Genomic DNA, 57671 nt, shown 5'->3' with positions numbered 1-57671 from the left:
AGCACTGATTGGGGAGGATGATGAATGAATAGCGACATTTTTTATCTTGCAGGTGCTATTTTTATTGGTGTTGGTGCGACGGCAATTATGGATCTATGGGCGATTGTTTTACGGCGTGCGTTTAATATCCAATCATTGAGTTTTTGTCTCGTCGGCCGTTGGTTCAGCCATATGCGGGAAGGCATATTTCGCCATGAAAAAATTGGTGCGGCAGAAAAAAGGACGGGTGAGTGTGCTATCGGTTGGGTAGCACATTACCTTATTGGTATTGCCTATGCTTTTGTTCTGGTGCTTCCCGCATCGGGCGCATGGCTGATATCGCCATCGCTTATGCCCGCGCTGGCTCTAGGTATAGTGACGGTAATTTTTCCTTTTTTTATGATGCAGCCTGCTTTTGGGTTGGGAATTGCTGCAGCAAAGGCGCCTAATCCTATGCAGGCCCGAGCAAAGAGTCTGATGAGCCATACCGTATTTGGTGCGGGGCTCTATTTGTCGGCATTGGTTTTTAGTGCATTGATGCGCGCAATTATCTAATTAGCGATCGGCATTGGGTTTGTGAGGTGAGTCTGGGCTATGGAGATTTATCAATTAAAAACATTTGTGACCATCGCCAGCGAGGGCACCATTACCCGCGCTTCTGAATTATTGTTTCTGAGTCAACCAGCCGTCAGCGCACATATCAAAACGATTGAGGACGAGGTTGGCTTTTTATTATTCGAGCGCACAGCGCGCGGTATGCGTTTGACTGACAAGGGTGCTGCTTTGCTGGTCAAAGCGGAGCAGTTGTTGGCGTTACATCGCGAGCTAATTCAGGAGGCCCGGCAATTAAAAGGGCGTGTAGGAGGAAAAGTCCGCTTGGGTTCAAATCGTGGGCCGAGCGCGTTGGTATTGGGCAAGTTGCTAACATCCTGCGCAGAAAAATGCCCTGATATCGATGTGCAGTTAGTCTATGGCAGCTCCGCCGAAATAGAACAATCTATTTTAACTGGTGCATTAGATGTCGGATTTTTTGCGGATTCAGGTAGGTATTCGCCGGAAATTTTAAAACTGGAGGTGGATAAATTTGGTGTCTATCTTGCCGCTCCAACAGGATGGGTAACAACAGGAGAAAATCCGGATTGGCAACAACTCGCGACTATGCCCTGGATCTGCCCTGCATCCAATAGTTGCTGCGGCAAGGTGGCAGAGCAGGTATTTGTGGATAGAGGGTTCCGTCCGCAAAAACAAGTGAGTGTGGATCATGAAAAAGTGACGCGCACATTAATCGCTGGTGGTGTGGGCGTTGGTTTTTTACATGCGGATACAGCGCTGGAAGCGCAAGCCAAGGGCGAGCTGGTGTTGTTGGGAGATGTGCAGCAATACGTAAGTGTATTTTTTGGGATGCTGCGCGGGCGCGAACAAGAGCCTTTAATTGGTTCAGTATTGCAGGTGCTCGAGGATATTCTGCAGCAACCAGATGCGTATACCCACTAGTGCAGGTATACGCATGTCTGCATCATCATTTGTGCGTTGAAGGTTTACACACTCAAATAGCGCTGCACCAAATCATCTTTCAAATCGGCAATCGACCCGGTTGCGACCACACTGCCTTTTTCCATAATAAAAAAATCATCGGCCACACGGCGGGCGAAGGGGAGTTTTTGTTCGACGAGTAATACGGTCAAGCCTAATTCGCGGTTGAGTTTACGAATCACATCGCCGATATCGCGCACTACATTAGGCTGGATACCTTCGGTGGGTTCGTCGAGGATTAACAATTTCGGGTCTAATACCAATGCGCGGCCAATCGCGAGTTGTTGTTGCTGGCCGCCGGATAAATCGCCGCCGCGTCTGTGTTTCATTTCTTTTAGCACGGGAAACAGTTCATAAATCAATCCGGGGATAAAACGTGATTTATCTTTGCGTGCACCGAGCGATATTTTTAAATTTTCTTCTACCGTTAACAGCGGGAATATTTCACGGCCTTGTGGCACAAAACCTATGCCACCGCGGGCGCGATTTTCGGTAGAAAGTTTATTGATGTCATAACCGTTCAATTGAATGGAACCATCGCGTACCGGCAATAAACCGGTAATGCATTTAAGCAGTGTGGTTTTGCCCACGCCATTGCGCCCAATCAGGCAGCCGCAGGTACCTTGTTTCAGGTTCAGGGACAAGTCCCACAAAATATGGCTTTGGCCGTAGTATTGGTTAATATTTTTGATCGTCAGCATGATGGTTGTATTCTCGTCCTATTTATTCACTTTTTATTCACCAAGATACACTTCAATTACTTTTGGATCATTTTGTACCTGATCCATAGTGCCTTCAGTGAGCACTGAGCCTTGGTGCAATACAGTGACTTTGCGCGCGATAGAGCGGACGAACTTCATATCGTGCTCTACAACAATGACTGAGTGGTCGCCCGCGAGTGATAATAATAGCTCGGCGGTCTTTTCGGTCTCTTCTCCCGTCATACCGGCGACGGGTTCATCCACCAACAACACGCGCGGGTTTTGCATCAATAACATTCCAATTTCCAGCCATTGTTTTTGGCCGTGCGATAATGCACCTGCATTTTTATAGCGATGTTCTTGCAAGCCAATTTGTAACAGTACTTCGTCAATACGGTATTTTTGTGCGCTGTTCAATTGCTGGGTTAGCGTCCACCACACACGTTTATCGGCTGCGGTTGCCAATTCCAAATTTTCGTACACACTCAGCGCTTCAAAAATAGTGGGTTTCTGGAATTTTCGGCCAATACCACCGCGCGCAATCTGATGCTCAGAGAGTTCAAGCAAATTAATTTGCTGACCGAAAAAAACGCTGCCTTCATCCGGTTTGGTTTTGCCCGTGATTACATCCATCATGGTGGTTTTGCCCGCGCCGTTAGGGCCGATAATGCAGCGCAATTCACCTTCATCGATGTAGAGGTTTAAATTATTGAGTGCGCGAAATCCATCAAAGCTAACGGTTATACCTTCCACATACAGAATCGTGCCTTTGGTAGTATCCAGCGGTGCACCAAAATTTGGATCAGCTTGGCCAAGTGAGCGGCGTGCTTGCGAAAGAATATTCATTACACGTTCTCCTTGGCGGTTTCTGCTGTGCTGTTTGTTGGCTCGGCAGTAGTGTTAATTTTGGCTGGTACTTTTTTGTTGCGATTAAAAAGGCCAACCAAACCTTTGGGTAATACTAACGTCACAATCACAAACAGTGCACCCAGGGCAAACAGCCAGGTTTCAGGTGAATAAGATGTAAAAATGGTTTTGCCGTAGTTAACGGTAAACGCACCGACAATCGCACCAAACAAAGTGCCGCGCCCACCAGTGGCCACCCACACGACTAACTCAATCGAGTTGAGCGGTGAAAATTCACCGGGGTTAATAATGCCGACTTGCGGAACATATAAAGCACCTGCAATGCCTGCGAGAATCGCAGAGAATACAAATAACCAGAGTTTGTAGGACTCTACTTTATAGCCGCAAAAACGCGTGCGGCTTTCCGCATCGCGGATCGAGACAATAATTTTCCCCATGCGCGAAGTGACAATATAGCGGCAGGCGATGTAGGCAATTATCAACATAAATCCGGACGCTAAAAACAGTGAGATACGTGTGCCGTTAGCGGCAATAGGAAAGCCGAGAATATCTTTAAAATCGGTAAGGCCATTGTTGCCGCCAAAACCCATTTCGTTGCGGAAAAACGCGAGCAGCAACGCGTAGGTTAATGCCTGGGTGATAATAGAAAAATACACACCGGTAACACGCGAGCGGAATGCAAGCCAACCGAAAACAAACGCAAGCAAACCGGGAATTACAATCACCATCAGCATCGCAAACCAGAACATATCAAAACCCTGCCAATACCAGGGCAATTCTTTCCAGTTTAAAAACACCATAAAGTCGGGCAGCAGTGGGTCACCGTATTGACCGCGGGGGCCAATCTGACGCATCAAATACATACCCATCGCATAACCGCCCAGCGCAAAAAAAGCGCCGTGGCCGAGCGATAATATTCCGCAATAACCCCAGATTAAATCCACCGCGAGTGCAAGCAGTGCGTAGCACAGAAATTTTCCAAGCAGCGTCACCATAAAGGTGGAGATATGCAACGATGAGGTTTCTGGCACGAGGATATTGCAGATGGGCACCAGCACCATGGCGAGCAATACCAATCCCAGCACAATCATGCCGCCGCGATCGCTGAGTAATAAACGTTGGGTTAACATTTGATTCTCTCTTTTAAAATTCTTTCAATTCGTTGGATGTTGGCATTCAAAAGGGGAGCGGTAGGAGATTAATCAATCCGCCGCCGCACGACCTTTTTGCGGGAAAATTCCCTTGGGTCGTTTTTGGATAAACAGAATCAACAGCACCAACACCAACACTTTCGCAAGCACTGCGCCTGCATAAGGTTCGAGGAATTTATTGATGATACCGAGCCCCATAGCGCCAACAAGAGTGCCCCACAAATTGCCGACTCCGCCAAACACCACCACCATAAACGAATCGATAATGTAGGCTTGGCCGAGATTGGGGCCAACGTTAGTGAGTTGTGAGAGCGCAACACCAGCGATACCGGCAATGCCAGAGCCGAGGCCAAATGTCATCGCATCCACCCAGCTTGCGCGTACGCCAACAGCGCGAGCCATGGCACGGTTTTGCGAAACGGCACGCACTTTTAATCCGAGTGAGGTTTTTTTCAGAATCACCAGAAGTGCAAAGAACACCAGCAAACCGAAAATAAAAATGTACAGACGGTTGTAGGTGATAGAGAGAACCGGGTTGATGACCAGAGAGCCGCTCATCCATTCGGGTAATTCAACCGCGCGGTTGAGTGGAGAAAAAATGCTGCGTGCAGCCTGCTGCAAAATCAAACTGATGCCGAAGGTGGCCAGCAGGGTTTCCAGTGGGCGGCCATATAAAAAACGGATTACGCCGCGTTCAATTGCAATACCTACCAAGCCTGCAACAATAAACGCTGCTGGAATCGCTATCATCAAACTGTAAGCAATATGGTTGGGGAAAACTTGTTGCACCACCCAGGTGACGTAAGCGCCGATCATCATCAACTCGCCGTGCGCCATATTGATTACACCCATCACACCAAAAGTGATGGCGAGGCCAATCGCGGAGAGCAACAGCACTGAGCCTAAACTCAAGCCAAAGAAAATATTTTCGGTTAAACGAAATGCGGCAATTCTGTCTTCAATAGAATCCAGTGCAAATTGCGCCTGCTGTTTCACTTTAACATCGGCGTCATTGGTGGCGATTTCGAGTAATGCGGTGCGCACTTCCTGCTGGAGGCTACCGCGCAAAATCTGGATTGCATCCAAACGCACTTGTTGTTCACTACTTTGCAAATTCATCAATGCTACAGCGGCAGTGATTGCCGTGCGCACATCGTCATCAGGCTCAGTTTTCTGGCGCTCTTGCAGCAGCGCAATAATATCGTCATCAACACCATCAGCGATCATGCGATTGACAGCATCCAGACGTACTGCAGCATTTTTATCGTTTAAATTTAATGCGGCCAACACTGTGCGCAGCTGGGTGCGCATGGTGTTGTTGATGGGTACACGTTTGAGTGATTCGGCGGCATCGGCGGCAATTTTTTCACCGCTGATTGCGTCCACATAATTGCCGGAATTATCGACTATCGCGACGATCGGGTCGCTGGATTTTTCTGCGTAAAGATTGCCTTGTTGCAGTGCGGCAATTATCCCTGCAACACGGTGGTCTTCGAGCTTACCTAATTTTTTAGCGGTTTGTGCACGCTTGGGCAAACTGCCTTGGGTTAAGGCTTTGACGAGGGTATCAAATTCAGGTTCAGTGACAGCAGGAGTTTCTGCTGGTGTGGTGTCACTGGCTGCTTCTGTGGTGCTAGCTGTTGTATCCGCGTCTTGTGCAAAAATCGAAACCGGGCAGCAAAGTGATAATAATAATATCAACTGCACTTGCCATCTTCCAAACAGCTGCATTGGGTTTCGCATAGTCGTGTCTCTGTAAAAACAAATTGAAAATAATTTTTGGTGGAACTTTTTTAATTTTTTAGGTAATGCTTTTTGCTCGTTCCCAAGCTCTGCATTGGTAATGCATATATATTTAACAATCTACTTAATTGGTGCGGTAGGAACTCGCTCCCAAGCAGAGCTTGGCAGCGAGTGGTATGGATATTATTACTGCGCTGCAGCACCTAAACATTTTTTAGTTTTGGTGTTGTAATTACCGCACTTCAATTTAATCCAGTCTGATTCCAGATCTTTTGAACCTTCAAGATAGTCAGACCATGCATCACCCGGAACCAAACCATCGGTTTGTGAAACGGTAAGGAATTGACCGTCTTCCTGGATTTCGCCAATCAACACGGGTTTGGTGATGTGGTGGTTCGGCAACATTTTGCTGATGCCGCCAGTCAGATTAGGTGCTTCAACACCGATGATGGCATCAACCACTTTGTCAGTATCGGTAGTGCCTGCTTTCTCAACCGCTTTTACCCACATGTTGAAGCCGATGTAATGTGCTTCCATCGGATCGTTGGTTACGCGTTTTGGATTCTTGATGAACGCTTTCCATTGCTTGATGAACGCAGCGTTAGCAGTGTTGTCTTCGCTCATGAAGTAGTTCCATGCAGCGAGGTGACCTACCAATGGCTTGGTATCGATACCGGAAAGTTCTTCTTCACCTACAGAGAAAGCAACAACCGGAATATCTTCTGCAGTGACTTTTTGGTTGCCAAGTTCACGGTAGAAAGGTACGTTCGCATCACCGTTGATGGTAGACACCACTGCGGTCTTTTTGCCTGCTGAGCCAAAACGTTTGATATCGGACACGATGTTTTGCCAATCGGAATGGCCGAACGGGGTGTAGTTGATCATGATGTCTTCTTTGGCAACGCCTTTCGCCATCAAATAAGCTTCAAGGATTTTATTGGTGGTGCGTGGGTATACATAGTCGGTACCGGCCAACACCCAGCGCTTCACTTTCATTTCTTTCATCAGGTAATCAACAGCAGGGATTGCTTGTTGGTTTGGTGCAGCACCTGTGTAGAACACGTTGCGCGAAGATTCTTCACCTTCGTATTGCACGGGATAAAAAAGTACGCCGTTTAATTCTTCAATTACGGGCAATACCGATTTGCGCGAAACAGAGGTCCAGCAACCGAAGATTGCTGCGACTTTATCCTTGGTTAACAATTCACGGGTTTTTTCGGCAAACAGTGGCCAGTTTGACGCTGGGTCAACCACAACGGCTTCCAATTTTTTACCGAGCAAACCCCCTTTTTTGTTTTGCTCTTCGATCAACATCAACATGGTGTCTTTCAGGGTGGTTTCTGAAATTGCCATAGTGCCAGACAGTGAGTGAAGTACACCCACTTTAATGGTGTCAGCGGCAGCAGCGCTAAACGATGCGATGGTTAGGCCGCAGGCGATACCGAGTGCCCCGACATGTTTTGCTATCTTCTTCAGCTTCATGGGTCTGTCTCCTAGATGGTTTAATGACTCAGTGGTTTTAAGTTTGGTGCTATGTTGTTTGTATAAACACCATTTTCCGGTAACGCTGTTAACGCTAATCGTGGGTGACAGATTTTTCTTCCTTAATCATTTTTTATGTGCTTCAGGCATAAAAAATGTTGTCACTCTGTTTTTGAAAGTGTTGCAATTAATCCGGGTTCTGCTGCTGTGCTTCATAGAGCATGTGCAGTGTAATTTTCCGCACTTCGGCTTTACTCGCTTCGATATGCGTTTTTAAATAACTTTTTACATCCTCTGCGCGCCGTTCAATAATCGTGCGCAAGATTTTGGCGTGTTCGTCGTAGGTCGCTTCGATACGGTTGCGCTGGGTGAAATCGATTCGGCGAATAATGCGCAAGCGTTCAGTAATATCGTGATGGATTCGTGCCATTTCTGTGTTGCCGGTGGCTTCAATCAATTGCTCGTGAAAGCGTTCATCCAGTGCACAGACGGTTGGGCCGTCTTCCAAACGATCTTCCGGTTTTACTAGCCAGATACGTTTTAAATCTTCCAGCGGTGGCGCTGGTTCCATTTCGCATAATTTTTTAACTGCTGCCAGTTCCAGTACGATGCGTACATCGTAAAGCTGTTCAAATTGTTTAAAGTCAAAAGGTTTGACTTGCCAGCCGCTACGAAAGGAAACATCGACAAAACCTTCGCGTTGCAGGCGCGCTAGCGCTTCACGTACCGGGGTACGGCTTGCCGCCACACGCTCGGCGATTTCGTTTTCGCTAAACCGGTCGCCGGGCAATAAGCGAAATGAAAAAATATCGTCTTTAATTGTTTGATAAATCCGCTCTGTTAAATTGGTGCGCGGTTCGTCGGCTTTCTTTTTGGTTTTGTCGTGTTTGATTAATTTCATGGTTTTACCGTAGGTTGAGCAGCAATGCCCAACATTTCGTTTTAAATATTTGATGTGGGGCATTGCTGCCCAACCTACGTCCGTGTTTTAAATTAATCTTCTTCCAGCACCAACAACAAATCCCCTGCATTGACTTGTTTGCCTGGCTCGCAATGAATCGAACCAATTTTTGCAGCGCGATCGGCATATACCGAAAATTCCATTTTCATCGCTTCCACAATTAACAGTGGTTGATCTACTTCTACTGATTGACCTGGCTCAACCAACAACTTCCAAATGTTGCCGCTGATATCGGCAGTAACGGCATGGCCATCAACATCAATCGGGCCAGTCGATACTTTTGCTTGCAATGCTGCATCAACTTGTTTTTCTTCATCGGCTTGCCAGAGTGCGACTTCTTTGGTGAAAGCGGCTTGTTGTTTGGTTTTAAATTCAGCAATGCTCGCGGCATTGTCGTGCAGGAACTGTTCGTGTTCAGCGAGGCTAAAATAATCTTCTTCAATACGCAGGCTTAAACGGCCTTCGCGGAATGCTTCGCGCTGTGCAGTGAGCTCTTCTTCGGTCACTTCGTAATAGCGCACGCGGTCAAAGAATTTTAATAACCAGGGTTCACCATCTTTGAAGATCGGGTTTTTGAGGAATTTATTCCAGATCGGCAGTGTCCGCCCTACAAGCTGGTAGCCACCGGGAGAATCCATACCGTAAATACACATATATACCCCGCCGATTCCCACAGTGCCTTCGGCGGTGTAAGTGCGCGCTGGATTGTATTTGGAAGTGAGCAAACGATGACGCGGGTCAACCGGTACTGCGCAAGGTGCACCGAGATACACATCGCCCAAACCCAACACCATGTAGCTGGTTTCAAACAAAATTTGTTTTACTTGCTCGACGGAATCAAGGCCATTAATACGACGCATAAATTCAGTGTTGCTCGGCAACCAGGGCGCTGTATCGCGCACCGATTGGCGATAGCGTGAAACTGCATCCAGTGTGGCCGAATCTTCAAAGGCCATCGGCATATACACAATGCGGCTCGGTACTTTGGTATCGCGGGCATCGCCGAGTGTTTCTTCAATCACTAATAATTGATTGATTAATTGCTGTTGATGAATGACGCGGCTGTCGTAATTAATTTGCAGGGAGCGCACACCGGGCGATAATTCAATCACGCCTTCAATCGGTGATGCTTTCAATGCTTCCATCAATGCGTACACACGCAAGCGCAAACTCAATTCAAGAATATTGTCGCCGTATTCGAGCAGGATATATTTATCGCCCGCTTGGCGATAACTCACCAATGGGCGGCTGCCCTGCGGTGGCAATGCGGCAACGATACAATCGGAAATGGTGTTTTCCGGTTTAACAATGGGCGCGAGTAATACTTCCGGTTGTACACTCAGGTTTTCAATTGCACGATCAATGGATAATTCCAGAGCCAGTGCTGCATCAAAACTCAAGCGTTTAAAGCGAATTTTATCGCCGGGTTTTACCTGACCAACCTTCCATAATTCCGCTTTTACAATTGTAACCGGGCAAACAAATCCACCGAGGCTAGGGCCGTCTTTGGTAAGGATGACTGGCATATCGCCGGTGAAGTTAATTGAGCCAACAGCATATTCAGTATCGTGAATATTGGATGGGTGCAGACCGGCTTCACCGCCGTCACTGCGTGTCCATGTAGGCTTGGGGCCATTCAAGCGAATGCCCAAACGGTTGGAGTTGTAGTGCACTTCCCATGCGGTTGAAAAAAACATGTCAATCGCATCTTCGGTGAAAAAGTCTGGAGCACCGTGTGGACCATAGAGCACACCAATTTCCCATTCACTTGGATAGCTCGGGATTAATTCAACAGGTGCCGCTGCGGCTTCGTAAACAGGTGCTGGAGTAGTGCAGGCGGCAATTGCCGGATTGCTAATCGGCAGCATATCGGTTGCGCGCAAGGTGCGACCGGCATGGCCACCAAATTGACCGAGTGCAAAGGTAGAGCGGCTGCCTAAATACACTGGTACATCAAAACCATTGCGCACCGCGAGGTATCCGCGACAACCTTGGTCGGCTTTGCCCACTTCCAGAATTTGTCCGGCTTTAATGGCAACCGGTTGCCAGAATGGAATTAATTCGCCATCAATTTTTGCGGGCGATGTTGCACCCGTCAGTGCGATGGTTGCATCGCGATGGAATTTTAATTTTGGCCCGATAATGGTGTATTCCAGAGCGGCTGCACTTTCATGGTTGCCGACAATACGGTTGGCCACACGGAAAGCATAATCATCCATCGGGCCTGAGGGTGGAACACCAATACTCCACAAACCGACGCGGCCTGGGTAATCCTGCACACTGGTATAAGTTCCCGGTTGTAATACTTCAATGACGGGTGCTTTATATTCAAAGCTTGCTAATTTATTGGTGGCAACATCGCCGCTGCCAAAAAAATCCGTTGCGATAATTTGACGCAAGTAATCCAGATTGGTGGCAATGCCTGCTGCGCGGGTTTCATTCAGCGCGGTTTTCATTTTGCTAATTGCATCAGCTCGATCTTTACCATACACAATAATTTTCGCAATCATTGGATCGTAATAGGGCGATACTTCGGTGCCGGTAGAAACCCAGGTGTCAATACGCGCTGATTCGGAAAAATGTACATCGGTTAATACGCCGGGCGATGGTTGGAAATCGCGCACTGGGTCTTCCGCATACAAACGCACTTCAATAGCGGCGCCTTTCGGATTGATTTCGATATCCAGTTTTGGCGGTGTGCCAGCGGCGGTAAGGATCATCCACTCTACCAAATCTACTCCGGTACAAGCTTCAGTAATTGGGTGTTCAACTTGCAGACGGGTATTTACTTCCAAAAAATAAAACGCATCGCGCGCCGCATCGTAAATATATTCAATGGTACCGGCTGAGCGGTAATTAACGGCTTCACCCAAACTTTTTGATGCCGCCAATAATTTATCACGGGTTGCAGCAGGTAAATTGGGAGCGGGGGTTTCTTCAACCACTTTTTGGTTGCGGCGTTGCAGGGAGCAATCGCGTTCACCCAATGCAAGTACGTTACCTTTGCCGTCACCAAAAATTTGTACTTCCACATGACGGGCGTTATCGACAAAACGCTCAAGGAATACACCGCTATCGCTGAAAAAGTTTTGCCCTAGACGTTTTACGCTTTCATAGGCAGCAACTAATTCTGCTTCGTTGTTGCAGCGAGTCAATCCGATACCACCGCCACCGGCTGTGCTCTTCAGCATAACGGGATAACCCAGTTGCGCAGCAGAGGCAACGGCTTCGTCAATTGAATCCAGCAAGCCGGTTCCAGGGGTAAGTGGCACACCAGCTTTTTCAGCAATTTCACGCGAGGTGTGCTTCAAACCGAATTCGCGAATTTGTGCGGGAGTAGGGCCGCAAAATGCGATGCCTTCTGCTTCACACTGCTCACAAAATTTGGCGTTTTCAGAGAGAAAGCCATAACCGGGAATAATTGCCTGAGCACCGGTTTCTTTTGCGGCGGCGAGAATTAAATCGGATTTCAAATAACTTTCGGCGGCCGTATTACCACCAAGGCAGATTGCTTTATCGCAGGCAGTTACATGCGCTGAGTTGCGGTCGGCATCGGAATAAACCGCAACTGATTCGATACCCATTTTTTTCAGGGTCTTGGCAATGCGCACCGCGATTTCTCCGCGGTTGGCGATAAGTACGGTCTTTAACATGATTCTTCTCCGACTGTAATTTTTAAATTACTTTTGTAGTGATTTAATGTAGGTGCGCCATCCACCCAAATGGGTAATATCCGTTGCGCCATTTACGGCCGCGCCTTCACAAATAAAACCTTTTACTTCACGGCCATCGTGCAAGCTCAAAGTACCTATACCTAGCGGGGCTGGAATTAGCGCAACAAAACTACCGAAGTGGTGAACAGGTACATCCCACAATTCCACAATAATTTCTGCACCTTCCGCTGCGCGAATCAAACCGGGTTTGGGCGGTGTGGTATTGGGTAGTGCGAACAAACGGTAATTGCTTGCGGTGTAAGTGCTCTCAACAAAAATTGCCTTGCGTTCTTGCAGCTGCACATTGAGTGGCATGCCGGTTAAATGTGCGCCGACGACAGCGAGGCGAACATAACCTTGCGGTGCAGTATTTTTTAGCATGGTGGCCGGTGTTGGTTTAGTAGTGGCACCCAGCGATAAATTAACGCTGCTGTGCCATTTTTTCCCGAAGGCGGCGAGTGCGGCGTCTTGCCAAGCTGGCGCAATTAGCGTGATACCAAAAGGCAAACCATCCGCGCGCATAGTGGCAGGCAATGCGAGGGCAGAGCAGTCGGCTAGATTCACAAAATTGGTGTAAGTACCGAGTTGACTATTCACGACAACAGGATCGGCGTTGACTTCGGCAATCGTAGGATGACGCGGTGATGTGGGCACCAACAGCGCGTCAACGTTTTTCATCAATAGTTGTATTTCGCGCGCGAGGTCAGCGCGGCGATATTCTGCGCGATAGGCATCGGTCGCGGAAAAATTAACCGCGTTTTCAACAATGCCGCGCACGACATCATTCATATCGGCGGCGTGCTCTTGCATAAATTCGGCAATGGCTGCGTGACGCTCCGCCACCCAGGGGCCGCCATACAATAATTGCGCGAGGGTAAACATCGGCGTGAAATCGATGGTGACTAATTCAGCACCAAAGGCAGAAATATTTTCCAGTGTCTCCAACCATGCCGCTTCAGCTTGCGTATCGCCGAACCAATTGGGTGATGCGGGGATACCAAAGTGCGGCTTGCTGGAAAAATAGGTCGCTGCCGCAGGTGCAACGCGCGAGTAGCCGTCTGTTGCATCAAATCCTTCCATGATGTTGGCAACTGTTTCTGCATCCTCCACTGTGAGAGCAAATACCGAAACACAATCCAGGCTCCGGCACGCAGGTACAACACCGGTAGTGCTAAATCGGCCTTTGGTGGGTTTTAATCCGACGATATTGTTAAAGCCAGCAGGTACACGGCCTGAGCCGGCGGTGTCCGTACCTAAACTAAATGGCACAAGCCCATGCGCGACAGTTGTTGCAGAACCTGAACTTGAACCACCGGATACATAATCGGGTTTAAATGAATTAGGCACGGCTCCGTAAGGCGAGCGGGTGCCGACCAAGCCTGTGGCAAATTGGTCGAGATTGGTTTTGCCGAGCACAATTGCACCGGCTTGTTTAAGGCGCGCGACTGAAGTCGCATCAACCTCAGGAATATAAGTGAAGGCGGGGCAGGCAGCCGTAGTGGGAATACCGGCTACATCGATATTGTCTTTTACCGCGAAGGGCACGCCGTAGAGGGGCAGGTTGTTGGGATTGCCCTGGTCTTCCAATGCATCAAGCTGTGCATCCAACTCAGCGGTTGAAACAATATAAATCCAAGCTGCATCATTAACTTTCAGTTGCGCAAGCAAGTCTTGCAGCGCAGCGCGCGCTACCAAGCCTTCGCTACGGTAAGCATTCAGCCATTCATTAATCGTCCAACCGGTTGTTTGCATCATTATCGTTCCTGCGTGACTCTTTTAATTTGATCCGGGCTACATTTGCTCCTGGATCTAAATACAATCTTGGATACAAGTTTGTATTCAGCAGAAACTGTGCCAAGTGAAATTGCGTGGCTGAATCCATTCGCGTTACAAGCACAAAACCTTTGGTATTCAATGAGTTAAATGACGTATAAAAGCTGGGTTGAGGATGATTGTGGGTGGGTTTTGTTAGGGATTTTATGCGCTGAAGTTGTGCGCCCACTTTTTCTTTGGGGGCTAAATTGGTGCGAGTGGTTCTTTTCTGCATATCTCAATTTTTATAAATATTGAGATATCAGGGGCGATAATTCATAGTTCATCTCAATATTGTGAGTTTTTTGATATGAGTTCTCTAATCGAGCTTCACTCCTGACTCAGGCAATTCGCGCAACAAAGAAGAAATCCAGAAAAACTGGATCTCTTAAACACTGTTAGGGATGTATGTATGGCCATGAATTGGAAACAACTACTCTGCGCTGACCGCTTGGGTAATCGCACAGCAAAACACGAGGAGGGGCGTTCACCGTTTCACTCAGATCACGACAAGATTATTTTTTCGGGCGCTTTTCGCCGGCTTGCGCGCAAAACGCAAGTGCATCCGCTCGCGACTAATGATCATATCCACAACCGCATGACGCATAGTTTGGAAGTGGCTTGTGTGGGGCGCACGCTCGGCATTCGTGTGGGACAAGCGTTAAAAGATAAAGGTGATTTGCCTGCGCATATTTGGCCTACCGATATTGGCGATATCGTACAAGCCACTTGCCTTGCGCACGATATTGGCAACCCGCCGTTTGGTCATACCGGTGAAGATGCGATCCGCAACTGGTTCCAAAAAGAAGGTGCAGAATTTTTAAGGGATCTATCGCCCTCTGAGCAAGATGACATTCGTGTGTTTGAAGGTAATGCGCAGGGGCTACGCGTGTTGACTACTTCTGAGTATCACCAATTTCACGATGGCATGCGTTTGACTTATGCAACGCTGGCATCATCAATTAAATATCCCTGGACTTCATCACCTACCGTGTTAGGTCAGCGTCCAAAAGATGCCAAGTACGGTATTTTTCAAACGGAATTGGCGCATGTGCATGAGATCGCTCAAAAAACCGGTTTGATTGAAATGGGGCCTGATTGGTATTGCCGCCATCCGCTGGTGTATTTAATGGAAGCAGCGGATGATTTTTGCTACGGCATTATTGATCTGGAAGACGGTTTGGAAATGGGCATTCTCAATTGGAATGAGATTTATGAATTGTTGCATCCTGTAATTTCTGATTCTGCACAGTTACCGGAATTGGAGCGGTTACTGAAAAAGGTTAACGACGGACGCAAGCCAGCGTTGGTGCGCGGTAAAGTTATCGATGCATTTATCAATGCAGGCACAGCAGCATTTATTAAACATCAGGATGCTTTTTTACGTGGCGAAGTGCAGGGCGATTTGATTTCGTTGTGCGATCCCAAAGTAAAAAATGCAGTGCAAGCCGCAAAAGATTTAGCCAAGCGAAAAATATTTAATCATTCGCGTCGGGTTGAATTGGAAATTGGTGCTTATACAGTGATAGGGACTTTGTTGAATACGATTTGTTCTGCGGTTTATGCATCGCTTGGCGATGTGTCTCAAATGACTTACAAAGACAATCGGGTAATGGCCTTGATTGGCGAAAATAATTTCCATCCTGATGTAAGTAAGCGTGGAGAAAATTACAAATATCTGGCGTTGATGGCAGTGATCGATTACATAAGTGGTATGACCGATAACTATGCGACTAATCTTGCTAAACAATTTAATGGTATGGGGTATTCGCAATACTAGTCTGGTGTTGCTTGTTTAAGTCATGATGATAGAGACGGCTACTGTATGGTGGTGAGAGGTGAACTGCACCTGTCGAACTGGCGTAGTCGCCAGCTTTTGGGGTGCAGTTTGGTACGCGCAATTTTCTGCTTGTTAGTTTGTGAGTTATTTACTTCGCGCCAGCTGCTTCCAAAGCAACTGCGTACTCTTCACCGTTGCGATGGGCCTTTACGACTTGCAGGAAAGTTTTGCCTTCCGGGCCGATTGCGTTTACATCTTTACCTGCTTCGATAAATAATTTTACGAAAGTGCCGAAGTTTTCACCGCGCATACCGCGATAGGCTTTCTCCAATAAATGGAAGTCGGCGTTGATACCCGCAGGTGCGGGGTAATCCAAAAAGGTGGCGATGCGGGCTTCGTCGAAGATTTCGCCGAGGACTTTTTCTTTGTCTTTGCGTAGGCTCATTTCAGTTCTCTTAACCGTTCAATTTCTTAATTAATAATTCATTCAGCGCTTGCGGATTCGCTTGGCCTTTTGATGCTTTCATCGCCTGACCCACAAAGAAACCGAGCATTTTTGCGCGTTTGTCTTCGGCGGCGGCGCGGTAGCCTTCTACTTGTGCGGTATTGGCAGCAAGTATGTCATCGATAATTTTTTCCAGTGCGCCAGTATCGGAAACTTGTTTCAACCCTTTGGTTTCGATAATGGTGTCGGCATCGCCTTCGCCGTTGCAAATCGCTTCAAACACTTGTTTGGCAATTTTGCTCGACAAGGTGCCATCTTTTACGCGGACTACCAAGCCAGCGAGTAATTCGGGTGTAACGGGCGATTGATCAATGCGCTGTTCGGTGCGATTTAAATAAGCGCCCAGGTCAGCCATGATCCAGTTGGCAGTGAGTTTTGCTTCCCCGGAAATTTTGGTTGAAGCTTCAAAAAATGCCGCCGCAAATTTATCCATGGTGATTTGGCCTGCATCGTAGCTGCTCAAACCATATTGCTCGACAAATCGTGCGCGCTTGGCTTCGGGTAATTCCGGCATTTGTTTGCGTACGGATTCTATGTACTCATCATCCAGAATAACGGGTAGCAGATCAGGACAGGGGAAGTAGCGGTAATCGTTGCTGTCTTCTTTGCTGCGCATTGAGCGGGCTTTTTTGGTATCACCGTTATACAGGCGAGTTTCCTGACGAATTTTTCCGCCGTCTTCAAGTACATCAATTTGACGCTCAACTTCGAGTGCAATCGCTTCTTCCATAAACTTGAATGAGTTCAAGTTTTTGGTTTCAGTGCGCGTGCCGAGTTTTTCCTGACCTTTGGGACGCACGGAAATGTTTACGTCGAAACGCATAGAGCCTTGGCTCATGTCACCGTCGCAAATTTCCAGTGAGGTAACGATGGAGTGCAATTTTTTTGCGAAGGCGACGGCTTCTTCGGCGCTGCGCATATCCGGTTCAGTTACTACTTCGATCAGTGGCGTACCGGCGCGGTTTAAATCGATACCGCTCATGCCGGCGAAATCTTCGTGCAACGATTTTCCGGCATCTTCTTCCAGATGTGCGTGGTGAATGCGAACGCGTTTGGTGCGGCCTTCACCCAGCTCCAAATCAACAAAGCCCGCGCCGACAATTGGCTCGGCGAGTTGTGTGGTTTGATAACCTTTAGGCAAATCGGGATAAAAATAATTTTTGCGTTCAAACACCGAGCGCTTGCCGATTTCTGCATTCACCGCCAAACCAAACATGGTGGCGAAACGAAATGCTTGTTCGTTAGCGACGGGCAGTGTGCCGGGCAATGCCAGATCAATTGCGCAAGCCTGGGTGTTTGGCTCAGCACCGAATGCAGTGCTGGCGCCGGAGAAAATTTTGGTTTTGGTCGCGAGTTGTACGTGAACTTCCAACCCGATTACGGTTTCCCATTGCATGCTATGGCTCCTTACTCAATGCCAGGTGCAGATTGTTGGTGGAAGTTAGTCGCTTGTTGGAATTGATGCGCGGCATTTAACAATTGGCCCTCGGCGAAAAAGTTACCAATCAATTGCAAACCAACGGGTTTGTTATCCACCAAACCGCAAGGAATCGACAAGCCGGGCAGGCCTGCGAGGTTGGTTGCGATGGTGTAAATATCTTCCAGATACATTGCCACTGGATCTTTGGTTTTTGAACCAAATTGGAATGCGGGCGAGGGCGAGGTTGGCCCAAGAATAACATCGACACTTTCAAATGCATCGACAAAATCCTGCTTGATCAAACGACGCACTTTTTGCGCTTTGCTGTAATATGCATCGTAATAACCGGCAGAAAGTGCGTAAGCGCCAACCAAAATACGGCGCTTTACTTCTGCACCAAAACCTTCACTGCGCGAGCGCATGTAAAGATCATTTAAATCTTTTGGATTCTCACAGCGATGGCCATAACGCACGCCATCAAAACGCGACAAGTTCGCGGAGCATTCTGCCGGTGCAATTACGTAGTAAGCAGGCACGGCAAGATGCGTGTGCGGCAAGCTGACGCTATGAATGGTCGCGCCCAAACTTTCGTAGACTTTGATTGCATCTTCAACCAGTTGTGCTGTGTTTGGATTCAAGCCTTCGCCGAAATATTCTTTCGGCACGCCAATGCGTAAACCCTTTAAGGATTTATTTAAATCAGCGGTGTAATCCGGTACCTCGCGTTCAACGCAGGTGGAATCTTTTGCATCAAAGCTCGCCATATCGTTTAACAAAATTGCAGCGTCTTCAGCGGTGCGCGATAAAATTCCCGCTTGATCCAGACTTGATGCAAACGCAATCATGCCCCAGCGCGATACGCGGCCGTAAGTCGGTTTAATGCCGGTTAATCCGCAGAGTGCTGCGGGTTGGCGAATTGAACCGCCGGTATCTGATGCGGTAGCAGCCGGTGCTAAGTGCGCAGCAACTGCAGCAGCAGAACCACCTGAAGACCCGCCGGGTACGCAATCAATTGCCCAAGGATTTTTTACCGGGCCATACCAGCTGGTCTCGTTAGATGAACCCATCGCGAATTCATCCATGTTGGTTTTACCCAACATCACCACACCGGAATTTAAATAATTTTCCACGATGGTGGCGTTATAGGGCGCAATAAATTTATCGAGCATTTTTGATGCGCAAGACGTGCGCACACCGGTGGTACAGAAAATATCTTTATGTGCGATAGGCACGCCGCACAGTGCAGGCGCATTACCTGCGGCTAAACGTGCATCAGCAGCAGCTGCTTGTTGCAATGCGATATCGGCAGTGACAGTAATAAAACTGTTGTAGGTTTTGTCGAGGCGCGCAATGCGGTCGAGATAATGTTGGGTCACTTCGGTACTGGAAAAGTCTTTGTTGCGCAGACCTTTTACCAGTTCGGCAATGGTGAACTGATGCATTCAAAAAATTCCTGAAATTTTTACTGTAGGGGCGCTGCTTGCCGCGCCCATTCTCCGGGCGTTGTGAGCGGCGCCCATAGATATTCAGGGCGCAGCAAGCGGCGCCCCTACATTGTTATTCGATAACTTGCGGCACCAAATACAGGCCATCTTGTGTGGCTGGTGCAATCGCTTGAAAGGCTTCGCGTTGATTTGGTTCGGTTACTACATCCGCGCGCAGGCGTTGTACTGCATCCAATGGATGCGCCATGGGCAATACACCATCGGTATTCACGGCTTGCAGTTGGTCAACCAGAGCCAGTACATCGGAGATGCTTTTTGCCGCTTCATCGGCAGCTTCGTCGCTAATCTGGATACGCGCCAGCGTTGCCAGCTTGGCGATATCGGAACGGTCTACAGCCATGGGGTGTTAGCTCCAGCAGATAAAAAATCAAATAGTGCGGCGAAGTTGCGGCGAAACCTGCTTCAACCCGCCAAAAATGGGCGCCCAAGTTACCACATTTGCGCCTTGCCCTGAACCCTTGCGGTTGATAGAGTGCGGCGAATTTTGCCGAACCCGGCAGTGGATTTTTGGCGAAGGTCGAGTTGCGCAAAAAATAGCCGCAAACGTCGGCGAAATTCGCGATCAAATTGAACTTTAGGGTTAATTTAGGTCGGATAAAAAGCGAAAATTCACTTATACTGCGCGCTTCCTAAAAATTTGCAGGGATTCTTTGCGAGCAGCAGAGAAAATTGTTTAAGGAACTGAACCCTTGATGCCCATGCGCACTGTCGCACGAGTAGGCAGCAACGTTGTTGGCGACACAAAACAACACGAATTCTATTTCAACACATTCTAATTTAAGGCCCCGTCCCGTCATGATGAAACTTTTGCGTGGAGCATTTTCTAACGATCTCTCAATCGACCTTGGTACAGCGAACACCCTGATTTATGTGCGCGGTCGCGGCATAGTGCTCAACGAGCCATCAGTGGTTGCGATTCGCCATCACAACGGCACCAAGATTGTGGAAGCCGTAGGTGTTGAAGCCAAGCGTATGCTGGGCCGTACTCCGGGTAACATCACCGCGATCCGCCCGCTGAAAGACGGCGTTATTGCCGACTTCCAGGTTACTGAAAAAATGCTGCAACACTTTATCCGCAAAGTTCATGAAAATTCCTGGTTTAGCCCATCTCCCCGCGTCCTGATCAGTGTTCCCTGTCTCTCCACCGAAGTTGAAAAGCGTGCGATCCGCGAATCCGCGTTAGGTGCTGGTGCGCGTGAAGTGCGTTTGATTGAAGAGCCTATGGCAGCAGCGATTGGTGCTGGCTTGAAGGTTTCTGAAGCTAACGGTTCGATGGTAGTGGATATCGGTGGCGGTACTACCGAGATCGCGGTTATCTCCCTGAATGGTGTGGTTTATTCTGACTCTGTGCGCATTGGTGGTGACCGTTTCGACGAAGCTATCGTTAACTATGTGCGCCGCAACTACGGCAGTGTGATTGGTGATGCAACCGCTGAGCGTATCAAGCAAGAAATTGGCTGTGCCTTTGCGGGCAGCGAAATCCGCGAGATTGATGTGCGCGGCCGCAATCTGGCTGAAGGGGTACCGCGCAGCTTTACCCTGAGCAGCGATGAAATCCTTGAGGCTTTGCAAGATCCGCTGGCTGGTATCGTTCAGGCGGTAAAGAGCGCGCTGGAGCAATCGCCACCGGAATTGGCTTCTGACATCGCAGAAAGCGGTGTTGTGTTGACTGGCGGCGGGGCATTGTTGCGCGATATCGACCGCTTGTTGTCCAACGAAACCGGTCTTCCGTTTATTGTGGCTGAAGACCCGCTCACCTGTGTGGCTCGTGGTGGTGGTATTGCGCTGGAGATGAATGACAAGCGCAATATTGACCTGCTGTCGTCCTGATATGTTTTGAAGCCAGCTAGCCACACGGCTAACAACTGGCTTCAACTCCACGGGAGAACTCACCATTAAACCGCTCTTTGCACGAGGCTCATCTGCCACCAGTCGCGCCTTTCTCTTCATCCTGATTATGGTGGTGTTGGTGGTGGTAGGGCTCTATACCGACCGCCTCGAACCCCTGCGCGAAAAACTCGCGCAGGCGGTAACCCCTTTTTACCAGATCACTGATGTGCCCAGCCGTGTTAACGATTGGCGCAAGGACACCTTTGTCTCCCACGCTGACCTGAAGCTCGAAAACGAAGCGCTTAAAACCGAGTTGTTGATTCATCAGCGCAAACTGCAACAGCTTGCCTCACTGGCGGCGGAAAACGTGCGCTTGCGCCAGTTGCTCAATGCCAGCCAGATGTTGCAGGACACGGTGTTGATTGCCGAGTTGATCGGCGTCTCGCCCAACCCGCTCAGTCATAAAGTCATTATCAATCGCGGCAGCAAAGACGGTGCGTTTAAAGGTCAGCCAGTGTTGGATGCGTTTGGTTTGATGGGGCAGGTGATCGAGGTGGGTGAGACATCCAGCACGGTGCTGTTGATCTCTGATTCGACCCACGCGATCCCGGTGCAAGTCAACCGCAATGGGGTGCGCGCTATCGCTGAAGGCACGGGTGACTTGAACAGTTTGAGTCTGCGCCATGTGTCGGCCAATACCGATATCCGCGCGGGCGATTTGCTCGTCAGCTCGGGGTTGGGTGAGCGTTTTCCGACCGGCTACCCAGTCGCTGAAGTGCTGCAGGTAGTGCGCGATCCAGGCAAGGCATTCCTCACGGTGATCGCCCAGCCTATGGCGCGTTTGGATCGCAGCCGTCATCTATTGCTGGTCTTTGAAAACCGCGACCGTGCCAGTGTGCCCGGCGCCTTGAGTGTGCCAGCAGCGGAAGCGGCTTCCCCGACAACATCGGCCGCTGCCAGCTCTGTGAGCGGGGGGCGCTGATGCTCAGCCCGCAGCTCAATCTCTACTTTATTGTTGCCCTGAGTTTTTTAGTGGCTTTGGTGCTGTCGGTATATCCACTGCCGATGGATATGCGTTGGTGGCGCCCTGAGTTTGTGTTGGTGGTGGCAATCTACTGGATTTTTTTTATGCCGCTGACCGTGAGTTTTACCCTGCTTTGCGCATTGGGGCTGTTTCAGGATTTGCTTGAAGGCGTACCTTTTGGGCAGCACAGTTTGGGGCTGGTGATAGTGGCCTATATTTGTATCCTGTCTTACCAGCGAGTGCGCAATTTTTCGATCTGGCGCCAATCGGGCTGGATCTTTGTGTTGGTTGGGATCGCCCAGCTGACCGATAACTGGGTGCAGGGTATGGCAGGGCGGCCGCTCTCGGGCGTCCAGTTCTTATATCCGGCATTGACCAGCGCGCTTTTATGGCCAGCCTGTTACTGGTGGCTAAACGGTATGACTCATCGCTACCATCATTAACAGCTTGGCCGTTGATAATGGATAGCCCTGCACAATAATTATGCTTTGCGGTATCAGGAGTTTTCAGGGTGAGCGCAGTTGTTTCCGATGTTGTTCCAGATCTGTACCTTGCATCCCAGTCTCCCCGTAGACGTGAACTGCTGCGCCAGATTGGTGTGCGCCACGCCGTGATTTCTGCCGCTATTCCCGAACAGCCTGCCGCCGGTGAAACCGCACTGGAGTATGTGCGGCGCCTGGCGAGTGAGAAGGCCGCCGCTGGCTATGCCCAATTGCTCCAACAGCAATTGCCGATTGCGCCAGTTTTGGGCGCCGATACACTCGGTTTGCTCGACGGTGAGATCCTTGAAAAGCCGCGTGACCAAGCCCATGCCCAACACATGTTGCGTCAACTGTCTGGTCGCACCCATCAAGTGATTACCGCCGTTGCCCTCCATTCACATGCACAACAGGCCCTGCGTGTCTCCACCACGCATGTGACGTTTCGTGAACTCAGCGATGCTGAAATTGCAGCGTATTGGAAAACCGGTGAGCCACAGGATAAGGCGGGAGGCTACGGAATTCAGGGGCTGGGCGCTGTGTTTGTGAAAGAAATTCGCGGCAGCTACTCTTGCGTTGTCGGCCTGCCAATAGAGGCGACCCTGGAGTTGCTGCAGGAATTTGGTGTGCCCTGGTGGACTGCCGGAGCGGATGTATGAGTGAAGAAATCCTGATCAATGTTTCCCCGGTGGAAACCCGTGTGGCTCTGGTTGAGAACGGGGTGGTCCAAGAGTTTTATATCGAGCGCAGCCACGGCGAGAGCTATGTGGGCAATATCTATAAAGGCAAGGTTGTGCGGGTGCTGCCCGGCATGCAGGCTGCATTTGTCGATATCGGCCTTGAGCGCACCGGGTTTATCCACGCCGCCGACATGATGCCCGAGCCGCCGGAAGGCGAAATCCGCCGTGCTGAGGTACCGGATATCCGTACGTTGGTGCGCGAAGGCCAAACCCTGCTCGTGCAGGTGGCCAAAGACCCTATCAGTACCAAGGGAGCGCGCCTGACGACTCATTTGACACTTTCTTCCCGCTATCTTGTCTATATGCCCAACTCCAGCCATATCGGAGTGTCTACCCGAATTGAAGATGAGCCCGAGCGCGAGCGTTTGCGGCAAGCGGTGGAGACCGCAGTAGCGGAGCAAGACATTGTCGGTGGATTTATTGTGCGCACGGTGGCTGAAGGTGCGGACGCCGATGCGATCATTGCTGATATCCCGTTTTTGCGGCAGCTGTGGGAAGATTTAAGTGCGAAATTGCCCGGTCTGGGCGTTCCTGCGGAACTTCACCGCGATATGCCGCTCTATCTGCGCGCCCTGCGCGATATGGCGCGCGCGCCGATTGACCGGGTACGGGTGGATTCGCGCCTGACTTGGCAGCAGATGCAAGAGTTCGCTGCCAAGTATGCGCCCCAGTTGGTGGAGCTGATCGAGCTCTACAGCGGCGACCGCCCGTTACTGGAACTCTACGGTGTGGAAGAGGAAATTCACCGCGCGCTAGAACCGCGTGTGCCGCTCAAATCCAATGGTTATTTGATTATCGAGCAGACCGAAGCCATGACTACGGTGGATGTCAACACCGGTGCCTTTGTCGGTCATCGCAATCTGGAAGAGACGATTTTCAAAACCAATCTGGAGGCGGCCTCGTCGATTGCGCGCCAACTCAGGCTGCGCAATCTGGGTGGGATTATCATCCTCGATTTTATCGATATGAAAGACTCGGAGCACCAGCGTCAGGTACTGCGCACCCTAGAAAAAGCGTTGGAAAAAGATCACGCCAAAACCCGGATTACAGGGGTGTCGGAATTGGGGTTGGTGGAGATGGCGCGCAAGCGCACGCGCGAATCCCTGGGGCAGATGCTGTGCGAACCCTGTCCGGTATGCCAGGGGCGCGGGCAGGTGAAATCGGCGGAAACCGTGTGTTACGAGATTTTCCGCGAGGTGCTGCGTATGGCTCGCACCTATGACAACGAGAAATTTTTGGTGTTGGCATCGCAGCTGGTAGTGGATCGCCTGCTGGATGAAGAGGCCACTTACGTGGCTGATTTGGAAGCGTTTATCAAACGAACCATTGAATTCAGGGTCGAGGCGCTCTTTCATCAAGAGCAGTACGATATCGTGTTGGTCTAATGTTTACCCAACACACTCCATGTAACCCCTGGCCCGGAAATAGATAGCAGTAATGACACGCGCTTTACGCAAATTGGTGAAATGGTCTTACTTCCTGATTGCCCTCGCCCTGATTTTATTGGCGGTGCTGGTGCAATCCGGGCGTAGCTTTTCCCATTTGTTGAGCGGCTACAATCAACACATCGCTAGCTACTTCTCATCCCAACTCAATGCGCAAGTCACTATCGGTCAAATTGAGGCCGACTGGAATGGGCTGAAACCCAATTTGGTGATTCAGGATTTCAGCATCAAGAGCCAAGCCAACCAACCGATAGTCGCGTTTAAACAGGCGCGCCTGCGATTGGATATGTTGGAGTCTCTGCTCAATTTGCGTTTGGTATGGAGCAACCTCTCGCTCAGCCAGGTAGAGATGACCTTCGCGCAGACCGCAGACGGTTTTTGGCAGATTCCCGGTTTGCCCAAGCGCGCTGATGCGACAAAGCCTGAAGTACAGATGGATGCACTGTTGGATATGCTGCTTCTATCCACGCGGATTGAATTCCAAAGTAGTCATCTGCGCTTTCACTTTACATCCGGTAAACAGGTACAGCTGGATTCACCCTACCTGTTGCTTGAAAACGCCGATGATTTCCACCGTCTTGCCCTGCAGATTGATGTGGATGCACAGCCGCGCAGTGTTTACCTGATTATGGAAGGGCAAGGTGACCCCCGCGATCAGTCGCGGTTTCGCAGCCGCGGATATCTGCAGCTCAACCGCTTCCCCACCAGTGAACCTATAGCGGCGGCGAGTGCATTCCTGCTCAGCGGCACCGGCAATTCCAGCCTGCTAAGTGAAGGTATGGTGGATGCCAATATCTGGTTTGAAAGTCGTAGTAAAGGTAAGGGGTACGATTTGGTAGGGCGTTTGGGTTTGCAGCGCTTGTCGCTGCCAGTAGGGGCAAACCGTTTATCATTGGATGGTTTTTCTACCGAACTCGCTGGCTTTTGGCTACCCAACGGCGAATGGCGCTTGGGTTTGCAGCAAGTTAATGCCGCCATGAAAGCACATAATATTAACGACGTTAACCTCGCGATTGCCTCGTCCGGTTTTAAACGCCCCCTGCAAGTTAGCATGGATACACTGGATCTGGCCCGCCTCACCAATATGCTGGGCGATTCAGGTGTTATGGGCGAGGGCAAATTGCAGGGCTTATTAAAAACTCTGGCGCCGAGTGGCCAGCTGCGCAATTTGCAGATGAGCCTGCCTCTCGATCAACCGAAAGACTGGCAATTGCGCGCCAACCTGGACCAGGTTGCTACCAGTGCTTGGCAGGGTGTACCGGCACTTGCCGGAGTAGACGGCTATCTGCAAGTGGGGCAAAAAGGTGGTTTTGTCGATATTGACGCGCAGCGCCATTTCTCCATGCACTACTTGCCCACTTATGCTGAACCCATGGAGTACGACCGTGCCAAAGGGCAGGTGGCTTGGCATCTGCAGCCGGAAAATAACCAGATTTATGTTAACAGTGGCCAGTTGGAGTTCCGCAAAGGCGATGAACTGGCACGCGCTTATATGTGGCTGGGGCTGCCGTGGAAGCGCAACACAGGTGATATCGACCTGTATTTGCAGATTGGTGCCCAGCAGCTCAATGCCAGTCTTTACCAAAAATACACCCCGGCGGTAGTGCCGCAATCGCTCCACAAGTGGCTAGCGCAGAGTATTGGTGAGCAGAATCCCGGTGTGGCGACTGAGGCAGGCTTTGTCTATCGCGGTACGCTAAACACCAAAAATTCTATGGCGCGCACCTACCAGTTGTATCTGGATATTGAGGATGCCGAGCTGAATTATCATCCCGGCTGGCCCGCTTTAACCCACATGAATGGCCGCTTACTGGTGAGCGATGCGCGTGTCTCTGCCAGTGTTATCGACGCCGGGATTTATACCAGCCGCGTCACACACGCGGAAGTGCGCGTTAATCCGCGCGCGCAAGGTAAGGGCTCGCTGTTGCAAGTGGATGGGGAAATCTTTGGTGCTGCCAGCGATGGTATTCGTGTATTGCGCGAGGGCATGTTGCGCCAGTATCTGGGCAGCAGTATGGATTCCTGGTTTATGCAGGGCGAGATGCAGGCACGGCTCGATCTCGCCATCCCCATCGGAACTGGCGAGGAAAAGGCGGCAGGTGCGCGCCAACAAGTTGATGTAGCACTCAAGGTCCCGCGTTTTGAATTGCAAAACCTCAATCTGGCGCTGGACGATTTGACCGGACAAATCAGTTATAACAGCGACAAGGGGATCAGTAGTAACACGCTTAAGGCGCACTTTTTTGATGAGCCGGTTGAAGCCAGATTGAGCACCCGTAAACTTGATCACTACAGCAAAACCCTTATTGAGCTGGGTGGTGTGGTCGATGCCCAAAAAATCGCCTATTGGAGCAAGCGCCCGGAGGTACTCTTCCTGAGCGGCAACTTGCCCTACACCGCGCTGGTAGAATTAAACCATCGCCCGCAGCGCATAAGGAATCTGGTAGAACTGAGCCCCGAAGCGATGGCTGAGGCTGTGCAATCGCCGACCGAATTTGCTGATAGCGCTTTTGCCCAAGTCACTATCACCAGCAATCTGGCGAATGTCAGCGTCGATCTGCCTGCACCCTACGGCAAACCTGTGGAAGGTGAACGGCCATTTGAATTCAAACTCTGGTTGCAAGAGAGCCAAGCGCAAATTGATGTGCGCTACAACAATGATATCCAGGCGCTGCTGCGTACCGACCGGGTGCGTAATAACAGTTTGGTGAACGCCAATATCGCCCTTGCCAGTGCTGCAAAATTTAGCGACCAGCCACAATTTTTAGTTTCCGGTTTTTTGCCGGGTATTGATCTGGATACCTTGAAAGCGGTGCAATCCCGCTACAAAACTTACAGCGACCGGCTCGCCCCAGCTGTTGCGCGAGCCTTGTCATCACTGCAGCCTGATGCACCTGAATTGCTGGAGCAACCAGTCGGCTTGGTCGCTGGGCTGCCCTTTCGCGCTGAAGTGATGCTGGGGCAATACGAGCTGGGCTCGACAACTCTGGAAAACCTCAATGTGATAGCCATACCTGTGCGCTCCGGTTGGCAGTTGCAATTGGATAATGCGGTGGTTGCCGGTCGGCTGTTAGTACCAAATAGCCAGTTTACGCCCTTGCAAGTCGATCTAGACCGCTTGTCGTTGAGCCGTGCTGCGCTTGGCTTGGCTGATCCGCAAACTACCGAATCGCAATCTATCGATCCAGCCGCAGCTGAGGTGGTAATCACGGATGCGGTACCGGAAAAAGTAATAGATCCGCGCAAACTCCCGCTGGCCAATATCACTGTCAAGGCGCTGCTAATGGACGGCAATAACTATGGCAATTGGTCGCTCCAACTGCGCCCTGATGACAAAGGGGTAGTGATAGACAACATTCGTGGCAGTATCCGCGGTGTAACTGTCAGCGGTGCAGATAAGGCGACAGGTGGCGCCAAATTGATATGGCAAAACACACCAGTTGGCGTTCAAACCCGCTTTATTGGCAGCCTGGAGACGGGCGACATGGCGGAAGTACTACGTGCCTGGGATAAACCCGATACCTTGGAAAGCCGCCGGGCGTACTACCGTGCCGATCTTTTTTGGCCGGGCTCGCCGCAGGATTTCAAACTGGTCAACCTTGGGGGTGAAATGAGTATCGACATTGAGCAGGGTAGCTTCAAGCGAGATGCCAGTGCTGGCGATGGTCTGCTGAGGTTGATGTCGATCCTCAACTTTGACACCTTGGCGCGACGTTTGCGTTTTGATTTTTCCGATCTCTATAAAAGCGGCCTTGCTTACGATACCGTTAAAGGCAAGGTGCGGTTCAACCAAGGGGTGTTGGTTTTTGAGGAGCCGCTAGTGGTACGTACCCCATCGAGCGGTATGCAAATGGCGGGCAGTATTGACCTGCGCAACGAAACGATTAATACCCGTTTAGTGGCAACCTTACCCGTCGCCGGGAATATGACCTTTTATGCGGCATTGGCGACGGGGCTGCCAGCGGCGGCGGGGATTTACATCGTCAGCAAACTGTTTAAAAAGCAGGTCGATCAGGCCACAAGTGTCAGTTACACCATCAAAGGTAGCTGGGATGAACCCAAAATGAAGTTTAACCGGCTGTTTGAGAGCGAGAAGAGCTTGCGCGATAGCGTCAATAAAAAGGAGGTGAAAAAGCCGCCTCCGATCAATGAGGTGCAGGACGAATCTGGTAAGAAACAATAAGGGCGCCCATTCGGCGCCCTTGTTTTTGGTAGTTTGTTTTTGCGCGCAACGCGTTAATCCTGCGCTTCCAGCTGCTCGCGGATAAACGCAAAGAGTTTGCGTGCACTCGCAGGCGGCTTGTTCTCGTCGCGCTCTTTTTGCGCGGTGCGGATCAACTGGCGTAAGTGCTGCACATCAATTCCGGGGCAAGAGGTGACCAGTGTTTGGAAAATTTGTTTGTCGCCTTCAATTAGCAGGTCGCGATAGCGCTCTACCTGGTGTTGGCGATGCACATATTGATCGCTGCGGTTTTGCAGTTTGTCCACTGCTGCTTTGATTTCCTCGTGGTTGCCTTCGCGCATCAGGCGGCCAATATATTGCACCTGACGGCGGCGGGCTTCTTTGGGGGGTAATTTGCGCGCGATGTAAATAGCATCCAGCATAGTGTCGCTCAGCGGAATGCTGGCAAGTTGCTTTTCGTTCATGTCGATCAGGCTTTCCCCCAGCGCTTGCAACGCATGCATATCGCGTTTGACCTGCGATTTGCTAAGGATGTAGTCATCGGGGTTGATGTCGTCGTAGTTGTAAACCATGGCTGTAATGTCGGAGAAAGAATCAATAAAAGGGCGCGCAGCTTAGAGTAGTTGCCCGGGAACAACAACCTTTGTCGCTGGCGTTGGTTTAACAATAGGCTATTTATTCGCCTTCTTCAAAGCGGTCGGCAATCAGTGCGCGGATAGCACAGAGCGCGGCATCAGCATCATCGCCCTCTACGCTGACTTCCAGAGCAGTGCCCTGGCTAGCGGCTAGCAGCATCAACGACATAACACTCTTGGCATCGGCCCAGTTACCTTCGCCCACGCGTGCGAGTACCTTGGCCTGAAATTGGTTGGCAAGGGTCGCCAGCTTGGCGGCGGCGCGCGCATGTAGGCCGCGCTTGTTGATGATATCGAGCGTTTCGGTCTGCATGATCTAGGGTTTTTTGTGTTTGTTAATGTCGCGATGGCGAACTTGAACATCGCTGAAACTGTGGTCGAAATGTTTTTGCAGCCGCTCCGACAAGTAGACTGAGCGGTGTTGGCCGCCAGTACAACCGATTGCAATAGTGATATAGCTGCGGTTGTTGGCCTGATAGCGGGGCAGCCATCGGGTCAGGTAATGCTCGATATCTTCGTACATCTCCCTCACCGTCATTTGCTCTTCCAGAAACTCAATCACTTCCTGATCCTTGCCGGTTTGCGGACGCAGATTGGGCTTCCAGTGTGGATTGGGCAGGCAGCGCGCATCAAATACCAAATCGGCATTCACGGGTACACCGTGTTTGAAGCCAAAGGATTCAAACAAAATAGCCATGGTCGATTCACTGCGGCCCACGACCCGCTCTTTCACCAGATCGCGCAACTCATGCAGATTCAGGTGGCTGGTATCGATAATCTGGTCAGCACAATCGCGGATGGGCTCCAGAAGCTGCTGCTCAGCGCTGATCGCCTCTTCCAGGCTAGTATGTTTATCTGACAGCGGATGCTTGCGGCGGGTTTCACTGAATCGCTGGATCAATACCGGTGGTTGAGAATCGAGGAACAGGGTCTGGAAGGGCAGATGCGCTTCTTTGAGGGTGCTGATCATCTGCGGGAAGATAGCCAGATCTTGCCAGGCATTGCGCACATCGATACCAATGGCAAAGCGGTGTTGGTCATCTTTGTGGATCTGGATCTGGGCAACCAACGCAGGTAGCAGGCTGACGGGCAAGTTGTCGATACAGTTGAACCCCACATCCTCAAGGACATGGAGTGCCGTACTCTTACCCGAACCAGACAAGCCACTGACGATCACCAGATGCATATAAATCCTGTTTACGAGGTTGTTAGCGCTGCATCATAGAGCGCTTCATTAGTTTTGGCGGCGCGCAGGCGTTGGCGGTATTCGGCGTTGTTCAGTGCGCCAGCCAGTGCTGCCAAGGTTTGCAAGTGTTCGCTGTGGGCATCTTCCGGCACCAGCATCGCGAACAGAATATCGACCGGTTGCGAATCTATTGCATCGAAGTCGATTGGATCGGTCAGGGTAATCAGTGCACCCACAGTGCCTTTACAGTGTTCAATACGGCAGTGGGGGATTGCAATTCCGTGGCCAATACCAGTGGAGCCGAGGCGCTCGCGGCCAATCAGGCGGCGGAACAATTCATCGGCATCAATATCGGGGATATCCTGCGCAATGGTGTTGGCGAGCAACTCCAGTGCGCGTTTCTTGCTGCCCCCTTCGACGCCGCAGAGGGTGCGGCTGGGGCTGATCAGGGATTGAATTTGCATGACAAGGTGATGCTGGGCATCTCTCAATAAATAATGCAGACATCGCAAGGTAGCGATGGCGGCGTAGGTTCAGTTAACGATGGCGAGCTATCGCGCACTCAGCGATGGCTGCGCATCTTCTCTTTGTGTTTAATCAATTGGCGGTCAAGTTTATCAGCCAGTGCATCAATCGCGGCATACAGATCTTCATGAGTAGCTTCAGCGAATACATCTTTGCCGCTGACATGGATAGTGGCTTCTGCTTTTTGGATAAGTTTATCTACCGAGAGGATAACGTTGGTGCTGGTGATGCGGTCATGGTGGTGCGTTAAGCGCTCAATTTTACTGGTTACATACTCTTTCATGGAATCGGTAACTTCTACATGACGACCGCTGATATTTATTTGCATAGATACTTCCTCTCGCTAGAAACAAAACGGTTGCGACTGTCACAACCTCGCATTACATCAGTGATTTTTTTGATCCGAACTTTATTGGTACTACTAATACAACTAAATAGCTAAATAGTTTTGCGTTCATTCGACGGCGGAATGTTGAGTGATTCGCGGTATTTGGCAATAGTACGGCGCGCCACTTGAATCCCCTGCTCGGCGAGCAGGTCGGTAATCTTGCTATCGCTGAGCGGTTTTTTCGGATTCTCGGCACTTACCAATTTTTTGATAATCGCGCGAATTGCAGTTGATGAACATTCGCCACCACTGTCGGTGCTGACATGGCTGGAGAAAAAGTATTTCAGCTCGAAAATACCCTGTGGTGTGTGCATGTATTTTTGGGTGGTGACGCGTGAAATAGTCGATTCGTGCATCTCAACAATTTCAGCAATATCGTGCAGCACCAATGGCTTCATCGCTTCAGGACCGTAATCCAAAAAGCCGCGCTGTTTTTCCACAATACAACTCGCCACTTTTAACAGGGTTTCATTGCGGCTTTGCAAACTTTTTAAGAACCAGCGCGCCTCCTGCAAATTATCTTTGAGGAAGGTGTTGTCGGTGCTGGAGTCGGCGCGTTTCACCATAGAGGCGTAGTCGGAATTAATGCGCAAGCGCGGCGCAATATCCGGATTGAGTTCCACTATCCAGCGGCCATCGCGTTTTTCAACGAATACATCAGGTACTACATATTCGGTATCGCCATTGGCGATCATATCGCCTGGGCGCGGATTCAAACTTTGAATTAATGCCACTGCCTGGCTTAATTCAGCTTCTTTCAATTTGGTGCGGCGCATCAGCTGGCGATAATCGCGGCTGCCGAGTACCGGCAAATATTGTTTGGCAATTAATTTTGCCGAGTCCAAAAACGGTGTTTTCGGATCAAATTGTTGCAATTGCACCAACAGGCATTCAGATAGATTTTGACTGCATACGCCGCAAGGATCGAACTGTTGCAAGCGGTGTTGCACCGCTTCAACTTCGTCGAGTTCCAGCTCTTCAAAATCGCCGCGCATACCTTCAAAAATTTCTTCGATGGTGATGGACAGCATGCCGCTCGGTTCCACCGCATCGATAATTGCCATCGCCAGTACGCGGTCTCGATCCGACATGGGCGTCAGGTTTAACTGCCACATCAGATGGTCGTAGAGCGAATCAGTTGCGGCGCGGCGACTTTCAAAATCATTGTCTTCGTTGTCGTAATTGCTGGAGCTGCTGCTGGATGATGATTGGTAAACATCATCCCAGCTCGTGTCGACGGGGAGGTCACTGGGGATGGAATCGCTCCATTCGCCGGCGTCAGCACTAAATCCGTCGCCCTCACCGTACACATCACTATCGCCAAAACTCTCACTTTCACCAAAATTCTCACCTTCACCGAAGCTTTCACCGCCCTCGGTATAGCTATTGGTTTCGCTGTAGTTGTCGGCGCTGCTGGAGGAGAAATTTTCGCTCGCGGTAAAGTCAGTGCCGTGGTCAGTACCGGCTTCAGCAGCGATCTCTAACTGGCGAGTGTAATCCGCTTTATCCAGCTCACTGCCTTCGTAATCATTGGTGCTACTGGGGCTGTCGAAGCTTTCCTCCACTTCCAACATAGGATTGGATTCAAGCGCTTCCTGGATTTCTTGCTGCAGGTCTAATGTCGATAGTTGCAGTAGGCGGATTGCCTGCTGCAGTTGCGGAGTCATGGTCAGCTGCTGACCGAGTTTGAGCTGGAGAGATTGCTTCATTGTGTGAACGACAAACCCTTATAACGCAGGATGGAAAACATCAGATAGGTGGAGTTTAGTCAGGGTTTGGCGCGCAAGCAATAAGCTTAAGCAAGCTTTATGCCTAATGATCAAAGAATGTTACTTGTCAAGTTGTTTGTGTGTTGCCGAAGGTGTTGCTGACGGGCGGTTGGTAACACTGGTGGTGACGGGTTTAGCCACCTTTACAGACGGAAATGCTCGCCTAAATAGACTTCACGCACCTTGCTGTTGCTGAGTACGGTTTCGGCATCACCCTCGGCAATAATGTGGCCTTCGCTTACAATATAGGCGGTCTCACATATATCCAGTGTCTCGCGCACGTTGTGGTCAGTAATCAGCACGCCAATACCGCGGTCCTTAAGATGGCGCACAATTTCTTTGATATCGTTGACCGAGATGGGGTCAACTCCGGCAAAGGGTTCATCGAGCAAAATAAATTTGGGGTCGGTCGCTAGCGCACGAGCGATTTCTACCCGGCGGCGTTCGCCCCCTGAAAGTGCCATCCCCAGGCTGTCGCGGATGTGGGTGATGTGAAATTCATTAAGCAATGATTCGAGCTTTTCCTGGCGCTGGGTGCGATCCAAATCCTTGCGGGTTTCCAGGATTGCCATGATGTTATCGGCGACGGTCAGCTTGCGGAAAATCGAGGCTTCTTGTGGCAAGTAACCGATGCCGGCGCGAGCTCGGCCGTGGATGGGCAGTTGGGTAATATCGCGGTCGTCAATTAATACATTGCCATTATCGGCGGGCACCAGGCCGGCAATCATATAAAAGCAGGTGGTTTTACCGGCGCCATTGGGGCCGAGCAGGCCGACGATATGGCCGCTTTCCACAGTAATCGAGACGTCGATAACGACTTTACGTTTTTTGTAACTTTTTGCGAGATGGCGTGCGTGCAGGCTGGGCATAGGAGTTAAGGGGTTGCTTCAGTTGATGAGGATTGGGCTGCACTGGATGCGGCAGCGGGCTGGTCGTTACTGGTTTCAGTTTTGCCCGCCTTGGGGGGGATCACGATTTCGATCCGCTGGCCATCGCTGCCTGATGCACCATTACTGCCCGCCGCTTTCATCACTTCTTTTACTAAGTCGTAATCGATATGCGGGCCACTCATGACCGCACCGTTTTGCTCGACCGATGCATCTTCAATCAACACAAGATGCTCATTGCTGGGGGTATAAGTAATTTGTTTGGCAGCGGCGGTGACTACACCTTGATCCTTTTCCGGTTGCTGTTGGAAGCGCGCCGGGTTGCCGGTGGCGATCATTTTTTCAACACTGCTGTCGGGATTGGTGTGGATCACGATAGAGTCTGCCGAAATCACCAGTGAGCCCTGCTGGATTTTCACTGAACCAGTATAGGTGGCGACGCCGTTTTTCTGGTCGACGGTCAGATTATCCGCCGAACCGCGAATAGTTTCATTTTTGTCGCCGGGCAAAGCCAGGGCAGTGTTGCTATAACTGACAAAAACAGCAGCAATCGCTAGCGCAAATGGAGCTAGGGCAAAACGGAATTTAACGGGGATCATAAACAGCCTTAACCTGGGACTTTAACTGAAGCCGACTCTGCGCCAGGTCAGCATCCATACCTATTGCGTCTATCTGGCCTTTAGCGCTGCGCATATTAACAGCTTTGTCAGTTTCCGCGAATTGTTCACTGGCGCGCACCTGTAGCTCACTGGTGGTGATTTGGATCAGCCCCTGCGAAGGGGTCTGTTGCTGAATCAGGACATTGTCGAGCAGGCGGATCAACTGGCCATTTGCTTCACTGCGACCAGTGCTGGCACTGACCAGCCAGGGAGCATTAGCTTCGGCATCGTAAAACGCCATATCCGGGCGCTCGATCAGGGTGTAATCCGCATTCGAAGGGCCATCGGGATTTGCCTGGTAATGGGTGACTTGCGGTGTTGATAATTGGTAGTGCAATTTGCCTTGGGCATCGAATTCGCGAGTTTCCACGGCTTTCATATAAGTTTGGGGAAAGCCACTGGCGTCATACTCGTAGCCCACCAGTTCTGCTTTCTGGCGCAATGAAAAAGCAAAAAAACAAATCACCAGCGCGAAGGCGATTAGCCATGGTGCTGGCACATACTGGTGAATTCGGTAAGCGCGCTGCAACAGGTTCATCGTCTAGTCTTCACCGTTGTTCGCGAGATAGGGCGCCAAGGCCGCATCAAACGTCCCTTGGGCTTGCATTAACAAATCGCACGCGGCACGCACCGCGCCTTCGCCGCCGCGCTCGCGACTCTGCCAGTGGGCACGTGCCGCGACGCTGACATGGGCATTGGCGACGGTAAATGCGAGGCCGACGCGGGTCATTACACCCAGATCTGGCCAGTCGTCGCCCATGAAAGCGATTTCATCCAATGCGACTGGATGCTCCTGCAGTATCTCCTGCAATGCCTCCCATTTATCCTCGCGCCCCTGTACCAGGATATTGATACCCAAATCGCTCGCTCGTCGGGCGACCAGATTGCTGGTGCGACCGGTGATGATCCCCACTTTAACCCCGGACTTTTGCAGGGTTTTAATGCCCTGACCATCAAGTGTGCTAAAGGATTTAAATTCTTCGCCGTTGTTGCCAAAGTAAAGGCGACCATCGGTCAGTACGCCGTCCACATCCAGTAATAAGAGTTTGATGCGGGCGGCGCGTTCGCGCAATTCAGGGTTCATGCGGTAATTCCGTTTTTTAGATAATACCTGCACGCAGCAGGTCATTGATTTTTACGACACCCACCAGCGCCTTTTGTTCGTTGGTGATGAGTAATACATTAATTTTTGCTTGTTCCATTAATGCGAGCGCTTCAGCGGCCAGCGTATTTTCACGCAGCATTTTGGGTTGGGTATTCATCAGTTCACCCACTTTGGCGGTACGTATATCCACACCTTTGTCGATACTGCGGCGCAAGTCACCGTCGGTAAAAATGCCGAGCAAATTACCTCCATGATCCATCACCGTGGTCATGCCAAAGCCTTTTTCTGACATCACCATCAGCGCGTCCAACATAGGTGTATCGGGTGCTACGCGCGGAATGTCGTCGCCGCTGTGCATCACATCGGCAACGCGCAACAGCAGTTTGCGCCCAAGCGCGCCCCCGGGGTGGGAGAACGCAAAATCCTCTGCGGTAAAACCGCGTGCTTCGAGCAGTGCAATCGCCAATGCGTCGCCCATTACCAGGGTTGCGGTAGTGCTGGATGTGGGTGCTAGGTCGAGTGGGCAGGCCTCGAAGACAACACTAATATCGAGATTAACTTCAGCGATTTCGCCAAGGGTTGATTGTGCATTGGCGCTCATGCTGATGATTTTGATTCCAGCGCGCTTGAGCAGCGGCAGCAGAGTGACAATTTCGCTCGATGTGCCCGAGTAAGAAATGGCAAGCACAATATCATTCTTGGTAATCATGCCCAAATCACCATGGCTAGCTTCGCCGGGATGCACAAAAAACGCGGGTGTGCCGGTACTGGCGAGGGTGGCGGCGATTTTTTTGCCGATATGGCCGGATTTGCCCATGCCTGTCACTATCACGCGGCCGGCGCAATTAAGGATGAGTTCGCAGGCGGCGGTAAATTGGCCATCGATACGCGCACTCAGCGCTGTAACCGCTTCGGCTTCCAGACGGATGGTGCGCAAGGCGGAGCTGACATAGTCAAAAGCAGCCATAAAACACTTCCAAAATAACGGTTTACGCCAGTGATGGCAGTACAAGGTGGGGCATTATAACGGGCAGGCTGTGCAAGGCGAGGGATGTTTGTGACTTTTTTCCCGTGTGCGAGTTTTGGTGGTACAGATGTAAATGGTATAGTGCGCGCCGCAAACCTGCTCACCGCGTCTCCGGTTTAATAAACCGCCACATCCATAAGCAACTTATAAAGAATGGCACCATAAGGAATTCGCGCTGTCTGAGTCTCGGTATAAGGCCATCTCTGACTTAATGATCACACATCAATTAATGGAAGGTTCTACGATGAAAAATTTGTTCACCAAAGTCTCCGGTGTTGTTTTCGGCTTAACCATGTTGCTTGGTACCAGTGTTATGGCACAGGCGCCTGCAGCGGCTGCAACCCAATCCCCACAAATGATTGTGGAGTCCGTTGCGCAAAAATTGTTTGATTTGGTTAAGGTAAAAAACACTGAAAAAACCGCTGACGATGCCTACTATGCACAAGTTGAAGGGGCACTCAATGATGTAGTGAATTTTCCGTTTATCTCTGCATCCGTGATGGGGAAAGCGTACAAACAAGCTACTCCGGCACAGCGCCAGGCGTTTCAAAAAGTCTTTAAAGACGGCATGGTAAAGTCACTTGCCAAGGGTGTACTGGGTTATGCAGATAGCAAGGTGACAATTGCCGGTGTCAACGAAGTTAATGCTGCCCGTCATATCGTGAAGCAAGAAGTAGCGATAGAAGGTGCTTCACACAAGTTGGATTACACCATGCGCAAAGAAAAATCGGGTGAGTGGAAGTTGATCAATGTGGTGCTCAATGGTGTTAATTTGGGGCAATCGTTCAGTGGCCAATTCAAGGCTAGTCTCAAAAAGTACAATGGCGACATCGACAAAGTGATTGCAAATTGGTTGGCTGATGCCTGAGTGCTCCTGCACCTATTGAATCACCATCAAACCCCGGCCAAGAGCCGGGGTTTTGCTTTTTGGCCCAGAGAGTTCTGCATGCGGGTTTATGGGTGCGATACGGGCGACATTCCGGTAAACTGCGCGCCTTATTTACTTATCGCTATATTATGTCTGCCTTTGTAGCAGGCATAGCTGGCCTGACTTCACTATCGAGTAATCTATGCAAGCTGAACAAATCAAAACGCTGATCGAAAGCCAAATCCCCGATTGCGATGTGAAATCTGTAGACGTTATGGGCGACCATATCGGCTTGGTTGTTGTAAGCCCTGCATTTGCAGGTCTGACTCCTGTTAAAAAGCAGCAGTTGGTGCTGTCTACCCTTAGTGCGCAATTCGCTGACCGCAGTATCCACGCGGTGGATTACATTAAATCTTTCACACCTGAACAGTGGATGCAACAGCAACAACAGCAGTAATAACTTCATTTCGCAGGCACTGGCATAAGCCGGGCCGGCATTTATTTTCTTTTTTGTTTTCAGGGTTGTGATGGATAAGTTTTTAATTGCGAGCGGCGGGCCGCTTACGGGTGAATTGCGTATTTCCGGTTCCAAAAATGCAGGACTGCCACTTTTGGCCGCCGCTATTTTGGCTGATGGCGAAGTGCGTTTAAGCAATGTTCCCCATTTAAAAGATATGACCACCATGGTGCAGCTGTTGCGCACCCTGGGTTTGACGATTGAAATTCAGGGCGAGCACGTAGTGATCGTCGATCCTAATACCATCAATTCCTACACCGCGTCTTACGAACTGGTAAAAACCATGCGCGCCTCGATCCTGGTGCTCGGGCCTTTGCTGGCGCGTTATGGTGAAGCCAATGTGTCTTTCCCCGGCGGCTGTGCAATCGGTTCGCGCCCAGTGGATATCCACTTGCGCGGCCTTGAGGCGATGGGCGCAACCATTGAAATTGATGGCGGTTACATACGCGCCCGCTCCAATGGCCGATTAAAAGGCTGCCATTTCCTGATGGATATGGTCACCGTTGGCGGTACTGAAAATCTGCTGATGGCAGCGGTATTGGCTGAAGGTAAAACCGTGCTTGAGAACGCCGCGCGCGAACCCGAGATTGTCGATCTCGCTAATATGCTGGTCGCCATGGGCGCAAAAATCGAAGGCATTGGCACATCCAGCCTGACCATTTACGGTGTCGAAAAATTGAATGGCTGCGAATACAGTGTGATGCCTGACCGGATCGAAACTGGTACTTACCTGGTGGCTGCTGCAGCCACGCGCGGCAAAATCAAACTGACCCATACCCGCGCTGACATCCTTGAAGCGGTAATTTTGAAATTGCAGGAAGCGGGTGCCGATATCACCGTGGGTGAAGATTGGATCGCGCTGGATATGCACGGCAAACGCCCCAAAGCCGTGAGCTTGCGCACCGCACCTTACCCGGCATTCCCCACCGATATGCAATCGCAATTTATGGCGATGAATGCCGTCGCTGAAGGTGTGAGCCATATTACGGAAACAATTTTTGAAAACCGTTTGGTGCAGGTTGCTGAATTGAACCGCATGGGTGCGCATATAGAGCTGGAGCATAACACTGCTATTGTCACTGGTGTCGAGCGTTTGAAAGCGGCGCCGGTGATGGCGTCCGATCTGCGCGCTTCTGCGAGTTTGGTTATTGCCGGTTTGGTTGCTGACGGCGAAACCCTGATCGACCGCATTTACCACATCGATCGCGGTTACGAAGCTATTGAACAAAAATTCCAAAGCCTGGGTGCCAGTGTGCGCCGCGTAAAAGGTTCATAAGAAGGTATATGCCATGAGCCAAACCCTGACCATTGCACTTACCAAAGGGCGCATTCTGGAAGAGACATTACCGCTGCTTGCAGCAGCAGGTATTGAACCGCTGGAAGATATGGAAAAAAGCCGCAAGCTGGTATTTGAAACTACCCAACCGGGCGTGCGCTTATTATTGTTGCGCGGTGCGGATGTTCCCACTTACGTGCAATTTGGTGCGGCGGATATGGGTATTTCCGGCAAAGATACCTTGATGGAAAATGGCGCTGAAGGTTTGTACGAGCCGCTCGATTTAAATATCGCGCGCTGCAAATTAATGACCGCCGGTGTAAAAGGCGAGTCACTACCTGCTGGTCGCATTCGCGTCGCCACCAAGTATGTGAATATCGCCAAACAATATTACGCCTCGCAAGGTCGGCAAACGGACATCATTAAACTCTACGGTGCTATGGAACTCGCGCCGATTATGAATTTGGCCGATGAAATTGTGGATATTGTCGATACCGGCAATACCCTGCGCGCAAATGGTTTGGAACCGCGTGAATTTATCGCAGATATCAGTTCCCGTTTGATCGTGAATAAAGCCTCGATGAAAATGAAGCACGTGCAAATCCAAACCATCATCGATCATATCGCTACCGCAGTAGCGGCCGATTAATTTTCTATACCATCGATTGCAAATACCAATAGGTATTTGCAATCGATAGGCTGCATGATCAACCTGTTATTTTTTCAGTTCATATTGTTATTGTTTTTTTAAAAGAGAATTCCATGTCTGAATCTATCATCACCCGTTTGGATGCCAGCCAAAGCGATTTTAATCAGCGCCTTGATCAGTTGCTTGCGTGGGAGTCGGTAAGCGATACCCGCGTTGCCGCAGTGGTCGATGATATTTTGCATCAAGTAAAAACGCGCGGTGATGCAGCCGTAGTGGAATTCACTAATAGATTTGATCGCCGCACAGCGCAGAGTATTAGCGAATTTGTGGTTACTTCTGCGCAGTTACAGCATGCGCTGACGCAAATCAGTGCCGAGCAACGTGCGGCATTGGAAATTGCTGCTGAGCGTATTCGCAATTATCACCAGCATCAATTGCAAAGTTCCTGGCGCTATACCGAAGTCGATGGCACTGTGCTCGGCCAACAAATTTCGGCGATGGAGCGTGTGGGTTTGTATGTGCCTGGCGGCAAAGCGTCTTATCCATCATCGGTATTGATGAATGCAATTCCTGCGAAGGTTGCCGGTGTTGATGAATTAATCATGGTGGTGCCTGCACCCGATGGTGAAATCAGCCCGATGGTATTGGCAGCTGCGGCAATCGCCGGTGTGGATCGTGTAATTACTATCGGCGGTGCGCAAGCAGTTGCGGCACTTGCTTACGGAACTGAAACCATTACCAAGGTCGATAAAATTGTCGGCCCCGGCAATATTTATGTCGCTACTGCCAAGCGCGCGGTATTTGGTCAGGTGGCGATTGACATGATTGCAGGCCCATCAGAAATTTTAGTGGTGTGCGACGGTTTGACTGATCCGGATTGGATCGCGATGGATTTGTTTAGCCAAGCGGAACACGATGAGCAGGCTCAGTCGATTTTGCTGTGCCCTGATGCTGATTATTTGGATAAGGTCGAGGAGTCGATCAAGCGTTTATTGCCAACACTTGCGCGTGAAAGTATTGCAAGCGTGTCATTAAAAAATCGTGGCGCGCTAATTAAAGTTGCCGATATGGAGCAGGCAATCACGGTAAGTAATCGCATAGCGCCCGAGCATTTGGAATTGTCAGTTGCCGATCCCGAATCGCTATTGCCGCAGGTGCGTCACGCCGGTGCTATTTTCATGGGACGTTTTACCCCGGAAGCACTTGGCGATTATTGTGCTGGCCCCAATCACGTATTACCTACCTCGGGTACTGCGCGCTTTTCATCGCCACTGGGAGTTTACGATTTTCAAAAGCGTAGCTCGGTGATTATGTGTTCGGCAGCGGGTGCGTCGGTATTATCTAAAACTGCATCGGTGTTGGCGCGCAGTGAATATCTTGAGGCGCATGCACGCTCAGCGGAATACCGGATTCTCGATTAATTTTTATCGGCAATATTGAAATAAAAATGGGCGCGGGTTGCGCCCATTTTTTTGCATAAAAATTGAAGAAGACTAGGTTTTTGTTGGCGGGAAGGCGGCTATTGCTTTTATTTCTAATGCTTTTCCATCGCGAATAATTCTAAAGGTAATTTCGGCGTTAGGTTGAATATTTAAAAGAGAATTAGTTACCGAATGATTGTTAAGGAGTGGCGTATTGTCGATATGGGTAATGTAATCATTAATGTGAAAGCCCGCTTTTTCAGCGGGGCTGTCGCGATCAATTTCACTAATTAGGAGACCTTCGGCTCCCATTTTTTGTGCAAATTCGAGTGTGGGTTGCGTTACGCCAATCCCAAGCCAGCCACGGCGGACACTGCCGAATTCCACAATTTGTTTTAGCGAATTCATCGCTTTATCAACCGGCACGGCAAAACTGATCCCGAATGAAGCCCCGGTTTCATCCAGCATGGCGGTATTGATTCCAATTAAATTCCCGTGCGCGTCAATTAATGCTCCGCCAGAATTTCCGGGATTAATCGCCGCATCGGTTTGAATAAAATTTTCTGCGCTATTTATACCGAGATTCCAGCGGCCTGTCGCGCTTACTATGCCTTGGCTTACGCTTTGACCAACACCAAAAGGGTTGCCAATGGCTAACACCACATCGCCCACTCGAATATTGTCGGAATTGCCGAGTGTGATGGCAGAGATGTTGTCGATTTGAATTTTTAACACTGCTAAATCATTGGTTTGATCTACGCCGATAAGTTCGGCTGAAGTTACTCGACCATCGTAAAGCAACACCGCAATCCGGTCAGCGCCGTTAATGACGTGATTATTGGTGAGAATTAAACCGGAATTATCAACAATAACTCCTGATCCGAGCGTTTTTTGCATACGCTCTTGTTGCGGAATGTTGGAGTTATTGTAAAGGTGGCGAAAAAATGGATTGTTGGAAAGGTTTTGGTTGCGTTGTACTACCCGTTTTTCGGTGTACACATTTACCACTGCAGGCGCAGCGCGATTGACCGCATCCGCATAGGAGACAACACCAGTATTGAGGTTGTTATTGGTGTTTAGTGGCGTTGGTTGCTGGCTTCCGCGCAATTGGGGAAAGAGTAGTAGTGCGAGCAACGCAATGATAACGCCTGCGGTAATGGGCCAGCCAACAAACTGCAGCAAGCGTTGTAGGAACATGCAAAGCGTCTCCGTCGATACTTTTATCAGCCAACAAAAACCCCGCAGTGCGGGGTTATACTTTTTTCGACGTCCTGTACGCAATCAAGCCAGCGATAGCTGCTTCACTCGTTAATCAATAGCGATTGGCTTTGCCGTCAAAATCATAGTCATCTGCCGATTCGGTCGGCATGCGCGCATTGGTGTGATGGTCATCGCGCAAATCGTAATCTTCACTCAAGGCGCCCTTGGCTCCGGGCGCTTTGGGCGCCCAGTCGCGCGGTGGTTCAATACGCTGCTCAGCGATGTAAGCTTTGGTATCGCCACCGAGATTGCTGTTGGCCGAGTCCAGTATCTGGCGGCTGATTGCCGGAGTGGCCAACTTCAATGCACCGCTTGCCAAATGCTCATGCACATCGCGGTAGGCGTGAGTAAGGTTGTTCACTAACTGTGATGTTTGCGCAAAGTGTTCGGCGACATCGCGCTGGTAGCCTTGCAGTGAACTTTCGGCCTCATGCAGGCGCTGTTCAAGGTCGCGGCCGAGAATTTTTGCGCGGAATACATAGGTAATCGCTACCCCAAGGCCGGCGCCAGCGAGCAAACAAATCAAACCGGTAACAACTAATGCACTGAATGAATACACGAAAATCTCCTGCTAGACATGACCGTGATCTGGTGGATATTCGGCCAAGGACGTTGATAACTCTATTATAAGTCCATTTTCTCATTAAAATGGGCAAAAATTATCGCGTATGTGCGCGCTTGTGCTTAATCGATGAGGTTCATCATGAATTTTCCCTTTGCCAAAGAACAGGAAATTTTTATTTCCGGCCCTGTTGGCCAGCTACAGGCCGCAATTCATCAGGGGGATGGGGAGGGCCTGTTTGCAGCGCGTCATTTGTTAGTGATTGTCTGCCATCCGCATCCTGTGCACGGTGGCACTATGGATAATAAGGTTGTCACTACGCTCATGCGGACCTACCGCGATCTGGGGATTCATGTGCTGCGTTTTAATTTTCGCGGCGTGGGCAAAAGCGAGGGCAGTTTTGATAATGCGGTGGGCGAAGTGGATGATTTGTTAGCGGTTATTGCTTGGGCAAAACAGCAATTGCCGCAATCCCCGTTATTATTGGCTGGTTTTTCATTCGGCTCCTCTATTGCAGCGCAAGCCAGTTATCAGGTTGATGGTTTGCAACATTTGACGCTGGTGGCACCACCGGTGGAGCGCTATCCCTATGATCGCGACGGTCAGTTTCCCAGTCCGCTTGCGGTTATTCAGGGTGATAAAGATGAGCGTGTTATCGCCGAGGGGGTTTATCAGTGGGTCGCGACTTTGCAGAGCCCGGCTGAGCTTTTACGCTATCCGGACGCAGGACATTTTTTTCATGGCTATTTAACCCAAATGAAAACCGATTTGACCCAGGTTTTGTTGCGGCAAATCCCGGCGACTTAAGCTGTTGCTGCTGGTGCAAAATCTATTGGCACTGCAGCAGGCTTATCGCTACAGTGGCGCCCAGTTTTAGTGAGCCTGCTTGATATCTATGATGACTTCTATCTCCCTCTCTCCTGTTGACCGTTACCAGCGCGATCTTGGGCGCCCGGATTTTCGCCGCGATGCAGCACAAGCTGCTGCGGTAAATCATCTGCAATATCTCTATGAGCAACTTGTTGCAGCTTGGCAGGCTGAGCAAGAGCAATCCGGGTTGAGTGGGTTTTTCAAGCGCTTGACCGGCGCCAAGCAGCGAGAATTAGTGCGTGGACTGTATTTTTGGGGTGGGGTAGGGCGCGGTAAAACCTACCTGATGGATAATTTTTTTGAGAGCTTGCCGTTTGAGCAAAAGCTGCGCGCGCACTTTCACCGCTTTATGCGTCGTGTGCACGCTGAGCTTAAAAAACTCGATGGCCAGAAAAATCCGCTGAAAAAAGTGGCCGATATTATTGCCAGTGAAGCGCGAGTGATTTGTTTCGATGAGTTTTTTGTATCCGACATCACCGATGCGATGATTCTCGGTACCCTGATGGAAGAGCTGTTTGCGCGCGGCGTGACGCTGGTGGCGACCTCCAATATAGTCCCCGATGGCTTATATAAAGACGGGTTACAGCGCGCGCGCTTTTTGCCTGCCATCGCCTTGCTCAATGAACATACATTGGTTGTCAATGTGGATGGTGGGGTCGATTACCGCTTGCGTGCGCTGGAGCAGGCTGAGCTCTATCATTCGCCGCTGGATGAAGCTGCTGACCAGAGCTTGATGTGCAGCTTCAAAAGCCTGTTATCAACTACCGCTGAGGTTCATGAGAATCGTGATCTGGAAGTGGAAGGGCGCTTTATTCGGGCGCGCTACCTGAGTGAAGGTATCGCTTGGTTTGACTTTGTCGAATTGTGTGACGGTCCGCGCTCGCAGAATGATTACATCGAATTGGCGCGCGAGTATCACTCAATAATCCTGAGTAATGTGCCAGGTTTAGGGCGTACAACAGATGACCAAGCGCGCCGGTTTGTGAATCTGGTGGATGAGTTTTACGATCGCCAGGTCAAGTTGGTCATATCGGCCGAGCGCCCTTTGGCCGAGATTTACTCCACTGGCAAGTTGGATTTTGAGTTTCAGCGCACTGTGAGTCGCCTGTTGGAAATGCAGAGCCACGAGTATCTGGCACGCCCGCATCGACCTGAATAATTCAGGCGAAAATTATGATTGAAAAACAGGCGTTGGCTGTGTAGTATGCCGCCTCCCTATTTTAGGGGCTATTATCCACATCCGATTTAGGCAGGAATAACATGAAGACCTATATTGCCAAAGCAGAATCTGTCGTTAATGACTGGTTCGTCGTGGATGCGGCGGGAAAAACACTCGGCCGTTTATCTGCGGAAATCGCCTCGCGTTTGCGTGGCAAGCACAAGCCAGAATTCACTCCACACGTTGATACCGGCGATTACATTGTTGTAATCAATGCCGCTCAAGTGCGCGTGACTGGCCGTAAAGCAACTGACAAGATTTACTACTCACACACTGGTTTTGTGGGTGGCATTAAATCTATCAGCTTCCAGAAGTTGATTGAAAAAGCGCCAGAGCGCACCATCGAAACTGCCGTTAAAGGTATGTTGCCGAAGGGGCCACTCGGTCGTGCTATGTTCAAAAAACTGAAAGTTTATGCAGGTAATGAGCATCCACATGCTGCTCAGCAACCTAAAGAACTGAACATCTAAGGGGAGCTGACATGTCTGCTACACAATTTTACGGCACCGGCCGTCGCAAAACCTCTACCGCGCGCGTGTTCATCACCGCTGGTACTGGTGCAATCATCGTTAATGATCGTCCGTTGGACGAGTACTTCGGTCGTCCAGTTGCGCGCATGGTTGTTCGTCAGCCACTCGAACTGGTTGGTTTGGTAGAAAAATTTGACGTGAACGTTACTGTCTCTGGTGGCGGTAGCTTTGGTCAGGCAGGCGCTATTCGCCATGGTCTGACTCGCGCTCTGATGGAATATGACGAGTCTCTGCGTAGCGATTTGCGTAAAGCCGGTTACGTTACCCGCGATTCTCGCGAAGTTGAACGTAAGAAGGTTGGCCTGCGTAAAGCACGTAAGAAGCCACAATTCTCCAAGCGTTAATGGTTTTCTCCAGTTGGATTTATGCCAACTGGTTGATGATCATCAAAAACGCCCAAGTCTTTACTGGCTTGGGCGTTTTTTTACGTCTAAAATTAGCAGCTTATAACCCACTGTTTATGTGTGGTTATTCTTGTAAGCAGTGCGTTAATTCATTAACATTGCCCGCCTTTTCTTGAGTCACCCAATATTCCTTTTTTCGCCTGACTTCGTATCAGTAACACATACCAAGTCGTAGGATGATTTTAGGCAATTTGCTAGCCGTTAAAGCTGTTTAGGGGAGAAATTCGTCATGAGTAATGACGCAGTAAATCAAACGCGCCGCCGCGTATTAATCGGAGCCACTTGTGCAGTGGGTGCGGTTGGTGTTGTGGGTGCCGCCGTTCCATTCGTGGGTTCCTGGAATCCGAGTGCCAAGGCAAAAGCTGCCGGTGCGCCAGTAAAATACAACATCAGCAAAATAGAGCCGGGTGCTATGGTCACCGTTGAGTGGCGCGGCAAGCCGGTGTTTATCGTGCGCCGCACCCAGGCAGCTTTGGATAGCTTGAAAAAAGTGGAAGAGCAAGGTGTATTGCTTGACCCTGAATCCAAAGAAACCATGCAGCCTGCCTACGCGCAAAATGCTGAGCGTGCGATTAACAAAGAGTTTGCGATCTTGTTGGGCATTTGTACCCATCTGGGTTGTGCACCTGCATTTCGTCCAGATGTAGGCGCTGCAGATTTGGGTGGCGATAAATGGCAGGGCGGCTTCTTTTGTCCATGCCATGGTTCCAAGTATGACTTGGCGGGCCGTGTGTACAAGGCTGTACCTGCACCTTTGAATCTGGAAGTGCCTCCGCATCGTTATGAAAGCGATTCTGTAATTGTGATTGGCGAAGATCAGGGGGCTTGATATGAATTGGTTAGTTGGTTTGTGGCAGTGGGTTGATAAGCGCCTCCCGGTACAACGTGCCTGGGATACGCACATGGCCAAGTACTATGCGCCCAAAAACTTTAACTTCTGGTATTTTTTTGGCGTACTTTCGCTGCTGGTATTGGTGAATCAACTGGTGACCGGTATCTGGTTGACCATGAGCTATACCCCATCTGCAGAGGGCGCCTTCGCATCCGTTGAGTACATTATGCGTGATGTGGATTACGGTTGGTTGCTGCGCTATATGCACTCCACCGGCGCATCCGCGTTCTTCATTGTGGTTTACCTCCATATGTTCCGCGGAATGATGTACGGCTCTTACAAAGCCCCGCGTGAGTTGGTATGGATTTTTGGTATGACCATTTATCTGGTACTTATGGCGGAAGCCTTTATGGGCTATGTACTGCCTTGGGGTCAGATGTCCTATTGGGGCGCGCAAGTAATCGTATCCCTGTTTGGTGCTATCCCCGGTATTGGTGAAGACTTGGTACAGTGGATTCGCGGTGATTACCTGATCTCCGGTATTACCTTGAATCGCTTCTTCGCGTTGCACGTTGTGGCCTTGCCGATTGTATTGCTCGCTTTGGTTGTGATGCACATCCTGGCGCTGCACGAAGTGGGTTCTAACAACCCTGACGGTGTTGAGATCAAAAAGAACAAAGATGAAAACGGCATCCCGCGCGACGGTGTTCCTTTCCATCCTTTCTATACCGTACACGATTTGGTCGGTATCACTGTGTTCCTGTTTGCCTTCTGCTTCATCATGTTCTTTATGCCGGAGATGGGCGGATTCTTCCTCGAATACGCTAACTTTGAAGAAGCTAATAACCTGAAAACCCCGCTGCACATCGCTCCCGTTTGGTATTTCACGCCTTTCTATGCGGTGTTGCGTGCTGTAACTATGCCAATCGAGCTTGGCCCAATGGTATTAACCGCCAAGTTCCTCGGTTTTATTGCGATGGCGGCAGCGATTGCCATACTGTTTGTGTTGCCTTGGCTGGATCGCAGTAAAGTCAAATCCATGCGCTACCGCGGCCATATCCCGCGAGTGATGTTGATCGCGTTTGCGGCAATGTTTGTGATTCTCGGCTATCTAGGTGTTAAGGCGCCGACCGAAGGCAGAACCTTGCTGTCGCAAATCGCAACGGCTTTCTACTTCGCCTACTTTGTGACTATGCCGGTGTGGACGACCACTAGCCCTGAAAAAGCCAAATCGAAAGCATCTTGGATAGTTTGTTTGCTGTTTACTGTTGTGTTCGGTTGGATGGGATTCGAATACGTCGGTGGCGAAGTTCCGATGTTGTTGTTAATCCTCTGCTTCCTGTTGGCGGCGATTTTTGCAGTGATGCCAATTTTGGCAGCGCGTGACAAAGATTTGGTTGAGCCGACTCGCACCCAAGCTAAAGGCTTGCCGACACTGGTTGTGCTTGGTGGTTTAGCGCTGTTTATTATCCTTGCGGTAGTGCCTATTAAAGCTGTCGCCGCTGAAGGTGCTTTTAATTGCGGTGCGGTTCCCTGTGATCATATGGAGCCGGATCTCAATGACAAAGAATCGCTGCAGCGCGGTGCCAAATACTTCGTCAACTATTGCATGGGCTGTCACTCGGCCAAGTACTCACGTTTTGAGCGTGTTGCCGACGACCTGGATATCCCGCATAACCTGATGGAGCAAAACCTGATTTTTGGCGATCAACGTATCGGCCAATTGATGGAAATTGCGATGAAACCACAACAAGCCAAAGTCTGGTTTGGTGTAGTTCCGCCTGATTTGACGTTGGTGGCGCGCGCGCGTTCGCCGGAGTGGTTGTACACCTACCTGCGCAATTTCTACAAGGATGAAACCCGTCCTTGGGGGGTCAACAACCGTGTATTCCCCAACGTAGGTATGCCGCACGTGTTGATTGGCCAGCAGGGTTTATTGGAGTGTGGCGCTGGTCCAAAACTCAATCACCACGGCGGAGCATTGCGCAATGATGTGGGTCAGATTGAAATGGACGAACACTGCGGTGCACTTAAGGAAGGCAAAATCAAGGGCAGTTTATCTGCCGCTGAATTTGACCAAGCGGTTTACGATTTGGTTAACTTCCTTGAGTATGTTGCCGAACCTATTGCTGTGAAACGTCAGGCAATGGGCTATTACGTGCTAGGCTTCCTGTTGATCCTGTTTGTCTTTGTCTACTTCCTGAACCGCGAATTCTGGAGAGAGATACACTGATAATAAAACGGGCGACTTAGGTCGCCCGTTTTGCTTGTGTCTTGATTAAATTGAGCCTGCGTTAAAATACCTGTAATTTGTCACTGGTATTCATCTGTTCAGTTAAAGGAAATGTATATGTCCATGACATCCAGCCGTCCGTATTTTCTACGCGCCATCTACGAATGGATATTGGACAACAATTGCACTCCGCATATTCTGGTAGATGCCCATGTGCAGGGCACCCAAGTGCCGCAGCAACACGTCAACAAAGACGGGCAGATCATTCTGAATATTTCCCCCTCGGCGATTAAAGATTTTTTTATGGATAACACTGCAGTGTCGTTTAATGCGCGCTTTAGTGGTGTGGTGAATAATCTCTATGTTCCCTGCGGCGCGATTCTCGGAATCTACGCCCGTGAAAATGGCCAGGGAATGATGTTTGAGCCGGAGCAAAATCCGCAGCCGCCAGAACCAGCTCCGACAACCCCGCCTCCATCTCCACGACCTGAGCCGATCTCTCCCTCTGGGTCAGCCCCTAAACGACCCGGATTGCGCGTCGTAAAATAAAGCTCTCTCTAACACCAGCTGCGGCTGGTGTTTTTGTTTGTAAGCTCAGAATAAATGTGACGCTTGTGCGACATATTTGTGACAAAAATTCTTGTTGGTCATATTACTGTCATATTCGCTGGCTAAAGTGATCGTCAATGGAGAGACAGATCTCTTCATCAACAAGCAAGAATTCATTACTCACGAATGACTAAACGGAGCGCTCTATGAACGCTATGAAAATTATTAAAGGGTTGGCACTGGCCGGCTCTATGGTGTGTGCAGCTGCGCTGCAAGCGGCAGTTGATCCCAAGTTGCCAGAATATAAAGTGGTAACGGGTGTGTCGGGTAATGTGAACTCAATTGGTTCGGATACGCTCAACAATCTGATGACCTTGTGGGCTGAAGATTTCAAAAAATCCTACCCTAACGTCAATATCCAAATTCAGGGAGCTGGTTCTTCAACTGCACCACCAGCCTTGACTGAAGGTACTGCCAACTTCGGCCCTATGAGCCGTGCGATGAAAGCGGAAGAGATCCAGGCTTTCGAAGCCAAACATGGTTACAAGCCTACCGCGGTACCTGTAGCGATTGACGTTCTTGCCGTGTATGTAAACAAAGATAACCCGATCAAAGGCCTGAGCTTGCAACAAGTGGATGCGATTTTCTCTGCAACCCGCAAGTGTGGCGCAGCCAAAGATATTACCCGTTGGGGCGATGTAGGTTTGACCGATAAATGGGCTGGTCGCGATTTCACCCTTTACAGCCGCAACGCTGTATCAGGTACTTACGGTTACTTTAAAGATGAAGCTTTGTGCAAAGGCGACTTTAAAGCCGGCATCAATGAGCAACCAGGTTCAGCATCTGTGGTTCAAGGTGTATCTGAATCGATCAATGGTATTGGTTACTCAGGTATCGGATATGTGACTTCTGGCGTGCGCGCACTGCCGCTGTCCAAAAAGGATGGTCAACCCTTTGTGACTGCTGAAGCATCGCATGCTTTAGATGGTACCTACCCGCTGGCACGCGTGCTTTATGTCTACATCAATAAGCACCCGAACCGCCCGCTGGATACATTGCAACTGGAGTTTGCGAAGATGATCCTCTCCAAGCAAGGCCAAGAGACTGTGGTGCGTGATGGTTATATCCCACTGCCCGCGACTATGGTCACCAAAGCATTGGCTGAGTTGCAAAAGTAATTACTGCGTAAGTGCTACAGCAAAAGCCGCCGACTTGTTCGGCGGCTTTTTTATGCGCGCAAAAAGAAATATGACAGATAAATGACAGGTAATCCCCGCTTTGTAACAAAAGTGTCATTTTTGCTTGTTAGGATTCTCGTGCCAGCAGTTTAATCAGGTGACTAGACCATGTCAGAACCCAGCATTTCGGTAAAACAAACGCTCAGTTTGATGCCGACCACCGAACAGCGCAGTCGCCTGCGTCGCATTCGCAAGCTCAAAGATAATATCTCCCGCTACGGCGTTATGTCGGCGGGAATTGCCGTGGTATTTTCCTTGGGTTTGATATTTTTCTATCTCTTTTCCGAAGTGGCGCCTCTGTTTCGCGGTGCCTCGGTCGATGTGGTGAAGACCTTCGACCAGGCCGAATTACATCAAATTGAACAAGACTCCACTGAATTTTTAACCCTTGAGCGCTACGAAGAAATCGGCGGCAGTTTTAAACGCAGTGGTGCGGTGAGCTTTTTTAACGTCAACGACGGCAAAACTATTCTTGAGGCCCAACTGCCTAGAACCGAAGGGGCCGAGTTTGCCAGTTTGGCGACCAGTACAGCCGATCACGGACTGGTTGCTTACGGTTTTAATAACGGTGAAGTAGTTGTGACAAAAACCAACTACTCACTCAGTTATCCGCAAGATAAGCGTTTGATTACTCCTACCTTATTATTTCCGCTCGGCGAATCACTGGTGCGTTTGGATGAGCAGGGCACTGCATTAAAAGTATTGGCAATTCAAGAAACCTCTGGCGGCACCTTGATTGGCTCCATCACTGCCGACAACCGTTTATTGCTCGGGGTGTTCAGCGAAAGCACCAATATGATTACCGGTGAATCCAGCCTCTCACAAGAAGTGTTTACCCTTCCGCCACTCCCTGCCGGTATGAATGCCATCGCAATGCAAATTGATGAAGGTGCGCAACATTTGGTGATTGCAACCGATACCGCGCAAATCATTCTCTACAAAATTATTAACCCCGCCGCTGCAGAGCGCAAAGAGCCTGTAAGTGTTGGCGGTGGAAAAATTACCGTGTTGCAATTTTTAGTGGGTACAGGTTCTCTGATCGTGGGTACCGATAAGGGGGAAGTCAGCCAATGGTTTTTAGTGCGCGATGAAAGCAACGAATACCACGTCGAATTTGTGCGTGCGTTTGAATCCTTGCCGGGCGCAATTACCAGTGTCGCACCAGAATTTGCTCGGCGCGGTTTTTGGGCGGGCGATAATCAAGGCAACATCGGGATTTATTTCGGCACCTCCGAACGCACTCTGCTGATTCAATCCATCAGTGACAAACCCATCCAAAATATTGCCATTTCTCCCATCAACAATCGCGCATTGTTAATTGATGGTGGCAAAAAAGTAGCAGTCGCCGATGTGTGGAATAAACATCCGGAAGTCTCATTTCATTCGCTTTGGGAGAAAGTTTGGTACGAAGGTCGTGAAGCGCCGGAATATATTTGGCAGGCCTCTTCCGGTAGCGATAACTTTGAAGCCAAGATGAGCTTCATCCCGCTCACCCTGGGTACATTAAAAGCAGCATTCTTTGCCATTTTATTTGCGGTACCGCTCGGTGTGATGGGCGCGATTTACACCGCGTATTTTATGACACCCAAATTGCGCGGCATTGTAAAACCCACGATTGAAATTATGGCGGCACTGCCGACAGTAATTCTCGGTTTCCTCGCCGGATTGTGGTTGGCTCCTTTTATGGAAAATCATTTGCCCGCGATTTTCAGTATTTTAATTTTGTTGCCCGTGATTATGTTGGTGACCGGATTTATTTGGAGCCGCTTCCCGGAATCGATTCGCAACCGTGTTCCAGAAGGTTGGGAAGCTGTGATTCTGGTGTTGCCCATTATTTTAACTGTGTGGGCTTGCGTTGCAGTTAGTCCTTTCACTGAGGTCTGGTTTTTTGATGGCAGCATGCGCCAATGGTTTACCGATAACGGTATCAACTACGACCAGCGTAATGCTTTGGTGGTCGGCATAGTGATGGGCTTTGCGGTAATCCCGAGTATTTTTTCTATCGCTGAAGATGCGGTATTCAGTGTGCCGCGGCATCTCACACAAGGTTCACTTGCGCTCGGTGCGACGCGCTGGCAAACCATGGTGGGAGTGGTGTTGCCCACCGCCAGCCCCGGTATTTTTTCGGCGGTGATGATGGGCTTTGGTCGCGCTGTTGGTGAAACCATGATTGTGTTGATGGCAACGGGTAACAGCCCGGTAGTGAATTTCAATATCTTTGAAGGTATGCGTACGCTCTCTGCAAATATTGCGGTGGAGTTACCGGAAACGGCAGTGGCCAGTACTCATTTCCGCGTGTTGTTCCTCGCGGCGTTGGTATTGCTCGCACTGACCTTTGTAGTGAATACGCTCGCTGAAGTTATTCGTCAGCGTCTGCGCCAACGCTACAGCAATCTTTAATTCCTGGTGAATGCAATGAAAAATCTTGTAAAAGCACAAGCCGACTGGTTTAAAAGTGGGTCGCCCTGGATTTGGTTAAATGGAGGTGCGGTTGCCATTTGTATGGTGATGGTGGTGGGTTTGCTCGGCCTGATTGCCGTTCGTGGTTTTGGTCACTTTTGGCCTGCGGATATCCTGCAAACCTCGATTGTCGATCGCGAGGGCGCGCGTCACATTATTATGGGCGAAGAAGTTCGCTCAGAAATTATTCCCGCCGCCGTTGCGCGCGACGGTGGTTACATCGTTGAACAAGACGTGGAACTGATTACCCGTTATTTATTCAAGATGGGCAATCGCGATGTTAATGGCCGTGATTTTTCCTGGTTCCTTGAAACCGGCATGGAGAAGTGGGAATACCCGGCCGATGCGATTTCGATTGAGCGTCGCGAATGGGGTAATTTCTACGGTTACCCCGTGGCGATTAAAGAGCAGGACAAGCTGATTAGTGAGTTGAGCAGCGCAGATTTTTGGCAGCAGCTTGGCCAGCGTTTGAATCGCGCTCTGGATTTACACGGACAAATTCATCGCATAGAGAAATCTGATATTGGCCGCATTAACAAACGTATGGATGATTTACGCTTGGAGCGTCGCCGTCTGGAGTTGGATGGGGTTAATGGGGCGCAACTTACTGCAGCCGATGCTGAGTTTGCTGCGCGCCGCGCCGAGTTAGAAGCAGAATATAGCGTGATCAAAAAAACACGCGACGATCTGCTCGCGCAGGCTACGCGCGATAAATTGATTGCGCGCACTGCTGACGGTAAAGAAGTTGTCATCGCATTTGATCATATAGTGCGCGTTACTCGCCCGAATGAAATGGGTGTCTTTGCCAAGCTCGGTCAATACGCGGAACGTTTTTGGGAATTTATGAGCGACGAGCCACGTGAAGCTAATACGGAAGGCGGTATTTTCCCGGCGATTTTCGGCACCCTGACCATGGTAATTGTGATGTCAATTATGGTTACGCCTTTTGGTGTGCTCGCAGCAATTTATTTACGCGAATATGCCAAGCAGGGCACCTTCCTGAAAATTATTCGTATCTCGGTTTACAACCTCGCAGGTGTTCCGTCAATTGTATACGGTGTATTTGGTTTGGGCTTTTTTGTGTACACCCTCGGCGGCAATCTGGATGAATTGTTTTACGCCGAATCGCTGCCGTCGCCCACCTTTGGTACACCGGGATTGTTCTGGGCATCGCTTACACTGGCACTGCTTACTTTGCCAATTGTGATTGTGTCTACTGAAGAAGGCTTGTCACGCATTCCAAGCACTATTCGCCAAGGCAGTTTAGCGCTGGGTGCAACCAAAGCAGAAACATTGTGGAAAGTGGTTGTGCCTTTGGCGACTCCAGCGATGATGACCGGTTTGATTCTAGCGATTGCACGCGCAGCCGGTGAGGTGGCGCCGCTGATGTTGGTGGGTGTAGTGAAGTTGGCACCTGCGCTGCCGGTGGATGGCAATTATCCCTATTTGCATCTTGATCAAAAAATTATGCACTTGGGTTTCCATATTTATGATGTGGGCTTCCAAAGCCCGAACGTAGAAGCAGCGCGCCCTCTGGTATATGCAACTTCATTGACATTGGTATTGCTCATTATCACGCTGAACATTACGGCGATAAAAATTCGTAACAACTTGCGTGAAAAATATCGCAGTGCATCGGATTAAGTTCATCAATCGGTTGTAATAATTTTGTCATTAAACTGCAATATATTGGTAAAAATTTTAAACAGGCATACTCTATGAGCCCGACAGCATTAGTGGAACCGATCAAGCTTGAAGTGAAAAACCTCAACTTGTATTACGATCAAAAGCGCGCACTCAATGGTGTGAGCATGAAAATACCGGAAAAAAAGGTGACTGCATTTATCGGTCCATCCGGTTGTGGGAAATCAACGCTTTTGCGCTGCTTTAATCGTATGAATGATTTGGTTGATGCTTGCCGCGTTGAAGGTGAAATCATTCTCGATGGCAATAATATTTACGACAAGGGTGTCGATGTGGCCGAGTTGCGCCGCCAAGTGGGAATGGTGTTCCAAAAACCCAATCCATTTCCAAAATCTATTTATGAAAACGTTGCCTATGGTCTACGCTTACAAGGCGTGAAATCCAAACGCGTGTTGGATGAAGTGGTTGAAAAGTCATTGCGCGGTGCTGCGCTCTGGGACGAAGTAAAAGATCGCTTGCACGATAACGCATTTGGTTTGTCGGGTGGACAGCAACAGCGTTTGGTGATTGCGCGTGCGATTGCGATTGAGCCGGAAGTGATTTTACTTGATGAGCCCGCTTCGGCACTCGATCCTATTTCAACCTTGAAAATTGAAGAGTTGATTAACGAATTAAAACACCAATACACGATTGTGATTGTGACGCACAATATGCAGCAGGCCGCACGCGTCTCCGATTACACCGCGTTTATGTACATGGGCGATTTGATTGAGCATGATTTAACGGACACGCTCTTTACTAATCCCAGCAAAAAACAAACTGAAGATTACATCACCGGCCGTTACGGTTAATGCGGAGGTCGCATCATGGTTATGGATATTACGAGTCACACTCATCATATCTCGCAGCAATACAATCTCGAATTGGAAACGATCCGCACCCATTTGTCCGAAATGGGCGGTATGGCGCAGCGCCAGGTAAATGATGCAATTCAGTCGTTGATCGATGCTGATGTTGAGCGCGCTGAGCAAGTTGTTCGCGCGGATATTAAAGTCAACACCATGGAAATGACTATTGACGAGGAGTGCGTGCGCATTCTTGCGCGTCGCCAACCAGCTGCCAGCGATTTGCGTTTGGTTATTGCGGTGACTAAAGCCATTACCGATCTGGAGCGTATTGGCGATGAAGCGACCAAAATTGCCCGTCAGGCGATTGCCATGAATAAAGATGGCCTCGCACCGCGTGGTTATATCGAAGTGCGCCATATCGGTAACAATGTAGCGCGTATGTTGCAGGATGCACTCGATGCATTTGCGCGTCTGGATATGGACTTGGCACTTAACGTAGTTCAGACCGATAAACAGGTCGATATGGAATACAGCACCGCGATGCGCGAGCTGGTGACCTTTATGATCGAAGATCCGCGCAGCATCACGCGCGTGCTGAATATCATGTGGTCGCTGCGCGCCTTGGAGCGGATTGGCGACCATGCTCGTAACCTGGCGCAGTACGTGATTTATCTGGTCAATGGCGAGGATGTTCGTCATTCCAATATTGAAGAGATCGAAGAAAACGTTAATAGCAAAGAATAGGCCTGTGATTGCCTCAGTTACGTATTTTTTGCGTGACTAAAGCAGCTTCCTCTTGTTAAATAACCCGCGTCTGCTAGCAGGCGCGGGTTTTTTCGTTTTCGGGGTCAAATACCAGTGGTATCCGTCATTCTCCCAAGGCTTTAGCGGTGACAGCGACGACAAATTAAGTCTTGTCGGATACCTCATAAATATATAATATAAATAGGCTAAATAACTATGCTGGATACAGGGCGTAATCTTACTCACCAGTTAACCCATCAACTGGGTGCGGCAATTGTTCAGGGTCAATATGCGATCGATAAATCCTTTCCCACTGAGGCGGAGCTATCGCAGCAATTCAATATCAGCCGCAGTGTTACCCGTGAAGCGGTAAAAATGCTGACCGCCAAGGGGCTGATTGCATCTCGCCCGCGGCAGGGGATTCGGGTGATGCCGAGTACCCACTGGAATATGTTTGATGCTGATGTGCTCAGTTGGACACTAAACGCGCGCCCTTCACTGGAGCTGCTGCGC

At 49.9% G+C, this 57671-nt stretch carries 53 protein-coding genes (2 of these 53 only partly in view); 28 read left to right on the top strand and 25 right to left on the bottom strand.

Features of this window, described 5'->3' with window-relative positions:
- The 3 genes in view from B4E62_RS06270 to B4E62_RS06260 are tightly spaced (at most 39 nt apart) and all read left to right on the top strand, a layout consistent with a single transcriptional unit that may run on beyond the window.
- On the top strand, positions 1-8 hold the end of the coding sequence (locus B4E62_RS06270; RefSeq protein WP_310075434.1) for a DUF2798 domain-containing protein. Its footprint begins 220 nt before the window's first position; 8 of the gene's 228 nt are visible here — the last part of the coding sequence; its start codon lies beyond the left edge, outside the window; it ends in the stop codon at positions 6-8.
- A gap of 16 nt (positions 9-24) precedes the next feature.
- The gene (locus B4E62_RS06265) at positions 25-534 is read left to right on the top strand and encodes a DUF2938 domain-containing protein (RefSeq protein WP_310075437.1); all 510 of its coding nucleotides are present in this window, start codon (positions 25-27) and stop codon (positions 532-534) included.
- 39 nt (positions 535-573) lie between these two features.
- Complete coding sequence (locus B4E62_RS06260; RefSeq protein WP_310075439.1) at positions 574-1473, top strand: LysR family transcriptional regulator; 900 nt, start codon at positions 574-576, stop codon at positions 1471-1473.
- 44 nt (positions 1474-1517) lie between these two features.
- On the opposite strand, the gene urtE is transcribed toward B4E62_RS06260, so the two are convergent.
- The 8 genes from urtE to atzF all read right to left on the bottom strand — a co-directional run bounded on the left by urtE (position 1518) and on the right by atzF (position 13885).
- On the bottom strand, positions 1518-2213 hold the full coding sequence (urtE, locus tag B4E62_RS06255) for an urea ABC transporter ATP-binding subunit UrtE (protein WP_310075440.1): 696 nt from the start codon (positions 2211-2213) through the stop codon (positions 1518-1520).
- Between the two features lie 33 nt (positions 2214-2246).
- Positions 2247-3059, bottom strand: coding sequence for an urea ABC transporter ATP-binding protein UrtD (urtD, locus tag B4E62_RS06250; protein WP_310075441.1), 813 nt, complete (start codon positions 3057-3059; stop codon positions 2247-2249).
- Positions 3059-4210 (bottom strand): urea ABC transporter permease subunit UrtC, encoded by a 1152-nt coding sequence (urtC, locus tag B4E62_RS06245; protein ID WP_310075444.1) that lies wholly within the window; start codon positions 4208-4210, stop codon positions 3059-3061. Before urtC ends, urtD begins: the two co-directional genes overlap by 1 nt.
- A 72-nt stretch (positions 4211-4282) precedes the next feature.
- The gene (gene urtB, locus B4E62_RS06240; RefSeq protein ID WP_414633255.1) at positions 4283-5962 is read right to left on the bottom strand and encodes an urea ABC transporter permease subunit UrtB; all 1680 of its coding nucleotides are present in this window, start codon (positions 5960-5962) and stop codon (positions 4283-4285) included.
- Between the two features lie 198 nt (positions 5963-6160).
- Positions 6161-7456 carry an urea ABC transporter substrate-binding protein gene (gene urtA, locus B4E62_RS06235; protein WP_310075448.1) on the bottom strand — a complete coding sequence of 432 codons (1296 nt, stop codon included), beginning with the start codon at positions 7454-7456 and terminating at the stop codon, positions 6161-6163.
- A 187-nt stretch (positions 7457-7643) separates the two neighbouring features.
- Positions 7644-8357 carry a GntR family transcriptional regulator gene (locus tag B4E62_RS06230; RefSeq protein ID WP_331351498.1) on the bottom strand — a complete coding sequence of 238 codons (714 nt, stop codon included), beginning with the start codon at positions 8355-8357 and terminating at the stop codon, positions 7644-7646.
- Between the two features lie 92 nt (positions 8358-8449).
- A complete protein-coding gene (gene uca / locus B4E62_RS06225; protein ID WP_331351497.1) occupies positions 8450-12070 on the bottom strand; it encodes an urea carboxylase in 3621 nt (1206 codons plus the stop codon).
- 27 nt (positions 12071-12097) lie between these two features.
- Positions 12098-13885 (bottom strand): allophanate hydrolase, encoded by a 1788-nt coding sequence (gene atzF / locus B4E62_RS06220; RefSeq protein ID WP_331351496.1) that lies wholly within the window; start codon positions 13883-13885, stop codon positions 12098-12100.
- Between the two features lie 469 nt (positions 13886-14354).
- On the opposite strand from atzF, the gene B4E62_RS06215 reads away from it, so the two are divergent.
- On the top strand, positions 14355-15722 hold the full coding sequence (locus tag B4E62_RS06215) for a deoxyguanosinetriphosphate triphosphohydrolase (protein WP_310075456.1): 1368 nt from the start codon (positions 14355-14357) through the stop codon (positions 15720-15722).
- A gap of 148 nt (positions 15723-15870) precedes the next feature.
- On the opposite strand, the gene B4E62_RS06210 is transcribed toward B4E62_RS06215, so the two are convergent.
- The 4 genes from B4E62_RS06210 to gatC all read right to left on the bottom strand — a co-directional run bounded on the left by B4E62_RS06210 (position 15871) and on the right by gatC (position 19492).
- A complete protein-coding gene (locus tag B4E62_RS06210) occupies positions 15871-16167 on the bottom strand; it encodes a PA4642 family protein (RefSeq protein ID WP_310075458.1) in 297 nt (98 codons plus the stop codon).
- 10 nt (positions 16168-16177) lie between these two features.
- Entirely contained in the window at positions 16178-17623 is a 1446-nt protein-coding gene (gene gatB / locus B4E62_RS06205) for an Asp-tRNA(Asn)/Glu-tRNA(Gln) amidotransferase subunit GatB (protein ID WP_331351495.1), read from the bottom strand.
- An 11-nt stretch (positions 17624-17634) separates the two neighbouring features.
- A complete protein-coding gene (gatA, locus tag B4E62_RS06200; RefSeq protein WP_331351494.1) occupies positions 17635-19089 on the bottom strand; it encodes an Asp-tRNA(Asn)/Glu-tRNA(Gln) amidotransferase subunit GatA in 1455 nt (484 codons plus the stop codon).
- A gap of 115 nt (positions 19090-19204) precedes the next feature.
- Complete coding sequence (gene gatC / locus B4E62_RS06195) at positions 19205-19492, bottom strand: Asp-tRNA(Asn)/Glu-tRNA(Gln) amidotransferase subunit GatC (RefSeq protein WP_310075466.1); 288 nt, start codon at positions 19490-19492, stop codon at positions 19205-19207.
- A 455-nt stretch (positions 19493-19947) separates the two neighbouring features.
- Here gatC and B4E62_RS06190 point away from each other — a divergent pair, with 455 nt between their 5' ends.
- From B4E62_RS06190 to B4E62_RS06165, 6 genes are all read left to right on the top strand, one after another.
- Complete coding sequence (locus B4E62_RS06190; RefSeq protein ID WP_062066743.1) at positions 19948-20982, top strand: rod shape-determining protein; 1035 nt, start codon at positions 19948-19950, stop codon at positions 20980-20982.
- Between the two features lie 64 nt (positions 20983-21046).
- Positions 21047-21964 (top strand): rod shape-determining protein MreC, encoded by a 918-nt coding sequence (gene mreC, locus B4E62_RS06185; RefSeq protein WP_310075702.1) that lies wholly within the window; start codon positions 21047-21049, stop codon positions 21962-21964.
- Complete coding sequence (gene mreD / locus B4E62_RS06180; RefSeq protein ID WP_310075471.1) at positions 21964-22449, top strand: rod shape-determining protein MreD; 486 nt, start codon at positions 21964-21966, stop codon at positions 22447-22449. Before mreC ends, mreD begins: the two co-directional genes overlap by 1 nt.
- 68 nt (positions 22450-22517) lie before the next feature.
- Positions 22518-23144 carry a Maf family protein gene (locus B4E62_RS06175; RefSeq protein ID WP_331351493.1) on the top strand — a complete coding sequence of 209 codons (627 nt, stop codon included), beginning with the start codon at positions 22518-22520 and terminating at the stop codon, positions 23142-23144.
- Positions 23141-24610, top strand: coding sequence for a ribonuclease G (gene rng, locus B4E62_RS06170; RefSeq protein ID WP_310075475.1), 1470 nt, complete (start codon positions 23141-23143; stop codon positions 24608-24610). Before B4E62_RS06175 ends, rng begins: the two co-directional genes overlap by 4 nt.
- 52 nt (positions 24611-24662) lie before the next feature.
- Positions 24663-28853: a YhdP family protein gene (locus tag B4E62_RS06165; RefSeq protein WP_331351492.1), complete on the top strand. Its 4191-nt coding sequence runs from the start codon at positions 24663-24665 to the stop codon at positions 28851-28853.
- A gap of 53 nt (positions 28854-28906) precedes the next feature.
- Here the strand turns inward: B4E62_RS06165 and yjgA are convergent, their stop codons facing one another.
- The 11 genes from yjgA to B4E62_RS06110 form a co-directional block, all read right to left on the bottom strand.
- On the bottom strand, positions 28907-29425 hold the full coding sequence (yjgA, locus tag B4E62_RS06160; RefSeq protein ID WP_310075481.1) for a ribosome biogenesis factor YjgA: 519 nt from the start codon (positions 29423-29425) through the stop codon (positions 28907-28909).
- 103 nt (positions 29426-29528) lie between these two features.
- On the bottom strand, positions 29529-29801 hold the full coding sequence (locus B4E62_RS06155; RefSeq protein ID WP_310075483.1) for an HPr family phosphocarrier protein: 273 nt from the start codon (positions 29799-29801) through the stop codon (positions 29529-29531).
- A 3-nt stretch (positions 29802-29804) separates the two neighbouring features.
- On the bottom strand, positions 29805-30674 hold the full coding sequence (gene rapZ, locus B4E62_RS06150; RefSeq protein WP_310075485.1) for an RNase adapter RapZ: 870 nt from the start codon (positions 30672-30674) through the stop codon (positions 29805-29807).
- A gap of 11 nt (positions 30675-30685) precedes the next feature.
- Positions 30686-31138 (bottom strand): PTS IIA-like nitrogen regulatory protein PtsN, encoded by a 453-nt coding sequence (gene ptsN, locus B4E62_RS06145; protein WP_331351491.1) that lies wholly within the window; start codon positions 31136-31138, stop codon positions 30686-30688.
- Positions 31139-31236: 98 nt separating this feature from the next.
- Positions 31237-31527, bottom strand: a complete 291-nt coding sequence (gene hpf, locus B4E62_RS06140) for a ribosome hibernation-promoting factor, HPF/YfiA family (protein WP_310075488.1) — start codon at positions 31525-31527, stop codon at positions 31237-31239.
- 110 nt (positions 31528-31637) lie between these two features.
- Complete coding sequence (locus B4E62_RS06135; protein ID WP_331351490.1) at positions 31638-33296, bottom strand: RNA polymerase factor sigma-54; 1659 nt, start codon at positions 33294-33296, stop codon at positions 31638-31640.
- A 203-nt stretch (positions 33297-33499) separates the two neighbouring features.
- Positions 33500-34225: an LPS export ABC transporter ATP-binding protein gene (lptB, locus tag B4E62_RS06130; RefSeq protein WP_310075492.1), complete on the bottom strand. Its 726-nt coding sequence runs from the start codon at positions 34223-34225 to the stop codon at positions 33500-33502.
- A gap of 5 nt (positions 34226-34230) precedes the next feature.
- Positions 34231-34842: a lipopolysaccharide transport periplasmic protein LptA gene (gene lptA, locus B4E62_RS06125; RefSeq protein WP_310075495.1), complete on the bottom strand. Its 612-nt coding sequence runs from the start codon at positions 34840-34842 to the stop codon at positions 34231-34233.
- Positions 34829-35440: an LPS export ABC transporter periplasmic protein LptC gene (lptC, locus tag B4E62_RS06120; RefSeq protein WP_310075497.1), complete on the bottom strand. Its 612-nt coding sequence runs from the start codon at positions 35438-35440 to the stop codon at positions 34829-34831. The genes lptA and lptC overlap by 14 nt, the downstream gene beginning before the upstream one ends.
- 3 nt (positions 35441-35443) lie before the next feature.
- A complete protein-coding gene (locus tag B4E62_RS06115; protein WP_310075499.1) occupies positions 35444-35986 on the bottom strand; it encodes an HAD-IIIA family hydrolase in 543 nt (180 codons plus the stop codon).
- Between the two features lie 16 nt (positions 35987-36002).
- On the bottom strand, positions 36003-36974 hold the full coding sequence (locus B4E62_RS06110; protein ID WP_331351489.1) for a KpsF/GutQ family sugar-phosphate isomerase: 972 nt from the start codon (positions 36972-36974) through the stop codon (positions 36003-36005).
- A 304-nt stretch (positions 36975-37278) separates the two neighbouring features.
- Between B4E62_RS06110 and B4E62_RS06105 the strand changes: the two genes are divergently transcribed.
- The 5 genes from B4E62_RS06105 (at position 37279) to hisD (ending at position 41765) form a co-directional block, all read left to right on the top strand.
- Positions 37279-37902 (top strand): ABC transporter substrate-binding protein, encoded by a 624-nt coding sequence (locus tag B4E62_RS06105; RefSeq protein WP_310075503.1) that lies wholly within the window; start codon positions 37279-37281, stop codon positions 37900-37902.
- A gap of 202 nt (positions 37903-38104) precedes the next feature.
- Complete coding sequence (locus B4E62_RS06100; protein ID WP_310075505.1) at positions 38105-38359, top strand: BolA family protein; 255 nt, start codon at positions 38105-38107, stop codon at positions 38357-38359.
- 70 nt (positions 38360-38429) lie between these two features.
- The gene (gene murA / locus B4E62_RS06095; RefSeq protein ID WP_310075506.1) at positions 38430-39695 is read left to right on the top strand and encodes a UDP-N-acetylglucosamine 1-carboxyvinyltransferase; all 1266 of its coding nucleotides are present in this window, start codon (positions 38430-38432) and stop codon (positions 39693-39695) included.
- Between the two features lie 13 nt (positions 39696-39708).
- Complete coding sequence (gene hisG / locus B4E62_RS06090) at positions 39709-40344, top strand: ATP phosphoribosyltransferase (RefSeq protein ID WP_310075508.1); 636 nt, start codon at positions 39709-39711, stop codon at positions 40342-40344.
- A gap of 113 nt (positions 40345-40457) precedes the next feature.
- Entirely contained in the window at positions 40458-41765 is a 1308-nt protein-coding gene (gene hisD / locus B4E62_RS06085; protein WP_310075510.1) for a histidinol dehydrogenase, read from the top strand.
- Between the two features lie 72 nt (positions 41766-41837).
- On the opposite strand, the gene B4E62_RS06080 is transcribed toward hisD, so the two are convergent.
- Positions 41838-42962, bottom strand: coding sequence for a trypsin-like peptidase domain-containing protein (locus B4E62_RS06080; protein ID WP_310075511.1), 1125 nt, complete (start codon positions 42960-42962; stop codon positions 41838-41840).
- Between the two features lie 115 nt (positions 42963-43077).
- Entirely contained in the window at positions 43078-43584 is a 507-nt protein-coding gene (locus tag B4E62_RS06075; protein WP_331351488.1) for a YhcB family protein, read from the bottom strand.
- Between the two features lie 144 nt (positions 43585-43728).
- Here B4E62_RS06075 and B4E62_RS06070 point away from each other — a divergent pair, with 144 nt between their 5' ends.
- The 13 genes from B4E62_RS06070 to B4E62_RS06010 all read left to right on the top strand — a co-directional run.
- A complete protein-coding gene (locus tag B4E62_RS06070) occupies positions 43729-44394 on the top strand; it encodes an alpha/beta hydrolase (protein WP_331351487.1) in 666 nt (221 codons plus the stop codon).
- Between the two features lie 91 nt (positions 44395-44485).
- A complete protein-coding gene (zapE, locus tag B4E62_RS06065) occupies positions 44486-45616 on the top strand; it encodes a cell division protein ZapE (protein ID WP_331351515.1) in 1131 nt (376 codons plus the stop codon).
- A 101-nt stretch (positions 45617-45717) separates the two neighbouring features.
- Positions 45718-46146: a 50S ribosomal protein L13 gene (gene rplM / locus B4E62_RS06060; RefSeq protein WP_062066674.1), complete on the top strand. Its 429-nt coding sequence runs from the start codon at positions 45718-45720 to the stop codon at positions 46144-46146.
- A gap of 11 nt (positions 46147-46157) precedes the next feature.
- The gene (gene rpsI / locus B4E62_RS06055; protein WP_310075519.1) at positions 46158-46550 is read left to right on the top strand and encodes a 30S ribosomal protein S9; all 393 of its coding nucleotides are present in this window, start codon (positions 46158-46160) and stop codon (positions 46548-46550) included.
- 289 nt (positions 46551-46839) lie between these two features.
- Entirely contained in the window at positions 46840-47439 is a 600-nt protein-coding gene (gene petA / locus B4E62_RS06050; RefSeq protein ID WP_310075522.1) for a ubiquinol-cytochrome c reductase iron-sulfur subunit, read from the top strand.
- Between the two features lies 1 nt (position 47440).
- On the top strand, positions 47441-49675 hold the full coding sequence (locus B4E62_RS06045) for a ubiquinol-cytochrome c reductase (protein WP_331351486.1): 2235 nt from the start codon (positions 47441-47443) through the stop codon (positions 49673-49675).
- 117 nt (positions 49676-49792) lie between these two features.
- Positions 49793-50224, top strand: a complete 432-nt coding sequence (locus tag B4E62_RS06040) for a ClpXP protease specificity-enhancing factor (protein WP_310075526.1) — start codon at positions 49793-49795, stop codon at positions 50222-50224.
- Between the two features lie 206 nt (positions 50225-50430).
- Positions 50431-51402, top strand: a complete 972-nt coding sequence (locus B4E62_RS06035) for a PstS family phosphate ABC transporter substrate-binding protein (protein ID WP_331351485.1) — start codon at positions 50431-50433, stop codon at positions 51400-51402.
- Between the two features lie 168 nt (positions 51403-51570).
- On the top strand, positions 51571-53862 hold the full coding sequence (locus tag B4E62_RS06030) for an ABC transporter permease subunit (protein ID WP_331351484.1): 2292 nt from the start codon (positions 51571-51573) through the stop codon (positions 53860-53862).
- 15 nt (positions 53863-53877) lie between these two features.
- Entirely contained in the window at positions 53878-55566 is a 1689-nt protein-coding gene (gene pstA / locus B4E62_RS06025; protein WP_331351483.1) for a phosphate ABC transporter permease PstA, read from the top strand.
- Between the two features lie 74 nt (positions 55567-55640).
- Positions 55641-56417 carry a phosphate ABC transporter ATP-binding protein PstB gene (gene pstB, locus B4E62_RS06020; protein WP_310075532.1) on the top strand — a complete coding sequence of 259 codons (777 nt, stop codon included), beginning with the start codon at positions 55641-55643 and terminating at the stop codon, positions 56415-56417.
- A gap of 21 nt (positions 56418-56438) precedes the next feature.
- On the top strand, positions 56439-57158 hold the full coding sequence (gene phoU, locus B4E62_RS06015; RefSeq protein WP_310075710.1) for a phosphate signaling complex protein PhoU: 720 nt from the start codon (positions 56439-56441) through the stop codon (positions 57156-57158).
- Between the two features lie 216 nt (positions 57159-57374).
- Positions 57375-57671, top strand: the 5' portion of a protein-coding gene (locus tag B4E62_RS06010; protein WP_310075534.1) for a FadR/GntR family transcriptional regulator. The gene runs 414 nt beyond the window's last position; the window shows 297 of its 711 coding nt (coding positions 1-297); the start codon lies at positions 57375-57377; its stop codon lies beyond the right edge, outside the window.

The sequence above is a fragment of the Cellvibrio sp. UBA7671 genome (assembly GCA_002483145.1).
Lineage (GTDB): Bacteria > Pseudomonadota > Gammaproteobacteria > Pseudomonadales > Cellvibrionaceae > Cellvibrio > Cellvibrio fibrivorans.
The sequence above is the reverse complement of the archived record's forward strand: the minus strand, read 5'-3'. Positions and strand labels throughout refer to the sequence as shown.

Coding starts and splice junctions, on each gene's coding strand:
- B4E62_RS06265 (WP_310075437.1), top strand. CDS start 25: ATGAATAGCGACATTTTTTATCTTGCAGGTGCTATTTTTATTGGTGTT.
- B4E62_RS06260 (WP_310075439.1), top strand. CDS start 574: ATGGAGATTTATCAATTAAAAACATTTGTGACCATCGCCAGCGAGGGC.
- urtE (WP_310075440.1), bottom strand. CDS start 2,213: ATGCTGACGATCAAAAATATTAACCAATACTACGGCCAAAGCCATATT.
- urtD (WP_310075441.1), bottom strand. CDS start 3,059: ATGAATATTCTTTCGCAAGCACGCCGCTCACTTGGCCAAGCTGATCCA.
- urtC (WP_310075444.1), bottom strand. CDS start 4,210: ATGTTAACCCAACGTTTATTACTCAGCGATCGCGGCGGCATGATTGTG.
- urtB (WP_414633255.1), bottom strand. CDS start 5,962: ATGCAGCTGTTTGGAAGATGGCAAGTGCAGTTGATATTATTATTATCA.
- urtA (WP_310075448.1), bottom strand. CDS start 7,456: ATGAAGCTGAAGAAGATAGCAAAACATGTCGGGGCACTCGGTATCGCC.
- B4E62_RS06230 (WP_331351498.1), bottom strand. CDS start 8,357: ATGAAATTAATCAAACACGACAAAACCAAAAAGAAAGCCGACGAACCG.
- uca (WP_331351497.1), bottom strand. CDS start 12,070: ATGTTAAAGACCGTACTTATCGCCAACCGCGGAGAAATCGCGGTGCGC.
- atzF (WP_331351496.1), bottom strand. CDS start 13,885: ATGATGCAAACAACCGGTTGGACGATTAATGAATGGCTGAATGCTTAC.
- B4E62_RS06215 (WP_310075456.1), top strand. CDS start 14,355: ATGGCCATGAATTGGAAACAACTACTCTGCGCTGACCGCTTGGGTAAT.
- B4E62_RS06210 (WP_310075458.1), bottom strand. CDS start 16,167: ATGAGCCTACGCAAAGACAAAGAAAAAGTCCTCGGCGAAATCTTCGAC.
- gatB (WP_331351495.1), bottom strand. CDS start 17,623: ATGCAATGGGAAACCGTAATCGGGTTGGAAGTTCACGTACAACTCGCG.
- gatA (WP_331351494.1), bottom strand. CDS start 19,089: ATGCATCAGTTCACCATTGCCGAACTGGTAAAAGGTCTGCGCAACAAA.
- gatC (WP_310075466.1), bottom strand. CDS start 19,492: ATGGCTGTAGACCGTTCCGATATCGCCAAGCTGGCAACGCTGGCGCGT.
- B4E62_RS06190 (WP_062066743.1), top strand. CDS start 19,948: ATGATGAAACTTTTGCGTGGAGCATTTTCTAACGATCTCTCAATCGAC.
- mreD (WP_310075471.1), top strand. CDS start 21,964: ATGCTCAGCCCGCAGCTCAATCTCTACTTTATTGTTGCCCTGAGTTTT.
- rng (WP_310075475.1), top strand. CDS start 23,141: ATGAGTGAAGAAATCCTGATCAATGTTTCCCCGGTGGAAACCCGTGTG.
- B4E62_RS06165 (WP_331351492.1), top strand. CDS start 24,663: ATGACACGCGCTTTACGCAAATTGGTGAAATGGTCTTACTTCCTGATT.
- yjgA (WP_310075481.1), bottom strand. CDS start 29,425: ATGGTTTACAACTACGACGACATCAACCCCGATGACTACATCCTTAGC.
- B4E62_RS06155 (WP_310075483.1), bottom strand. CDS start 29,801: ATGCAGACCGAAACGCTCGATATCATCAACAAGCGCGGCCTACATGCG.
- rapZ (WP_310075485.1), bottom strand. CDS start 30,674: ATGCATCTGGTGATCGTCAGTGGCTTGTCTGGTTCGGGTAAGAGTACG.
- ptsN (WP_331351491.1), bottom strand. CDS start 31,138: ATGCAAATTCAATCCCTGATCAGCCCCAGCCGCACCCTCTGCGGCGTC.
- hpf (WP_310075488.1), bottom strand. CDS start 31,527: ATGCAAATAAATATCAGCGGTCGTCATGTAGAAGTTACCGATTCCATG.
- B4E62_RS06135 (WP_331351490.1), bottom strand. CDS start 33,296: ATGAAGCAATCTCTCCAGCTCAAACTCGGTCAGCAGCTGACCATGACT.
- lptB (WP_310075492.1), bottom strand. CDS start 34,225: ATGCCCAGCCTGCACGCACGCCATCTCGCAAAAAGTTACAAAAAACGT.
- lptA (WP_310075495.1), bottom strand. CDS start 34,842: ATGATCCCCGTTAAATTCCGTTTTGCCCTAGCTCCATTTGCGCTAGCG.
- lptC (WP_310075497.1), bottom strand. CDS start 35,440: ATGAACCTGTTGCAGCGCGCTTACCGAATTCACCAGTATGTGCCAGCA.
- B4E62_RS06115 (WP_310075499.1), bottom strand. CDS start 35,986: ATGAACCCTGAATTGCGCGAACGCGCCGCCCGCATCAAACTCTTATTA.
- B4E62_RS06110 (WP_331351489.1), bottom strand. CDS start 36,974: ATGGCTGCTTTTGACTATGTCAGCTCCGCCTTGCGCACCATCCGTCTG.
- B4E62_RS06105 (WP_310075503.1), top strand. CDS start 37,279: ATGAAAAATTTGTTCACCAAAGTCTCCGGTGTTGTTTTCGGCTTAACC.
- B4E62_RS06100 (WP_310075505.1), top strand. CDS start 38,105: ATGCAAGCTGAACAAATCAAAACGCTGATCGAAAGCCAAATCCCCGAT.
- murA (WP_310075506.1), top strand. CDS start 38,430: ATGGATAAGTTTTTAATTGCGAGCGGCGGGCCGCTTACGGGTGAATTG.
- hisG (WP_310075508.1), top strand. CDS start 39,709: ATGAGCCAAACCCTGACCATTGCACTTACCAAAGGGCGCATTCTGGAA.
- hisD (WP_310075510.1), top strand. CDS start 40,458: ATGTCTGAATCTATCATCACCCGTTTGGATGCCAGCCAAAGCGATTTT.
- B4E62_RS06080 (WP_310075511.1), bottom strand. CDS start 42,962: ATGTTCCTACAACGCTTGCTGCAGTTTGTTGGCTGGCCCATTACCGCA.
- B4E62_RS06070 (WP_331351487.1), top strand. CDS start 43,729: ATGAATTTTCCCTTTGCCAAAGAACAGGAAATTTTTATTTCCGGCCCT.
- zapE (WP_331351515.1), top strand. CDS start 44,486: ATGACTTCTATCTCCCTCTCTCCTGTTGACCGTTACCAGCGCGATCTT.
- rplM (WP_062066674.1), top strand. CDS start 45,718: ATGAAGACCTATATTGCCAAAGCAGAATCTGTCGTTAATGACTGGTTC.
- rpsI (WP_310075519.1), top strand. CDS start 46,158: ATGTCTGCTACACAATTTTACGGCACCGGCCGTCGCAAAACCTCTACC.
- petA (WP_310075522.1), top strand. CDS start 46,840: ATGAGTAATGACGCAGTAAATCAAACGCGCCGCCGCGTATTAATCGGA.
- B4E62_RS06045 (WP_331351486.1), top strand. CDS start 47,441: ATGAATTGGTTAGTTGGTTTGTGGCAGTGGGTTGATAAGCGCCTCCCG.
- B4E62_RS06040 (WP_310075526.1), top strand. CDS start 49,793: ATGTCCATGACATCCAGCCGTCCGTATTTTCTACGCGCCATCTACGAA.
- B4E62_RS06035 (WP_331351485.1), top strand. CDS start 50,431: ATGAACGCTATGAAAATTATTAAAGGGTTGGCACTGGCCGGCTCTATG.
- B4E62_RS06030 (WP_331351484.1), top strand. CDS start 51,571: ATGTCAGAACCCAGCATTTCGGTAAAACAAACGCTCAGTTTGATGCCG.
- pstA (WP_331351483.1), top strand. CDS start 53,878: ATGAAAAATCTTGTAAAAGCACAAGCCGACTGGTTTAAAAGTGGGTCG.
- pstB (WP_310075532.1), top strand. CDS start 55,641: ATGAGCCCGACAGCATTAGTGGAACCGATCAAGCTTGAAGTGAAAAAC.
- phoU (WP_310075710.1), top strand. CDS start 56,439: ATGGATATTACGAGTCACACTCATCATATCTCGCAGCAATACAATCTC.